Origin of the sequence: Streptomyces sp. NPDC001373 (genome assembly GCF_042895815.1) — a bacterium.
Classification (GTDB): domain Bacteria; phylum Actinomycetota; class Actinomycetes; order Streptomycetales; family Streptomycetaceae; genus Streptomyces.
On the sequence record NZ_JBIAWQ010000027.1, the window covers coordinates 1 to 57,294 of the forward strand.

A 57,294-nucleotide genomic window follows, 5' to 3' on the forward strand; every position below is an offset into this window, starting at 1 on the left:
GCAAGCTCCGCTGCTCGACCACCCGCATCACGAGCCTTGTTCAGGCTGTCCTCACCCTGCATCTGGCCAGCTCAGGCTGAAGATGGAAAAGGCTCGGTGTGTCGGCGTGCTGGTCAACGGGGAAACGGTCGCCAAGCCGATGAGGAATCGCCACCAGGTCCCCTGTGTCGGCGAGGTTCACCCAGTAGCGGACCCCGGCAGGTCGAGCACCCCGATCGGCGATTGGCGCGGGCACCAGGTGATCGAAAATCCCGCTCGGCAGGCCAAGGGGAGAGCCCAAGGTCACGAAGCAGTCCACGGTCAGTTCCGGGTGAGCATGGAGAGCCTCGTACGCGACGACGGAGCCGAGGGAGTGCGCCAGCACCACGCGGGGGCGCACCCGTCGGATCGACTCGGCCACGGTAGATAGGGCGGCAGCCCGTACCTGCGGAACGTGGAGATAGCGGCGGACCTCGCCCGCCAGCTGGACGGCAAGCCGAATGACCGTCCCGATGGGGAGGTTGCGGCGTCGGGAAACCCAGGACAGGACCTGCCGCAGTGGTGCAGTAATTAGTCCCTGTCGTTCCTGGAGGTTGGGTGAACCTAGGGCCATCGCCCAGGCGATGACGACGGACTCTTCTCGTTCGTCGAGGGCAAGTACATCCGGCACGACAGCCTGCCGCTCCGCGGCGTGGGTGTGGTGAGCGTAGTACGCGGCGTGCAGGGCAGGGAGCCGGTGGTCGCCCAGTCCGGCGGCCTTGAACCCATGCTGAAGTTTGAGCTGCCACTGCCCTGCTAGTTCGGTGGCCGCCTGTTCCGGCGAGCGGCCGCTCAGGTGGTTGCCGATGCCGTGCACTGCGACGATCGTCACTGCTCTACTCCTTGCTCCGGGTAACAATGAACGGAGTACGCCGGGAATCGCCACGGGCCACCGGTGGTCACGCCGTCGACCTTGCTCATCTCGTACCAGTGTGGCTCCAGCCGCACGACGTCAAATCCGTCGGGCTTCAGTACGTCAACGAGAGCATCGTGGAGTTCGGCCGTCGTCGCAGTGACGGGGCGAGCGTAGACCAGGCCGAAGGAAGGCGGCAGCCCTCCCTCCCACTCGCTGACGGTGTACAACTCCCATCCGTCTGCGCGGGCATCGCCACATAGCAGTTCGCCCGGCAACCAAGCCAGGACGTGGGTGACGTGGACGGTCAGCCGCGTCGGTCGGAGTGTCGACGCCGCTGCGGAGCAGGCCCAGCCGAGGGCCGTGACATGGCCGGCCTTGCTGCCTACCAGCACGCCACTCTTGTAGGGGGCGATCGTATGCACTCGATCCGGCACTGGGGCCGGAGCTCCGAGTGGATCGCCGGATTCGGCATCCCATGCCTGTACCTCCGCCTCGCTGACAGCGGCCACGAGTATCGGCCTGCCGTTCACTTGGCTGACAGCCATCACCCGAGGGCCGGCCACAGGGACTGAGCCCACAAGCGAGGCCGTGACAAGGTCCCAGATGCGCACCTGATCGTTGTCCGACGATTGCTCGGCGGCCAACAGGCGCCCGCCTTGGATCGCGATCGCTCCGATCCGGTCCAGCGTGATCGATTGCCGCAGGGTGCTGTCAGCCAGGGACCAGAGACAGACCCTGTGTTTGTTGTGGACGCTGATCAGGAGAGACTCGCCGCCTACCATGCCCGCGACCAGCTCCGTGACCGGCCCCTCCACGCCGACGAGGATGTGGGAAGGCGACTCCTTGCTCGTGTCCCACACATGGATGCTGCCGTCGGCACCGCCAACCATGGCCCACACCGAATCGCCGTGCGGCATAGCGGCCAACGCGGTGGCCGGGGCCTGCAGGCGGACCGTCGATTCGAGGGCATCCTCACGGACATTCCAGGTGTCGAGCTCGTTCTCCGTCGTCACCGTGACGGCGTAGGACGCGTCGCCAGCTGTCACGGTGACGGCGTGGCTGAGCTCGCCCAAGTCGGTCAGTTCGTGCTCCTCGGCGCCGGTGCTCAGGTCCCAAGCCTTGATCTCACCAGACGCGAGTTCGGCGCTGAGGGCGAGCTCCGAGCTGCCGAGCCGGATGACGCCGAGGATTGCGGCGGGGTGCCACTGGTTTTGGCCGTGACCGAACCGCGGGCAAACGTCGAGGTCCCACACCCGCATGTTGCCATCGCGATGGGCGGTCAGCGCGAGCTGAAAGCGGTCGACTTGACGGATGTCTGCGAATGTCAGCCCGCGGTCTTCGGCCCCGGTGACGACGTGGACGGTCTCACCGTTCCCCCTTACCGCGTACATGCTGGGGTGGTAGGCGATGAGGGAGTACAGCGGGGTGCGCGCGTTGGTGGGCTGGATCCGCACTTCCTGGAGCGGTCCCTCCGATGAGATGGTGACGGGCCGCTCGTCCAGGTTCCGCAGCACCTTCGGCCCATGTCCCTGAGGCTCGGCGGACACACAGTGGAAACTGAGGGAGCCGTCTGCGGACTCCACGCTGAGCAGCGAAGCGATGGCGTCGTTTCCGGCTTCGACGGTGTCGAGGAGCCTGCCGAACGACTCGCCTAGCAGGCCGACCAGGCTGATCTCTCCACTGACTCGACCGACTGCAAGGGCCGTTTCGTCGCCGGTGCGGACGACCGTCAAGGCTGAGACCCGCGCGCCGTCGAGGCGTGCGTCGTCGACGAGTGCACCCGTCGCGAGGTCGTACAGTTGGAGTACGTTTTGGTCAGTGACCGAGGCAATGACCGTCCGCTCGTCCAGATCTGCGATCGCCACCTGGGTGATGGCACCCTCGTCTGTCCCGGGAGCCGAGAAGTACCGGAAAGAATCGTCGGGGCTCGGCGTGATGTCCCATGCCTGGAGGGAGCCGTCGGTGCCGGCGAACACGGCGAGAAGCCGTCGTTCGACAGCTCCCAGGGCCAGGGCTGACACCGTGGCACCCAACTCGTCCTCGCCGATGACGTGGAGCAGGGACTCCTCGGGCAGGCCCGTGCTCCACTGCGTGTGGAGCGCGGCCCGTTCGTCGTGGAGACGGCGTGCCAGCCCGGCTGCCTGGTAGGTCGCCAGGCTCTGCTGAAGCCTCGCACGGCGCGTCTCCAGCGGCATGCGCTGGCCAAAGAGGCTGCCGATATCGAAGCGACCGGAGGCTGTCCTGTACGCGACCCCGGCCCGCCGCGCAGCCGGGGTCCTCGTCCGGTGGACGGCCTCCCAGATGCTGCTGCGGTCGGCACGGACTAGGTACTCCGGGTCCAGGAACAACTGGTCGACCGCGGATCCGCCCGGTACAGCGACGGCATGCTCCATAAGATGTTGCAGCAGATACGGTGCGGCGAGGTCCCACCGAGGCCCCGCAGCGGCCCACCGCCCGGGGACGGCCGACAACAGCTCTTGGAAGAGCGTGTCGGCGAGCCTGTCGAGTTCGGCCCCGGCGTCACGGAAGTGCTCGGTGATCGTCTCGTGGAAGAACCGGTAGAGCTGACGTCCGTCCGCATCGACGTTCGTCCGCAGATAGAAGCGGGCGGTAGCCAGCTTCTCGCGAGCCTCGCCCGGGGTCAGCGGGCGGAGCTCCTGACCCGCGGCCGTGGCGGCAGCGATAGCCGCTGCGGCCACAAGCTCCAGCGGCATACCCTGCCCCCGCGCTTGTGCCAGCCCCACCATCAAGTGCCGCATCCACGGGTCGCCGTCCAGCGTGGTCCGCAGGTGCAGTTCGAGCAGGTGTGGCAGGCTCTGCGGTAGTCGGGCGACTGCCTCGGCGGGGTTCAGGGGTACACCGGTTCGCAGGAAGTCGGCGAAGAGCGCTGCGACGAGGAAGGTGCTCCGATCGGGGCTATGTGCGATCGCGGTAGCGACCGAACGGGCTACGGACTCACGAAGGGCCTGGTCGCCGTAACCGGGGGCGCTATACAGGATGTCGGCGATGTAGGTCGTGAGGTCGTCCGCGAGGTCCTGGACACCGGAGGAGGTGTCCAGGTCAAGGACCATCCCGTGGGCACCGGGCACCTCCCAGAACTGGTGGCCGTCCGTCTGCGGCGGGCGCATCCCCACGAGCGCTCGGAACGCGGGGCGGCCGTCAGAGCGGAGCGTGCGCAGGAGCTCGGGTAGCAGATCGCGTACGATGCGGCCGCTCTCCAGGGCTTCGTCAATGGCATCGAGGATGAGTACCACCGGTTCCGGCAGGTCCTGGGCCATGCGTTTGAGCTCGTCCAGAGCTTGCTCACTGCTAGCAACGGCCGGCTCCGCGTCCTCGGGAGTCAGTTGAACCATGATCGAAGCGATCACCTCGTCCATGCTCCGGTGCCGGGCATGGACCGCGACAAGATTCGGGTACCGACGCTCCGGGCGGTACTGAGCAGGAATGCGACCAACCAGCACGGTACTCAGCTCGGCGAGCTGGGCGTGCGACAGGAAGACCGTCACCCCCAGCAGCGCCGACTTTCCGGCCCCAGGGCTTCCGGTGACCAGCAATAGGGGTTCGTCGCTCGCCAACCAGGAGCGAATCTGGGTCAGCTCTTGGGTCCGCCCAGTGAATAGGCAGCCCGTCATCGCAGCGGCGTCGTCCAGGCGTCCGGACGCCCGGGTGAGAAAGTGCACTGGGTCCAGACCGGGGTCGAACTCCGCCGCCAGCTCCCGAACTGCCAGCCGGAGTCGGCTCCAAAGCCGCTGCCAGCCGTCAGTGCTAAACGCCGGGTTGGCGAAGAACTCCGGTACCGGCAACGAGGCGGCTCGGCGAGGCGAGTGCATCACGGTCTGCGGATACCCCTCGCCGAGGCGGACCAGCTCCCGCGCGATCTCGTCAGCGACAGCCTCCACCGGAACGTGGGACAGAGCCGGAGAGAGATCCCAGTGACCCAAGCGAAGCCGCTCCAGCGCCCGGGCCGTGGCCTTGGTGAACCGTGCGTCGAAGGCGCTCTCGTCCGCCGTGCAGGCCGCAATTACCCAGGTCCTTCGGTCGCCCTCAGGAACGTCCTGGAACAGCTGGTAGTCCGTCGCGGCCCCTGCACCGCAAACATCGAGCAGGAACAGGACGGGCGACTGGTCGGAGCCGTGCTCGACCTCGTTCAGCCATCGGCCGACATCGATCGCTGACTCCGGGAGGTCGGCCGGACTGCTGTCGTGCACTTGCAGGTACAAGACCCGGCCACGAGAGACCCCATGACCGGCAAAGTGAACGATACGCGGCCGGCCCACCGAATCGTGCCGCAGGTGCCGCCAGCTCTCCTCGACGCTGACCCGGTCCGCGTCGATCACCGGTTCACTGACGTTCAGTCCGTCGAAGCGCGAGAGCACCACGGCGAGTTCACGCACCTGCGGTTCAACCGACGGCAGCGGAGACAACCCCTCCGACGTGGGGCTCCACTCGCCGTCGGCCACGTTCTCAAAGGCCCCAACCCCGATCAGAAGTGCTCGAACCATCATCCCCCCGTGTCCGAACGATTCGGCCTCCAGACTATCGGGATCGAGGCTGGTTACCCCTCACGGCTAGATTCACTGTCAGAAAAGCCGAAACGGCTGGGTTAGCTGTCAAACGCCTCAATTGGATGACTGTAGGGTCTCGCGACTCATGCCATGGGACTGCTCGCTGATCTGGCGCTCTGCTAGTTGTCTCACCTGTGGCATGGAAATTGCGTCTCACGAGGGCGGCCATTTCCTGAGTGCAGACGGCGGCAGACTCCGGCGGAGACCTCGGACTCGAGCCAAGCGACCCTATGTCAGCCGACGCCTGCGGAGGCTGTGGGGTAGTCAACCCCCGGTGACAACGTCCTTACGCCGATACGGCAGGGTGCCGATCATCGCTCGGCGCCCTGCCCAACGGATCCGGGCGCCCGGGCTGGTGGGACGCTCCGATGGCCGGCCACCGGTACGACCCGTCCGGGAGAAGGCGTTACCTGAGGAACGGAGCGAGTGCCTTGGCTGTGGCGGAGCATTTGAGGTAGGAGGCGGCCTTGTGGAAGCTGAAGGCGCCGATGCCAGTCGAGACGTTCGAGTCGACGTCGTCGAAGTGGTTGGTGAGGGGTTGGGGGATGGCGACCAGGTCTCCGGGGTCGGCGATGTTGATCCAGTGGCCCACCGTCTGCGGCCGTACTCCCCTACCCGACCTGGGGGTGTGCTGGAGGTGCGGGAAGACGATGTCCGGCATGGCCAGCGGCGACCCGATGGTGAGCAGCACGTCGACCTTGTGGGCGTGCCGCCAGAGCGTGTCGTAGGCGACGACCGAGCCCAGTGAGTGGGCGATCAGAACCGTGGGGGACTCCTTGGCGATGGCGTCCGCCAGCCGCTGTTGCACCGCCTGGCGCGCAGAGGAGTGCAGGTAGCCGACGAGCTCGGGGAAGTAGGAGGCCACGAACCTGCGGACGAGTTTGGTGTCCAGCCCCTTGCGGTGGGCGACAGCGTCCGCGACCCAGCGGACGGGCGTCAGGACCCGGCCCTGCGCCTTGTTCAGGTCGAGGCCGTGCAGTTCGCCCCATCGGCGCGCGGCGTCTGCAGCCTCGGGTGACAGGTGGTCGAGGTCGTCAGTGGCGCCCTGCGCGGCGGGACCGGTGGGACGCAGCAGGTCCGCGTAGTACACCAGGCGCATGTCCGCGGCGTCCACGGGAACGGGCAGTTCCCGGTTGAGGGCCTGGTGCCAGACCGCGCCGAGGCGCGCGGCGGCCGCATCGGGTGTGCGCGCCGGGTCGTACTGGTTGACGCCGTGGATGGCGAGAATGCGGGTCATCGGCTTCCTTCTCCTCAGTGTTCCGGCTGGGTCGGTCGGCTTGACGGGGCGAACACGGAGACCTCGCGCCCGTAGCCGATGGCCAGGACGCCGTCGGCGTGGGCGACGGTCTGGACGTAGTCCGGGAGGTCGATGCGGTCGAGCTGGGTTCCGGTCGAGGTCTGCCAGATGCGGACGGTTCCGTCGGAGCTGCCGGAGACCAGGGCGTCCACGTGACCGACCCGGGAGAAGGCGAGTGAGCGCACGGGGCCTGTGTGGCCCAGCAGGGTGCGCAGTACCGTGCCGTCCGCCAAGCGGTTCAGGGTGATACGGCCGCTTTCGTCGCCTGCAGCGGTGACCGGCTCACCGGCGACCGATCCGATCGCCACCGCCTTGACCGGTGTCCCGAAGCGGTGGCTGCGCAACAGGCGCCCGGTGCGCAGGAGCATGGTCCGGCACGTGCCGTCATACGTTCCGCTGAAGACCACCGGTCCGCGTGGGGTCTCGGCGACGGCCAGTGCGGACACTCCGGCATCCCTGCCACGCCCGGGCGGGGCGAGCAGCCGTGGTTCCTCACCCGTGCCCGGGGACCAGACGGCCAGCGCGCCGTCGTTCCTGCCTGCGACCACCTGAAACCGGAACAGGTCCGGGGCGAGGAGGGCCAGCGTGGTGACTGCGCTGGGTCCGGGGTCCGTGCTTGCCCGCGGCTCCGGCATGCCGTACTCCCACAGATGCAGCCGACCCTGCTCGCCACCCGCGGCGATCCAGGTGAACCCGCTGTGCGTGAGGACGTCGGCGGCCTGGAGAGGCTGCCCCTCCGGATCCGCGAACTCCCGTACGTTCTCGCCGGTGCCCGCGTCGAGCACCCGGATGGCTGCGTCGCGGCAGGAGGTGACGGCGTACAGCCGTCCGTCGATGCGGTGGAGGCCGAGGGTGCGGACCCAGTTCGGATGTTCGCCGGGAAACCGGCCCGTCCGGCGGTTGCGCAGGTCCCAGGTGCGCACGGTTCTGTCCTTCGACACGGTCACCGCCATCGGGCGGGTACCGGACAGTCCGGACAGGGCCGGCTCAACGCGGGTGACCCCACTGGTGTGGCCGGCGAGGACGTCCCGCAGTGCGCCCGTCTCCCCGTCCCAAGACCGGACCGTGTCGTCCTCCGAGGCGGTCAGCAGCACGAGGCGGCCGTCCACGGTCGTGGTCACGAGATCGGTGACGGAGCCGGCGTGCGCGCGTTCCTCGTGCAGCAGCCCGCCGGAGCCGAGGTCCCAGGTGCGCAGCATGCCGTCCCGGTGGCCCGCGACGGCCCGCCAGCCATGCGCTGACGGGTGGATTTCGATGGAGTCGACCTCGTTACGCACCCCCCGGGGCGGCCGGCCCTCGGTGACCGCAGGGTGGAGCAGGGAATGGACCAGCAGGCCGCTGTGTGCGTGGAAGGCCGTACAGGCTCCGCTCGCGTGGCCGACGACCGCGACGCACTGGCCGTCGACGTCACGGGTGGCGAGGGCGGTGATCCGGTCCGCCGCGTCGCCGTTGCGGCGCAGCACGTCCCGGTACCGGAGCTCGCTGCCGGGCAGGGCGAATGCGCTGACGTAGCTGCCCTCGGTGACGGCGAGCGCGAAGCGGCTGTTCCCTTCGCGGCAGACGGCCACGAACCGCACCCGCTGTCCTGCGGCCCTCACCGGCCGGGGAAGCTCCGATTCCGCACGCAGGTCGGCCACGTAGGGGAACGTCTCCGTAGCCATGGCGATCAGACCGGAGTCGTCGATGGCGAGCTGCCTGACGGGAGATCCCACGGACACCGAGCCCATCGGACGGCCGGTCGACAGATCCCACCGGGTGACCCGATCGCCGCCGGTCAGCAGAACCGGCAGGCCGTCGAGAAGAGTGGAGGCGAGGCTGGTGACCGGCGAACCGTGGAGCAGCACGTGCCGCGTCCGGCCGGTGGTGAGGTCCCAGATCCGAACCGTACGGTCCTTGCTGCCCGTTGCCGCCACCAGACGGCCGGCGACCTCGGTCACGGTCAGGGCGGTGATGGCCTCGGCGTGGCCGGTCATGGTGGCGCCGGCCGATGGGGAGACGTTGGTGGCGCTCGACCACACGCAGTGCCACGGCAGCACGCGGCCGCCCGGCAGACGTTCCATGCTCGCCGCCAGGTCCCGGTGGCCGAGGCGCAGAGCGTCAAGGGCGAGGATCTGACGTCGCGCTCCTGGATCCACCCGCTGGTGCCAGCTGACGGAGGCGCAGTACACGTCCAGCAGCTGCTGGATGAAGCCCCCGTACACGTCCCGGAAAGGGGAGAGCGCTGAGGTGACGGACCTCGGGTCCGCGTTCACCAGGTACTCGCCGTCGGAGAGGAGTTCGCCGAGCAGGTCGCCGCCCACCCGGGCCGCGTGCTCGGCAGCATGCCGCCGCAGATAGGGATCGGCGAGATCCCAGCGCCGACCGGTGCCGTAGCGCGGCACGCTGGACAGCAACCGTCGGAAGACGGCCTCTTCGTCCTCGGTCATGACGCCGTCACCGGGCCAGCACCCGGTCCTTCCTCCGGTCGGTCTGCGAGCGACCCGGCCAACGGGCGGCCGGATCCGCCGCGCGGGTGGCGCAGCAAATGGTCCACCAGCTCCTGGTGGAAGAGCCGGTAGAGCGTCGTCCCGTACGTCGGGTCCACGTCCTGCCGGAGGTAGAACGCCACGTGGTCCAGCGCCGAACGGACGTCGGCACGGGTCGGTTGTGCCTTCCGAGGGTGGAACACGGGCGCGACATCGGCGATCGCGTCGGCGGGCATTCCGCTGCCCGCGCTGAAGGCCAGGGCTGCGAGGACCGGGCGTGCCCACGGATGGGTACGCTCCTCACTCAGCTGTGTCTCCAGCAGGGCGGCGAAGGTCAGTGGCAGTCCGCTGAGCGCGCGCTCGAGCTCCGCCTCGGTGATCGGGGCCGCGGCCTCGAGGTACCGGACGGACAGCTGGGCCATGAGGAACTCTCCCCCTTCGGCATGGCTCTCGATGCGTTCGGCCGCGCCCTCGGCGACCATGCCCCGCTCCTTCCCGCGGGTGAGGTATGTGTCCGTATAACTGAGCATCTCGTCGATGTAATCGGTCAGGGCCTGCCTGAGCCCAGCCCGGTCGGCGGCGTCCAGGTTGACCAGCGACTGGCGTGCGTCGCCAGCGGCCTCCGCCAACTGGGGAAGCTTGTCCCAATAGGGGCGCACACCCACGAGGAGTTGACATGCCCGCCGCCGGCCGCCGCCCCGGTCCTCCCGGTTCGCCAGCGGCAGCAACAGCTCCACACTGATCTGGACGCTCTCGATGGCTTCGTCCAGGGCATCCACCACGATCAGAGGTTCCTCCGGCAGCCCGGCGACCGCGTCGACCAGTTTCTGAGCGGTCCAGCCTTCCGGCGGCAGCGGAAGATCGAGCTGGGCGGCGACCGTGTCGACAACCTGGCTCAGGACCATGCCCCGCGCGTGCACCGCGGCCACTCGGGAGCGGGGATGGGGACGGAGCTTCGTCGGGATGCTCTGCATGACCGGCCTGAGTCTCTTGACCAGTTGCGGGTGGGCGCAGCAGACCACGACGCCCAGCAGCGCAGACTTGCCGGCCCCGGGACTCCCGGTGACGACGCAGAGCGTCGCACCTTCCTCCGCGCCGCTCTCAAGCCAGGCGCGGATCCGTTCCAGCTCCGCTTCACGACCCTTGAAGTGGCAGGTCGACTGAGTCTGCTGCGCCGTGTCGCGCCCGGATGCCCGTGACAGGTAGTGATGCACATCGAGCGACTCGTGCACGTTACCGACGATGAACTCCTGCAGGTCCCAGTAGTTCTTCAGATTCAGGACCTCTGCGGGGTCCTCGCTGAACCACGGGTTGGGCAGGAACTCGGTCACGAGCCCGTACAGGTCGCTGGAGACAACCTCCTGCACTGGATGGCCCGCGGCCGTGGACAGCTGTCGCACCCGTTTGTGCACCGCGTCCTTGAACCACGTGAGACGGACGAAGCGCTCACTCGGGTGGATCTCACTGTGGCCCTGAGTCAGACCTTTGAGGACGTCGCTGACCGCCTGGGAGAAACGTCCGTCCCATGCCTGGTCCTTGGACGGGCAGGCCGCGATGACGAACGCACGGCGGTCGGCGAACGTGATCGCCTTGGTCGGATCGATGCCGGCCCCGCTGTGGCAGACGTCGAGCAGCAGCAATATGTGCCCGGAGCACCTGCGCGCCTGGGTGAGGAACCGTGTGATCCCGAAAACTGTCTCGAAGACGTCCCGGTGGTCCGAGGGCAGGGAGTCCGTGGCGACGACGCACAGCTCGTTCGAGCCAGGTTCGATCAAGCCGTGACTGAGGACATGGACGATCGCATCCCCGCCGTCCCTGATGTCGCTCAGCAACTGGTTCAGGCGACCGGCGACGGTCGAATAGTTCGGGTTGTGCAGGTGATCCGGAGGACCGGCCAGCACTCCCGACAAGCGCTCGGCAACGAGCTCACCGAGGTGCTCGGCGAACTTGAGCTCATCCCAGGCCGATCGTTCCGGTGGGTCTTCCTCGTCGTCTTCCTCGCTGTCGGCGCCGGCGTGCGCAAGCTGGAACTCGGACACCGAAAGGACCACGGCAAGGTCGTCGGCCTTCCCCGGTAAGTCGTCCCCAGCCACGCTTCACACCTTTGCCGCCTCGCCCGTGATCGCTGCAGAACAGGCTAGGAGACGGAGCGACTGCCGGGATGGGATTTCGAAAACCTTCCCTTCGATCGGGCCGGCTTGTTCGCAGCTGAGGATCATTTCCTTGGGGCCGCCCGGATAGGACCCCGCGGGGCGCAGCGGGACGCGGTTCTTGAGGAATGCGAGTCTGACGGTCGAGAGGCTTGTTCCTTCGTGGTCGGCGATGTCCTGGAGCGAGGGGTGGTCCTGTTCGTACCAGGTGCGCCACTGCTCCAGGCGGGTGGCGGTGTGCCGGTCAGATGGGCCGGACTGCCCAGAGGCTGTCCAGACGGGGGCTGCACTACTTCACTTTCACCCAAAAGAGTGAGCAGAGTGGGCTGGGGAGTCTCAGATCCGTGGCCAGTCGGCCACGGGTTGGCCAACCGCCGCGAGATTTGGCCACGCCGTCTGAGATCCCACGAAAAAGGACATGAGTTCGCCGGTGGCAGACAGGAAAGATCCCGCAAGGACTGGTGCAACGTTGCAGTGCATGTCAACCTAGACGACCTTCCCCCGACTCGGGGTTTTCCCAGGTCAGAGAGGTGATGCTTGTGACTGTGGAGCTGTCGAACGCCGGATTTCGCACCACGATCGAGAAGTTGCGTTTGCATAGCTGGCTGCTGGGGCCCGGCCAGCCGACCGAGGTCATCGACTGCTTCCCCGAGGCGAACGGCGACTTCACCCTCATCGTCGACGACCGGGCCGACACCCATATCTCTTCGGCCGATGGCAGGCTCTATCTCGGCTGGTTTCCCGAAGGCCGGCCCGGAGCCGAGGACGAGGGCTGGGTCCTGGCCGTCACCGGCACAGCGAAGGTTCCCGGCTACCGCGTCGTCTTCGACCCGCAAACCCCGGCACGGCTCGTGGCCGCTACCGTTTCCGAGGTGCTTGCCACCGCTCGACGGCAGCACTGACCATGCCTCCGCCTTCCGGCTGGGATCCTCGCCTCCCGTCCTCCGGCGGCTCCGCTGTCCCCCGTGGTCTGTTCTCGCAGACCGCGCGGCGCACATCCGCACCCACCACAGCGCTTTCCACCCGTGAGGAGAACCGTGGCCCCTCAGCCCGAGCCCGGCGCCGAGATGACCGTCGCCGATCTGATGAAGCACCTGTCCGTGGCGGACCCCTCCGCCCGTGTCCGGCTCGCGATCAACCCCTTCTTCGCCATGGCCCACAAGATGGGTGCCGTGATCGTGGGCGCGGACCATGACGGACGACCGGTCGTGTATCTCGCCGAGGACGCGAAGGCGGTGCAATACGGGAACCTGCCCAGGCCGGTCGCCGAGGCCCTTACCTGGATGCCTCCGGTCGGGCCGCCTGCACGGGGACGGCGGCTGCGCGCCGTCTCCGACGGCGATACGAGCCGCGACACCCCTTGACGACAAGGAGCACTTCTGCCCCCGTCCCCTGACTTCTCTTCCCTTCCCGCGTACTGGGTCACCCCGCGCCATCTCGCTGGCGACGGTGGCCTCCTTGCCGACCAGGTCGGCTCCCACCTCACTGCTGCGGGCTGGACCAGCCTCACCCTCGTCCGAGGCCGGCGTGAACCTGGGGAGTCCGACGACGCCCGGCAGGTTCTTCGCAGCACCGTCCTGTACGTCGCTCCGGACGCACTGAGCTGGGCGCAGTGGGTGCTGGCCGATGAGCCCATCCTCCTGGGCGATCAGCCGGTGGCGTGGACGGTCTCTGCCCGGGCTACTCCCGACAGCCTTCCCCAGTGGAATGCGTACTTCTCCGCTGGCACCCCGCCCGAGGCCGTCACCGACTTCCTGCTCGCCCTGGAGGACCGTCCGGATTCCGCCCACGGCTACGCCGGACCGCAGGCGGTTCTCGACGCGCTGGCCGGCGGCGGCTGGGTCCGTGACATCGACACCCCCACCGCCATGTCCGACCCGCGGCTGGCCGCCAGCATGGTCTTGACGACCTTGCCGGACGAGGGCATTCAGGACGGCGACCCGCTCGTCCTCGATCCCGAGGCGGAAGCGGCGGGATGGCAGGCATGGTGTGAACCGAGGATGGGCGCCGGGCTCCTGTGGGCCGCCATGTTCTCCGCCAGCACGCCACATGATCTCGTCGCGGCCTTCGCCGCCTCTCTGGCCTCGCCAGCACCGGTGCTGCGCCACACCTTGCCGGAGAGCAGCGAGGGCCAGCTCACTGTGCAACCGACTGTCTGACACGCCGACGGCCGGACCCCCTTGGGTCCGGCCGTCGGCCTTTTGCGTGGCAGTACGGTCACGGATCGATGTGCGGCTCCAGGAGACGGTCGCGATGCCTGCCGACGAGACCGGCGCCCCGCCCGGCCTCGGCGTTTGTGCGCGAGTCGGGCGGGGTGCCAGGCGATGGCGGTCGCCTTTGGCGCCGGTCAGCGGCCGTGGCCCGTGGCACCTCCGCGCGGCTGGTCACCGGGCTTGTGCCAGTGCGCAGCAGGGAGACCCCCGTCTGCGGCCAGGCTTTCCGTGAGATGGGCAGCACGGGCACGGATGCCGGAGCGGCGCTCGCCTGGGCGTTGGTTGCGCCGAGCAGGGACTGCAGCTCGGCGAACGCCGCCGTGGCTCGTTCACTCTCCTGTAGCGCGACTTCCCCGCGGCGCCCGGTGGGCCTGGCGCCAAGGATCTGCGTCCGGTCTGCTCCGAGGGCAGCGAGGGCCGTCATCAGCCGCACCTGCGGATCGCCGGCGGCGGCGAGACGGGCGAGGGCCTCGGCGGACACGAACTCGGTCACGGAACCTCCATATAGGAGAAGGGAGGGGACAGGGGGCTCAGCGGGCTGTTGCCTTGGCCAGGGCGGCCTGCCCGTGGACTGTGACTTCAGCCGGGCTACCGGAGAGGACCAGGAGCACGGCCCCGGCGCGAATCACGGTCTGCTGGACGATGGTGCGCCGCCCGCCGGCGGTGACGGTGAGGACCTGCCCCCACTGCTCGTCACCGAGACGGGGCACGGGCACGGTCTGGGTGCGGATCTCCGCCACGGTGGTGGCGGTGACCAGCTGGTACGACGGGCAGGCGCCCATCGCGGTCATGATCCGCCCGACCCCCGCGGAGAGGTCCTTGGACGGTGCGGAGTACAGCTCCTCGGTCAGCTGGGTGCCGCCGGGGCCGGTGAAGACCCGCTTCCCCTGGTTCGGGAACATCGCGTACGGGTTGTCCGCGGCGCTGCCCAGCTGCTCCAGCTGCGGGCAGCCCTTGACGGACGCCTCGGGCGAAGCCGTGGTTGCGGCGGGGCGGGCGGCGTAGCCGGGGCCGAGATCGTCGGCGGTGAGCAACCTGTCCGCCAGCCGCTCCGACGGCAGCACTCCGTGGTCGCCGGAGGTAGGTACGGGCGTCTCCGCCTGCGCCGGGGCGGGCGCGCTGTCGGAGGGCGGGGCGGAACAGCCGGTCAGGGCCCAGAGGGCGAGGCAGGTGCTGGTGAGGATGGCGGAATGGCGAAGGCGCATACGGGTTCCCTGGGTCGGATGCGAGTGGGCTGACCGTGGCCGCCTCCTCCGAGCGGCAGGGCAGGAATACAGGGGGTCCAGGGGCGGGGTGCCGGATCAGTGGTCGAGGGAGCGCAGGCCCTCCTCGAGCGTGCCGAACTTGCCGTTGCTCGGGCCGCTGTTGCGGTTGTACCAGGCCACGTCCAGGCGGGGCTCCAGGGTCTCGTGTCCGTCGCGGCAGCGCAGCCAGATCCGGCCCTGGGTGCACAGGATGACCCAGTCCCGGTACGCCTCGCACTGCGGGCAGGCGCGGACCTCACCGTCGACGACCAGGGGGCGGCGCCACGGCATGAACCGGCCGGCCAGCTCGTCGTCGGTGTCCATCCGGAAGTCCGGCGGCAGGAAGTCGTCCACTACCGGAGCGGCCGGAGCGGGTTCGGGCGTCGGCTGGGCGGGCTCGGGCCACTGCGGCTCCGCGTACGCCAGCCACGGGACACCCGCCGGCCCCATCTTTCCAGGCTCCTGCTTCGCCTTCCTGCGACCGAACACTTGGGCTCCCCTCCCAGAGTTGGCTCCCCGCACACGGCGGCGGGTCATGAAGCGTGCCCCGCCGCCCCCATCTGCGGCAACTCACGAATTCCTGAAAGCCGGGTCACCTCCGGCGGCGCTGTGGGCCCTTCGCGGCCGGGTTCCCGGCCTTCCGTCCGGCGGGGTCCGACGGGACGGAGCCGCCGTCGGGCAGGGGCGTCGCCTGGGCGTCGGCCGGCAGGTCCGCGGCGTGGCGCAGCCGCCACACCAGCACGTCCGACACCGACTCGGCGCTCGCCAGCTCCCGGCGGGCAGCCGCATCGGCCAGCAGGGCGGTGGCGTCGTACCCGGCCGCCTCGGCATCGGCCAGGGTCGCCGCCAGCGCCGCCCACCCGGCTTCCGCCAGGACCTGCTCCGCCAACGCCGACGGCAGTGATTCACGGACCCGGAGGACCTGGCGGCGCAGCACCGGAAGAGCGAGCGACCGGCCCCGTACGGCCAGCACACCCATCGGCTGCGCGGCGGCGGCCCGGTAGGCCGTGCGCAGGTGCTCGGCGGCCAGCTGGGCGGCGGCGGCCTGCTGGGCGTGTGCCTTCTTCCCGTGCCAGTGCGCGGCCACGGTCACCAGGAAGAACACGGCGTCGATCACCATCGCGGTCGTCGCGCCGTCTTCCCCTCGCCCGAGCGTAGGACCGCTGTAGACGAGGTCGCGGGCAGCCTGGCGAAGGGCCCGGTCGTGCCCGCGTTCGGCCCGCACGTGGGAGCGGGAGGCCCGCTCGAACACGAAGGCGGCTTCTCGTAGTTCGCGCCGGGTGTGGGCGGCGGACGTCTTCGCGAGCGCGTCCAGGACCTCACCGGCAGCCGCGATGTACGCCGCGGCCACCCCGTCGTCCGCCCCGTCCATGACCAGCACTGCCTGCCACAGCGCCGTGCTCGCCCGGCGCCGCGCCGATGCGGGCCCAGACGGCACCGTCTGCTCAGCGACCAGGCTGTTCCGGCGGCCGGACCAGCGCTCCCGGATCCGCGGCAGGGACAGGTCCGGGCCCAACTTCGAGCCCGGGTAGAAGACCGGTTCCCCTTGGGCGTTGACGTCTCCGGGCAGCGCGACCGTGTACCCCAGGAGGTCGCCGGACGGTGCGACGCGTGTGCGCACCAGAACGCCGGCGGCGCCCAGGCGGTCGAAGAACTCCTTCTCGCTTTCTGCGCCGGCCACGGCCCGCCGGACGGTCTCACGGAGTTCCTCGCGGGCGGTGCGCTCACGGCCCTGGCGGGCGGCCTTGTGGCGTTCGGCACTGGTGGGCCGCTTGGCGGCGGTGCCGTCACCGGGGTTGAGGCGGCGAAGCCCTAGTTCCTGCTCCAGGCGGCGGGCTTCGGCCTGGACGCGGACGGCGTCGAAGTCGAGTTCCGGCCGGTTGCCGTCCTCACGCACCAGGGTGGCCAGGATGTGGATGTGGTCGTCCGCGTGCCGTACGGCGACCCAGCGGCAGCCGGAGCCTTGGTCGGGGTCGTCGATCCCGGCGGCGGCGACCATGCGGCGGGCGACGTCGCCCCATTCCTCGTCGGACAGGGTTCTGTCGGTGGGGCCGTTGCGCACCGACAGGTGCCACACGTGTTTCGCCGGCCGCTCGTCTTCGGCGAGCAGGACCAGGGGCTGGTCGAGGAGTTGCTGGAGCTGCTTGTACGTGACCTCGGGATCGCGGCCGGGGTCGGGGGCGCCATGGTCCCAGGAAGCCACCAGGTGCGGGTCGACGTGCTCCTCGGCCTTGCCGGGCCCGTACAGGTAGTACAGGAGGCCGATGGTGCGCTGCCCGCGCTTGTGGATCTTGGGGACCATGGTGGTGTGGAGTCCTAGGTGTGTTCGAGGAGCTGGTCGGTGGCGCCCTGGACGCGGGCGGAGGCCCGGTGGACCGCGTCGAGCACGGCGTCGAGCTGGGCGTCGGGTGGCTGGGCACCGGAGTTGATCGCGCGGGTCAGTTGGTTGAGGTTGTTGCCGATCTGTCCGAGGTGCCGACGGGCGGCGAACAGCTCGGCGACCATCTCGCGGCGCCCTGCGATGGCTGCGGCGCTGGCCTGCGGATCGCGGGCGGCGCTGAGGGCGGCGCGGGCGAAGAAGCCGGCGAGGGTGACGCCGGCTGTCTTGGCGGCGGTCGCGACGAGCGCGAGCTCGTCGTCGCTCATACGGACGCTGCACACGTTGGGGCGCTGACGGCGCTTGTACGTACGGCGTCGCGTACGGGCGGCTGCGGGTGCAGCGGAGGCTGACGCGGCTTCGTGCGTGGGCTGTTGGTCCCCTCCTGGCTGCGATCCGCCCTCGGTCGCAGCCTCCTCGTCAGGCGTCCCCCGGCGCCGGACGAGGCCCTGCCCCCCAGGGGCAGGGAACCCTTTGGACACTCCGCCGATGGTGGAGTGTCCAAAGGGATAACTTGCTCTTCCTGGGTACGAGTTGGTGCCGGGCGAACGGTGGTCACGTTCGGGGGATTCGGCCGGTCTGACGGGCTGGTCCTGCTCCGCTTCGCGCGGGTTCTCGGCTGAGGTCATGGGCGTTTCGGCTCCTTCCGGGAGGCCAGGTGCGGGAACGGGGCGGCGGCCCGGGTGCTGGTCCGGGCCGCCGTACGGGCATGGGTGCGGCTCATCTGCACAGGGGGCAGCGCGTGTAATGGCGGGTGAGGGCCTTCGCCATGTTCTGCTTCACCGCCAGGGCGTGCCGCGTGCTCGACTTCGAGGCGGTGCTGCCCGCGTGACGGGCGGCGTGGTTGCGCAGGAACGTGATGTCGCGTTCGTATCCGGCCTTCAGGTCGGTGAATCGGTCGCACGTCTTCATCGGCGGGTGGCTCCTTCGGAGGAAGTGGTGGAGGCGGTGGCGGCCCGAAGCGCGGTCAGGACGGGACCGATGTGCTCGTTGCCGAGGGGGATTCCGCGGGCGCGCATGATGCCCCGCAGCTGGGTCCTGGTGATCTGCTCGTTCCCCTCGGCCGCCAGGACTGCGGGGACGTCCGGGAGGACCAGCTCGACGACCTCGGCCTCGGACAGGCGACGCGGTCCGGTCCGGCGGTCCGACCGTCCGGCATGCACCTTCGCCCGGACGGTCCGGGGGCGAACAGGGCCGGTCCGAGCTTGACGCGGTCCGGGTTTCGGTCCGGGTCGGGTCGGTCGGGTGGGGGTGTCGGTCTGGTCCGGGTTGGGTCCGGTCCGGGTTTCCGTGCGGTCCTGTGGTCCGGCGGTCCGGCTTGGGTCCGGGTCCGGTCCGGGTTTCGGTCCGGGTCGGGTCGGTCGGGTGGGGGTGTCGGTCTGGTCCGGGTTGGGTCCGGTCCGGGTTTCCGTGCGGTCCTGTGGTCCGGCGGTCCGGCTTGGGTCCGGGTCCGGTCCGGGTTTCGGTCCGGGTCGGGGCGGTCCGGTGGGGGTGTCGGTCTGGTCCGGGTTGGGTCCGGTCCGGGTTTCCGTGCGGTCCTGTGGTCCGGCGGTCCCGCTCGGTCCCGGTCCGGTCCGGGTTCCGGTCCGGCTGTTTCGGACGGGCCTGGCGACGCGCTGCTGGATCTGCCTCATCAGGACTCCGAAGGCCAGCATCGCGCCGGTCGGTGGGACCGCCGCAACCAGGTAGTCCAGGAGCGGGACCGGACCGGCGGTGGTGCCGTTCACGCCGGCCACGTTCAGGGCGATCGATCCGAGTGACCCGACAGCCGTCAGTCCGACAGCCCACCAGTCCGTCACCCTGCGAAGTCCGGCCCGCAGCATCAGCAGTTCGCCGGCGACGATGAACATGTCCAGCGTGGCGGGCCAGGCCCACTGCCGGATGGGCGAGCGGTCCAGGCCGTGTCGCCCTGCTACTTCGGCGAGGTGGGCGTAGGAGAGCCAGAATCCGGCGCCGGTCAGGACGATGATCACTGTCCCGGCAGCGATCAGGGCGTATCGGTCGGCGGTCTCCTCGGTCAAGGGCTTCCTTTCTCCGGGCTCGCTGGGGGATGTGGTGTGCGTCCGCCGGTTCTGGACCGGGCGGGAAGTAGCGCCGGGCAGGTCAGGCCGCCTTCTTCAGGGCTTTGATCAGCTCGTGCGTCTGGGCCTGGCGGGGCACTTGACAGAACGTTTCCTCGGGGGCGGTCTCGTTGCTGCTGACCTCCTCGTCCTGGTCGAGGGCGTCGGCGTCTTCGCTGTCCGCGGCCGGGACGTTCCAGTACCGGTCGCGGTCGGCCACCGCGTGGCGGGCTTCGCGCAGGAGGTCGCGGGCGTGGTCGAGGTCGATGCGGAGGGCGTAGGCCAGGCGTGCGGCGCTCCAGCCGCGGATGTAGGCGGCGCGGGTGACGGTGTCGCGCTCGGATGCGGTGAGGTGGACGTCCCGGCCCATGAGCGCGGCACGGACCCGCTGGTAGTCGAGGCGCTTGGCGACCTTGGCGTGCCACGGCTTGCGCTCCGCCTCGGTCAGGCCGCCCCACATGCCCCAGCGGATGTCGTTGTCCAGAGCGTGCGTGAAGCAGTCCTGACGAACAGGGCAGGCGCCGCAGAGCGTCTTGGCCTCGGCGATGGCGGCGTGGGCGCGCGGAGCGGAGAAGAACATGCGGTCGGCCTCGTCAGGGGTGAGGGCGTGGCAGTTCCCGCGGGCGTGCCACGAGATGTCGGCGATGCCGCGCAGGTCCGAGACGGGCTGGGTGTCGGTGGTGATGTGGCGCATGGGATGGGTCTCCAGGGCATGCCGGGCAGCGGCGAGCGGGTGCGGCACGCAGCGGCGGGTGCCGGTGGACCGGCTCGCGGGCCGGGCGGTGGAAGGTGGTGGGCGCGGCGGGTCAGGCGGCGCGGAAGCGGCGGTCGGGGCCGTCGAGGTGGACCGGGGTGCACATGCCGGACAGGCGGCTCAGCACGCGGTCGCCGACCTTGTCCCGCAGCACCGGCTGGCTGGAAACCATCCCCGGCATGCGGACCGGCGGCAGGTTCGAGGTGACGATCGTCGGCAGCTGGTTCTGCGCCCGCCAGTTGAGCAGGCGGAAGGTGATCTCCTCGTTCCACTCGGACGCCTTCGCGGCGCCGAGGTCGTCCAGGAGCAGCAGCGGTATCCGCACGATCCGCCGCAGCAGGTACTCGGGATCGCCGCCGCCCCGGGCCCGCATCTCGCCGTACAGGTCGGCGGCGGTCGTGGCGTACCAGCGCACCCCGCACCCGGCGGCGGTCAGGGCGCGGATCGCGGCGTACGCCTGGTGCGTCTTACCGGCCCCGGTCGAGCCCCACAGCAGCAGGCTGCGGCCATGGGTGATCTCCCGCTGTCCGGCCGTCCCAAAGTGCGGGATCAGCGGGCTCGCCGCGTGGCCGACGGCGCTGCCGGCGATGGTGCGGACCCACTCGGCCACGGCGGGATGCTCAACCTGCGCCTCGCGGTAATCGCGTGGGATTCGCAACTGAGCGGCCTCAAGAGCGGGGATCGCTTCCGGGGTGTCCGCGATGGGGGCGGTGGGGTCGATGCCGCGCTCGGCGAGCTTGCGCCGCATCCAGGCCATCGCGGCGTTGTCCGCGGTGGTCTGAGGGTCGGCGAGGCTGGTGCGGTTCACAGGGCGACTCCGAAAGTCCCGGCGGGCTCGGTGGGGTTGAGGTACGGCGTGTAGGCGGGGGAGGCGCTGGCCCAGAGCCCCGCGCCGGAGGCGGAGGACGGGCTCGAGCTCGACGACGGCGCTGGCCCGGCGTTGAGGAGCTCGTTGACCAGGCTCGGCAGGACGCTGGGGTTCAGCCCCTTGGCGCGTAGCCGCTCCAGCGCCGGCCTCAGGACGTCGGGGCCGTAGCCCTCGTCCAGCAGCGAGCGGATTTCCTTGCCCAGGTGCCCGAGGACCTTCTTCGGCGGACGTCCTCCGGGGCAGCCGCGCAGGTACTCGGCCATCAAGACCTTCGCCGACCACTCGCTCGCGTCGGCCGCCTCCAGCGCTGTCTCCGGGGAGGAGCCGAGCGCGGGCGCCTCGCGCCCCCTACGGGAAGATCCAGGATCCAAGATCCTAGATCCAGACCGTGAACCCTCAGTGAATGTGGCGCCCGTCACGTCACCCGCTTGGGCTGCACTGCCCTGACCTGCAGATTCCCTTGCAGGGCTTGCGAGGGGCGGGCACAGGGGCGATGTGGCCTCGATCTCACCCTCCTGGGTGAGAGTGGTGCGCGTCACGGTGAGGGTGGATGCGGGCGAATCGGACGGAACGGTTCGCGTGAGCGCTCCGTGAGTGGTCGCGGAGTCGTCTCCGCCGACGGTGTTGGCGGGTGCCTCGTGGGCTCTGGGGGGCGGCTGTCGGGGGCCGGCCGCCGCATGGGTCTGGGTGTGGCACTGGGGGCGGTCGCACTCGCCGCACGCCTTCGCCGCCTCGTGGGTCGGGCAGCGGGGCAGTCGCGACTCCGATGCGCGGTTGATCTTCTGGTGCCGGTCCCAGGTCACGATGTGCAGCCAGGACTTGCCGTCGCAGCCGGTGTACCGGCAGACCAGGCCGGCCTCGGCCAGCTGTTCCAGGTCGCGGGCGACGTGGGCGGGGGTGTGCTCTGGTCGCAGCGCCCACAGTCGCCCCGCGATGATGGCCGAGTGGTCGCGGAACCGGCCGGAGTCGTCCGCCTGTGTCAGCAGCCCGAAGAACGTGAGCACCGCGGTGACATCGACGGCGGCAAGGTCCTCGGATTCGAAAGCCTCGGGCTTGATGGTGCGAATGCGTGCCATCAGACCTCACCCCGGCGCCAGACGCTCAAAATGGGTGGGTGAGCGGTGTCCGCTGCACCGTCCGCAGCGGCGGCCCGAGGGTCCGGCCTTTCGCGCAGGGGCGCGCCCATGCAAAACTCTCCCTAAGTGATGCCGCAGCCGGTGTGCCCCGTTGGAAGGGCCGGCGCGGTGATGACGGGTCTCTCCGGCTGTTGCCTCGGCTGGAGATAGGACTCTTCGCGTCCGGCGCCCGGGAGTTGCCTCTCCCGGGCGCCGATTGCTTTTACGGACTAGCCGCTTGGTGCGTTCTGCGTGCGTTCCTTTGGTCGGTCACCGGGTTGCCTCCCGGTGGGGACGACGAACATACGCAGACGTCCGCACAAGATCCAGACCTAGCTCTACAGAGCGTGAAAAGTTGTACACGCCAAGCATTTCGCTGCTGTGTCGGCGCGTGCGGATGTGAGCCGCTGTTCGGTGGCGCCGCTCGTGTGCGCTCCGGGCACGCCAAGAAAGATCTTCAAAAGAGCCCCCAGGTTCATGAACCGGCAGGCTGTCGCTCTGTACCGGCTGGTCAGGTTTGGATTTAAGCTCGCAGGCAAAGGCTTCGTCAACGGCATCTCAAGGGCGATTCCACGCGCGTAGATGGATGTGTGGGATGTGTGGAGGTTGCATGGGGAGTCCTGGTAACGCCCTGTATTTTCAAGGGGGTTGGATAGCTGGAGTCGCCCTGCTGGGGTGATCGTCTGCGGCATGAATGATCATTCACCTTCTTGCAAGAAAAACCGGCAAGGATTTGCCGCTTTCCTGATCATGGAAAACCGCAGGTGAGGGAATGTCCAGATTCGTCATGGAAGGCGGCCGGGTGCCGGGGGCATGGTTGCACGTTTAACCAACTGCCCTGTGGTCGAGGCCACAAATTACTGGTCGGTACTACTTAGGCGTATCGTCTTTGTGGGAGACACCAGGCCGGGGGGCCAGCATTCATGCTGCCCCCGTTTTTTCATGCCCTCAGGCAGGTGCCTCCCGTGTAGAACACGGAGACAAGGAAGAGCCTCATGGTTGCTCAGGGGATAGTCCCCTTCGGCGATGACCGCGCCGAGAACAAGGGCGCACGCGGCGGAGAAATCGCCGGTCAGTTCATGGGGTTCGGTGGGTGGCTGAAGAGATGGCGCCAGGCGGCGGGGATCACTCAGGCCCCGGTGGCCAAGGCCCTCGGTATGGGGGTGCGGACTTACCGCAACGTGGAGAAGGGGGCCGTTCCGCCCCGGTTCACCAAGCCCCAGTGCGAGGCGCTCGCGGATCTGCTCGGGCTCGACAAGAGTGAGCGCCACGCCCTGCTGCTCTACAACATTGGCACCACGCTCGATGGTGACCCGCAGATCGACGCCAGTCCGGAGCTGCGCCGGGCGCTTCGCCTTCTGATCGACAGGCAGATGCCCTCGCCTACGTACCTGACCGACCGCAATTGGAACATCCTCGCGTACAACGCGGCGATGGCCGAGTGGTGGCCCTGGGTCATGGAGCCGCGCGCCAACCTCATGCGCTGGGCCCTGACGAACCCCGAGGCCCGCACCCAATACCACGACTGGGAAATGCACGCCGCGGCCTACATCCGTTTGCTGAAGTTCGCCCAGGCCACCCACAAGGACAACGTCGAGCTCATCGACCTGATCGCCGAGGTTCGCCAGAACCCGGACGTCGAGCGGATATGGCGCACCGAGGCCGACCTGGAGGCCGACAGGGACGGCCACGTCTTCCGGATGATCATCCCTGCCCTGGGCTGGGAAACCGTCGAAGTCGTCTCCCACGTCCTGTACCCGGCGTCGATGCCGCACTGCCGGTTCGTGGTGATCACCTGGGTCGAGGCCGAGTCCTCCGATGACGAGACCGACGCCCTGGGTGGCAAGCGGAACGCCTGGGCCCATGCCGATCCCAGCACGTCCACTCCGCAGCCCTCTGCCCAGGCCGAAGCCGATGCCGCCCGCCGCCGCGCGGCCCGCGCGCTCACCGCCCGCCTCGTCGTCGACAGCGCAGACGAAGCCGCAGCGCTCGCCGGCCCCGACGGCGTCCCGCTCCCAGCACTCAGCGTGCTGGCCGGGCCGGAGTGCCGACTCACCCTGTCGCCCGAGAACCACTCCGTGGTGTGGGCCATCCAGGAAGTCCCTGGGGAGTGGGGCATCACGCAGCTGGGCGCCGGAGCCGTCGTCGACCGCATCCACCAGCCGATCGTCGACCCCCAGGCCCGAGCGGAGTTGAAGCTACTTCTGCGCGCCTCGCTGCCGGACTCCGACCAGGCGGCCATCAGCCGGCTCCATGGGCAACTGCCCCAGGTCGACCTCCGGGCTGCCCTCCTTCGCGAGATCTTCAACGACCTCCAAGAGGGCGAGCGCCCGCCCCACTAGCTGGTGTGGCTGGCCCATTGGCCACGAAGAGCAACTTAATGTCACGACTGGTGCCGTCTCCGTCTGGGGGCCAGGGGCTGGGGCGTGGCCGTTCGGGCGGCAGAGAACGTCCGGACGGCCGATCCCCGCAGTCCCTGGGCCGTTGTCGATGGAGGGCGTCAGTCCGTCCTCGGATCGGCCGGGCGCCTTGAAGGTACGGCAGATCCCAGAGCCCTCAGGAGTCACTGTGTCCCGACACATTTACGACTGCCCCGTTCGCTGGTCGGACCTCGACGCGAACGGACACCTCAACAGCTCCCGCTACGGCGTCCTCCTGGAAGAGACCCGCATGCGCATGTTCAGCATGCTGGTCCCCCAAGACCCCGCCGAGCGCCTGGCCCGCAACTTCCTCCTGCGCGAGCAGACCATCCGCTACCGGCACCCGCTGGAGACGTGGGAAAACCCGGTCCGCATCGAAGCCTGGGTGACCGACGTCAAGCGCGTCTCCCTCACCTTCCACTTCGAGGTCAAGGACGACGAGCACGTCTACGCCACCGCGACCTCCATCGTGGCCGGCTACGACTCCATCCGGGGCGGTATCCGCCGCTTCGAGCAGGACGAACTCGAGGTGTTCAACAGCTACGCCGACACCACCCAGGCCACCGACAGGTGAACCGCCACCGCCGGGCCCGCCTGCGGGGCTCAGGGGAGTGGACGCATCCGCGTGGATGCCCACTGCTTTGAGGTCAGCGCGCTCGGACGAAGGACCCGATCTCGGCCACCCCAGGCCGGTAGCCGTCGGACGTGTCCACGAGCAGGGTAGGCGCGTCAAGGGAGATGTCGACGAACCTCTCGGGGCTGTAGGCGCCTACGGCGATGTCGGTAAGGAGCTGGCGGTCGCCGTGGGCGGCGCGATGCCTGTCCGAGTCAGCGCGTTCGGTCATGCGCTCGATGATGGTCGGTGTTGGAGTGGTGCACCGGATGATCCGGAGGTCGGCGATCTTCGTTAGGGGTTCGAGGCCGGGGCGCCAGAGCCGGTCTTGGTAGGCGGCTTCGGCGACGACGGTGACGCCGGCCTTGAGGAGCACGCTGAGGGTGTCGAAGAAGGCGTGCATGGCAGGGATGTTGAGCGGGTCGTCCGTGCCGGGCTGGTAGGCCGCGGTGCTCATGACCATGCCCTGCTTGATCTCGTCACGGATGATCGCGGGGCAGCCGAGTTCGTGGGCGAGGCTGTGCGCGAGGGTGGTCTTTCCGCTGGCGGGTGGACCGCTGACCACCACGAGGGTCGGCCGTCTTGGCATTTGCTGAGCTCCCGAGGGGTGAGCCGGTACGTCGGCGCCTGGTCAGGAGATGGACCGGGCCGGGGTTTTGATGAGCTGGAAGGCGATGAATCCGGGCTGTCGGCTCAGTTTCTCGTACACGGCCGGGCGCTGGTGGGGCATTGAGGCGGCGGGTCGGTGTTAGACGAGGCGGTCGACCGGCGGTCGCCGGGGATCAGCCAACTGGCCCCGGGGGTGCAGTCGGAGCCACGCGGTGAGCGCGGCCTGGAGGTCAAGGACTTCCGCGTGTGAGAGGTTGTCGCCTGCCGACCCGACGTGCAGGCGCACGGCGTCATGGGTGATCCTCCACCCGACCGCGCGGGCCCGCGGCGAGGTCAAGGTCTGATTGCGCGCGAGGGTGTGCAAGGCGGCCTCTGCGCGAGGGGAGATCGGTGTTGCTGCCCTCGCGCGTGGGATGGAATGCGCAGGTCGGACGGGCAGGCCGATTGTCGTGTAGAAGATGCGGATCGCATCTTCCAGTTGGCCAGATACGGCAGGAGCTCGACCGACGAACTCGTCGAGGAGTTCAGGGTGCCGTGGCGGTGCGTTCTCGCCGTATGGCTGGGGATGGAGGGGGTGCTCGTCTTCCTCAAGCTGGATACAGGCCGGCGCGATGAGTACACGGGTGTACCCGTCCTTGATGAGCTGGGCGTGGACTTCTCGTAGCCGGGCGGCCTGGCGCGGGACGGGATGCGGATCGACATCGGCAACGGGCACGGCGGGCTTGCTCAACTGAGGGGTCGTTCCATAGAGGCCGTAGCCGCGATGTAGAACGCCAGCGGCAGTCAGGAGCAGTGTCACCTGGCGGCTGCGCTTGTCGCTGCCGAGGCGGAATCCGACCACAGTTGTGGCCATGGGCTCTCCCTAGATGGTGCTCGCTGCCGGATCCGAGTTTGTCAGCCGGAAGACCTCCATACGGGCCGTTCCGCAGACCCGTCGCACGAGGCAGCACGTGCGGGGATTGGCTGGCGAGCTGAGCGTCCGGTCTTAGCGGCGGTGCAGCGTCGAAGCGATTGCGGCGAGAGCGCGCATCGGCACCCGGATTGACGGGGTGAGGGGACGGGGCGGGGTGAGTAGGCGACCGATTTGGAGATCTCCGGTTGGCGGCCAGTCCAGGCGTGCAGCGGGACCCCGCCGAGGGGGGGATTCGGCGGGGTCCCGATGAGACAGTAGCTCTTCGCGCTCGTGGATCAGGGATTTCCGCTCAGGAAGAGGAGCCGGGTCTGCGGATGGGGGTCGCTCACGCCGCGACCACCCATGCCAGGGCGCGGGCCTCCCGTCGTAGCTCGACGAGAGCGGCGTAGGAGTGGCCGGGCTCGGTCCAGTACGGGTGGGCGTACAGGTCGCGTAGCCCCTGGATGAGCTGGCACCGGAGCGCGGTGGTGCCGCAGGTCGAAGGCTGCTGGGCGAGAGCGGCGTAGGTCTGGATCACGCGGATCTGGGTCAGCAGAAGATCATCGGGGAAGGTGGTTCGCGCCATGGCAAGATTAGGCCACTTGTTCGATTTCGCGCGCAAGTCGATCCAGGGCTTCCGCCTGTTGGATCATTTGTTCGTACGTGTACCCAAATGCGCCTACTGGTGGCTCTCAGTCACACAGGCCCGTTCGTCGGGGGGCGGCTCAATGGTCCGGACGGAGGAACTCTCGGGCGCCGCGGAGTCGGATGCCGAGGTGCCGCTCGGTGACGCGGCTGTCGAGAACGACCCTGAGCCCGCCCGTCAGATTCGTGTCGGCGCGCCGGCCTGAGGGCAGCGTGGACGGCTCGAGGCCGTCCCGCTGGGCGATGAGCACGCCGAGTTCGTGGCGGGTGAGAGCGTCCGGTCCGGCCAGGTGAAAGACCCCTGTCGCATCGGACCGGGCGAGCTCCCATAGGCTCGCGGCCAGATCGTCCACGTGGACCGGGCAGCGGACGTCATCGGTGAAGAGGGCCCCCTCCTGCTTGCCAGCGGCCAGCGCGTGGACCATGCGCTCATGCGATGACCGGCCATGGCCGATGATCAATGAGGTGCGGGCGACGGCCCCGCTGTCGGCGAGGAGCCGCACGGCGGTCTCGGCCGCCGCCTTCGCCGCCCCGTATGGCGTGACGGGGTCTGGGAGGCTCGTCTCGTCATAGAGGTCCTGGCCGCCAGAGAAGACCGCGTCGCTGGACACGTGGATGAGCCGGATGCGCCGCTCCCGTGCGGCGAGGGCGAGGCGCATGCTCCCTTCAGCCGTGACGGCCCAGTCCGCGTTGCCGCTGCTCGCGTTGATCACCGTGCTCGGTGCCACCGTATCGAGGACCGCCTCCAGGCCAGCGGGGTCACGGAGGTCAAGGTGATGCCAGGGCACGCCAACCTGCTCGCCTGGACGGGAGCGGAATGTGGCGGCCGTGGCGCGGCCGGCTGAACTTCCTTGCCGGGCAAGCTCCGTTCCCAGAAACCCGCTGCCACCGATGATGAGCACCGTCATGAGCCCCACGCTACTCGGGCCACACAGCGGCCGGGGCCGAGATCGCTAGACGGCCCGTCAGAGTGCCAAGAGGCAACGATCCATGCCCCGCCGCACAAGCGGGCGCAGGGCCGTTCTGGGCGCCAATTGAGCGAGTGGGCCCGCAAACCACCGGTGGGACACCGCAACACTCGCTCCTGCCATGCGGCACCTCCTCGCCCTCGCAACCCGCCTCCACCCCATCCCGAAGGCCCAGGAGGGGTGAGGGCGGGAACGACGGATCAGTCCTTCAGCAGCTCGTCGCGTACCGGAATCCAGTCAAGGGCAGACCGGATGCCGTCCTCCAGGGACAGCTTCGGCGTCCACCCCAGCAGCTCGGCCGCCCTGTCGCTCTTGGTGTAGCCGCCGGCCACGTCACCCGGCCGCGGTTCGGCGTCGACGGTCTCCAGAGGCGTGCTGACGACGTTATTGAACGCGTCGCACAGCTCGCGCACGGTGGTGCCGGAGCCGGTGCCCAGGTTGATCGCGATCGAGCGCTTCTTCTCCACGAGGATGGAGTCGAAGCGTCCGATCGCGGCGAGGTGCGCCGCGGCGAGGTCCCAGACATGCACGTAGTCCCGAATACCCGTGCCGTCCCGGGTCGGGTAGTTCGTTCCCGTGACCGGGAACGGGCGGCCCTCCTGGTGTGCCTGGATGAGTACGCCCAGGGCGTGGCTGGCCCGCTTGAGCTGGAGACCGGTGCGCAGGTCGGGGTCGGCCCCGACGGGGTTGAAGTACCTGAGCGACAGCACGCGGGGCCCGGCGACGGCGATGTCGGCGAACATCTCCTCGCACACGGCCTTGGTCCGTGCGTAGGGGCTCTGTGGCGCCAGAGGCGAATCCTCGTTGACCGGCGAGCCGTCCTCGGCCTGGTAGATGGAAGCCGAGGAACTGAAGATGACGCGGTCGCAGCCGTTGCGGTGCAGATGGCCAACGAAGGCAAGGCTCTTGGCCACATTCGCGTCGTAGTAGCCGATCGGGTCCGCGACAGACTCCGGCACCACGATCATCGCCGCACAGTGCACCACAGCGGAGATGTCCGGCTGCTCCGCGAAGATCCGGTCGACCAGTGCGCCGTCCGCGATGTCGCCCTCGTAGAAGGTGCGGCCCTTGGTGAACTCGCGACGGCCTCGAACGAGGTTGTCGAGGATCACCGGGGTGATCCCGGCATCCAGGCAGGCGGAGGCGACGGTGCTGCCGATGTAGCCAGCTCCTCCGGCAATCAGGACGGTTGTCACAATGGCCTCTTCCCGGTCGATTCAGCCCGCAGGACCGGCATCCAGGCTAGCGGAGAACCAGGCGCCGCCTCGGCGGGTCGCGCCCGAAGATGGGGCGCAGCCTCGGCGCGAAGCGTCATGGGATGCTCGGTGATCACCGCCAGCGCCTTCACGAAACCAGGCTGCCGGATGCGTACACTGGGCCGCCTTGCTCCCCGCAGACCGGCCCGACCGCATGCGGCCGGCCGCCCGTCGAAGGGTCATGTGTGAAGGCCGTCATCGCCGTCGCCGGAATGGGCACCCGCTTCTTCCCCATCTCCAAGACGAAGACACCGGCCTACGCGACTTCTTCACCGCCCGCGGCCAAGCCGACAAGTACGCCCCGATCGCGCACCTACACGCCCAGTCCGACTTCGTCTTCATCGAACAGCCCCGCGACAGCCGCTACGGAACCGCTCTCCCCGTCATGCTCGCCGCCGACTTCATCAACGGCGACGACTTCCTCCTTCTCGCTGGCGACGACCTTCTCCTCCGCGCCGATGGCGGCCACGACCTCGCCGACCTCACCGCCGCCCGCACTGCGGCCGGCACCCCCGGCGCCATCGCCGCCGCCACTGTCCCCGGCGACGCCGCCCACCGCTACGGCATCCTCACCCCCCGCACCATGACGACAGGCCATCAAGTCCTCGACTCCATCGCCGAGAAGCCCACCAACTACGCCCAGTCGACGGCCTACATCAACATCTCTCGCACCCTGCTCTCCGGCGAAGCCGTCTCCTACTTCGAGAAGCTCCAGCCTTCCACCGGCAACGGCGAGTACCAGGCCACCGACGCCATCGCCGCATACGCCCGCGATCACGACGTTCTCATCCACCCCGTCGCCGGCGCGTACCACGACTGCGGCAACACGGCCGGGTGGCTTGCCGCCAACACCGCCGCCGCCCGCGCCCACGGCATCAGTGTCGCGTGACAGCGCCCGTCGCCCCCCCGCAGCCCCTTGCGTACCAGCGCTGTCATTCTCGACGGGGATCCAGATCTGCCTGATCCGCCGCCGACCCGATGGCGACCAATACTCCGTCCCAGGTGGCCTCGTTCAGGACATAGAGCCCATCCCCGCAGTTCTCGCCCGGGAACTGCGCGAGGAACTCGATCTCGACCTTGGCCAGGTGCCCGACTCGCCCCAGCTCCGTTGGGTCCAGGACCAGATCAGCAACCGCCCTGGCACCAGTCAGCCACTGCCCCGACTGCACCTCGTCCACCTCGTGGCCCTGCCCCTGGATTTCGGCAGACACTCGCCACCTTCGAGCAGGATGCCCACGACCCCACCGACGTCACGTCGATGGACTATCACGACGCGTCAGACCTCCACCTCTACCCTGACATCCGCTCTGCCTTGCGGGCCCTTCCTGGCACCAGTTCCGCCAGCGGGCCCGTCTGCCTCGAACCCATGACCGACCGCACGTACTGATGGTGGTAGACGGCTGTCCAGCCGCACGCTCTGCCACGCAGCTGAAAGACGAACAGGTCGATTCGTTGAGCCAGGAGGGTCAATCGCGATCGGGCGTGCGGAGCTGAGTCTCGAGTAGAGCGTTGATGGCCTCGACGTTTTCGGCTGTGAAGTCGCGGAGCTGTGGAGGCATCAGAACGATCTGCCGAATGGCATCTGCCGTGAAGGGAATTCGGACGATGTCGTACTGGCCGCGGTCAGGCTTGGTGAACTCGGTGCCGGTCCGTGCGGTGATGTCCATGTCTTCAAGGCGCGCAGCGAAGATGTGCTGGACGGCCACCCCGCCTTCAGTCGGTGTGCTGATCAGATAGACCAATTCAGTCCTGCCCAACCTCCCGCCGATCTCCTCGAAAACCTCGCGGTGTAGCGCACCCTCGAGGGAAGCGTCATCCTCCTCGACTCCGCCGCCGACTGTCACCCAGTACGGGTCCTGGCCGGGTCTTGTTCGTTTGATGAGCACGAGGTCTTCGCCATCGAGCAGGATGGCCCGGGCGCTGCGCTTGATGATGGCCATGCGCTGTTCCTTCCGGTCCGCGCCTACCGATGGGTGGGGAAGCAAGGCGCGGGGATGCCGTAATCGTGAGGTGTGCTGCCGCGGAACTGAACGGAATCGTTCAGCATGCCAGTTCGCTAAAGCCGTTGTACGTGGAGCGCACGTCGTGGCGGATGAACCATTCTGTTCCCAGGACCTGCTCCCTGTCCTGTGTCGGCAACCCGGTCAGCAGCCCCGGGAGCGAGCGGTCCCGAGCGGCTTCAGACCGGTGAGCCTGGATCGCGGCCCACTTCCGGTCCAGCCAGGGGCGGACGTCCACTGTGGCGGTGATCATCTCGTCTGGGACCGTGTATACCCGCTTGCCGACGCTGGCGAGGAGTCCTGCCAGACCGAGGCTCGGCGACTGCGGGTGCGCGGAGAAGTACAGGGCCCCGGATTGCCACGGGGGGCCGGCCTGGGGGAAGACACCGGGCAGCCCAGCTGCATGTGCGGCAAGGAGGGTTACGCGGTGGGTGTGGATGTGATCGGGGTGCCCGGAGGATCCGTGTGCATCGTGGGTGACGATGATGTCCGGCCGGAAGTCGCGTACATGTGCGACGACGCGTTCCACGGTTTCCTCGAGTGGGGCGTCGCAGAACCGTGGCTGCCCGGGGGCGGACTCGGGGGCCCAGTGGTCGGCGTATCCGAGCATGCGGGGTTCCTCGGCACCGAGGAGGTCGACGGCGTGGGCGAGTTCGGCGGCGCGATGGCTGCTGGGTGCCCACGTGGCCGTCACGACAGCCGTGCGGGCTCCGGCCGCGGCGTGCTGGGCGAGGACTCCTCCGGCCACGAGAGCTTCATCGTCGGGGTGGGCGTAGACCGCGAGCATGCACGGTTTGGGCATGAGCAGGTCCCCGTTCTCTCCAGGGCTGGCGGGTCAGCCGGGGCTGCCCATCGGTCGTTCCTCGTTCGTCTTGGTGAGTAGGTTGCCGCACGCTTCCCGCCACAGTTTGAACTCCTGCGTCTCCAAGACGTGGAATGCCTCGTCCATTGGGAACGCCTTGCCTCGGTAGGGGGTGGGCTGGTTGACGTGGGCGAGGAGACTCTGCAGCGCGATCCTCGGATCGTCGGTGTCGGTAAGGCGGTCGTCACCGATAACGAAGGGAGCCTCGGTGCCTTCGCTGATGTAGTGGCGGGTGCGCTCCCACAACGCGAAGTAGAGCTGGGTTCTGACGACTTGTTCCAGCATGAACGGGGTGTACATGTCGCCGTCCTTGGCGGCCCGCTGCACGTGCTCCTCGGCCTCGACATGCCGGTCCCGCGCGATGCTGGTCAGCCGCTCTACTTCGAACCTGATGTCCATAGGTCCCCCTCGTGATCAGTGGCTGAGCCGACTGTAGCCACCGCCAAGTGCGTACGTCCCCGGAACGTCGGGGCCGCCGGCTTGGAGAGCGGGCTGGGCGATGTATTCGGACAGCTCGGCTCGATACGCGGTGGTGCCGTGCGTCCACTCGGTCACGTCGTACAGGCGGGGCCGGGGAACGGACCGAGGTAGGGCTGCGTCTGCGGCCGCGGTGCGGTCCCAGAGGCGGCCGCCGCGCTTGTCGGCGGGGGCGCTGACCACACGCAGCCACCACCGGTCGGCGCGGCGGCCCTGCCATCCCCACGCCTCCGGCCCGGACGCCATCACAGAGAAGGCCCGGGCGGCCTGCTTGTGCGCCCGCCGCATCCGCTGCCAGTCGGACTTCTCGGTCGGCGGCGCGAGTACTGCCTGCTGGGCTTCCGGTTCGGTCATGCGGGCCGTCCGAGCAGACGTGCCGCCCCGGCGCGCAGCAGTTGTTGGCCTGCGTCCTGCCCGACAGCAGGGGCTGACGTCGCGGGGCCGGACGCGCAGGCGCGCAGGGGGGCGCCGCCGGCCGGGTCGAGTACGGCCGCGTGCACGGTGACGACTCCCGAGGCCGTGTCGAACGTGGCGTGGGCAGAGGCGGCGGTCAGGCACCCGCCGTGCAGAGTGGCGAGTGTGGCCCGCTCGGCGTCGAGCAGGATTCGGGTGGGGGCATGGGTGAGGGGAGCAAGCAGCTCCGCGGTGGCGGGGTCGTCGGCCCGGTGTTCGACGATCACGGTTCCTGCGCCGGCCGCGGGCAGCCACACGGCGGGGTCGAGGATCTCGGAGGCCCGGTGCTCCTGGCCGAGGCGGCGCAGGCCGGCCAGAGCGGCGATCATCACGTCCGCGCCGAGGGTTCCCTCGTCGAGGGCGCGAAGCCGGCTGTCGGCGTTGCCGCGGATCGGTACCTGTACGAGCGTCGGGTGGAGGGCTTTGAGGAGGGCCGACCGGCGGGGTGCACTGGTCCCGACCCGGGTGCCGGGCGGCAGGTCGGCGAGCGTGGTCACGGGATGGCCGGTGGGGAGGACGAGGGCGTCGCGGGTGTCTTCGCGGGGGAGGACGGCGGCGATTAGGATGCCGGGGGAGCGGTCGTGCGGACCAGGCACGTCCTTGGCGCATGCGATCGTGGCGTGGACACGTCCGTCGAGGAGGTACCGGTCCGCGTTGCGGGTGAAGGCCCCCTTGCCGCCGATCGCCGAGAGTGGACCGCGGTGCCGATCGCCGTCCGAGGTGATCTTGACGATGTCGAGGAACGCCTGCGGATAGCGGGCCCGGAAGGCGTCGGCGAAGCGCCCGGTCTGTTCCAGAGCCATGGGGCTGGGCCGGGTACCCAGCCGGACGGTGGTGAGGTCGGTGGCGCTGGTCATCAGGGTCGGACTCCATCGGCGGTTACGGGGCGGGCGGGCAGGAGAGGGGTGAGCGCGGCCTTCGGGACCGCGTCCGCTGTCAGAGCGCTGGTGTCGATGACGGCCGGCGGCGTGCATCCAGCCAGCGGCGGCTGCGAAGCGTCGGCGGGGCGCCTGGGGCGGTGGGCCGCACCGCTTCGCTGCGCTCGCGTTTCCCCGGGTACTCCGAGCCGACCGCGATCCGTGCCTGGAGGACTTCCGGGGCCGCGTGCAGGACAACGTGATGGAAGCCGGTTCCGGACTGGCGGAGTAGGGCGAAGAGCTCGTCGACGTAGGTGCGGTTGAGCAGCGTCATAGGCACGATGACAGGACCGCGGGTCTGCCGGGCGAGGCCGGTGACGCAGGCGCCCGTCATCTCCCGCCAGGCCAGCAGGTGCTGGTAATCCCGGGTACGCCCGGAGTGGTCGGTCAGCGCACGGCGCAGCACATCACCGATCGCCCCGGGGTCGGCAATCACAGCGCCGTCCAGTGCGCAGCGGAACTCGCGGCCAGGCTGCTCTTTCCCCCCACCGAACGGCCCATTCAGCCCGACGATCACGCGCCCTCGCTGGTCACGGCAGCCTTGCCCCGCTCAACGGGGCCCGGGAGGCGGGCGTCACGGCCCGGCCACTGGAACACCAGGCGCGAGCACGCCTTGTCGAGCACGTCTCCCGGGGGCAGCAGGCGATCGGGGGTGTCGGCCGGGTATACGGAGAGGTCGGGGTCGGCGCCGCCGCGCACGTCGCGGTCCCAGGCGCGGACCGTGGCCACCAGCTGCTCGGCCAGCTGCGGGCCCGAGTTGCCGAAGGCGTGCACGAACCATTCCCATTCCCGTTCGGCCGGGTCGTCACCGTGCCGGATCTGCACGTGGACGAGGTAGGCCAGGGAAGCGTCACCGAGAATCGCCGGCGCGTCGCTCCCCTTTGCGATCAGCGTCACGCCGGTGCCGTTCTCCGCGTGAGCGGCCAAGCGGCAGAAGCCCTGCAGGGTCGTGGCGGCGTACAGCTGCAGCGAGCCGAAGTAAAAGCCGGACCCCATCGTGACCCCGGTGGCCGCTTCGTGGCGGGGCCCCCGCAATGCCTCGCCCAGCCCTTCGACGTCGCGGGGTTCACCGTCCTCGAACCGGATCGTCAGCTCGCCGTCGAGGAGGTCGACGGCTGGCGTGATCCGGGTGTGCCGGCCCTGGGCGGGGACGAACCCGCAATGGGTGAACTTGCGTGCGTGCAGGACGTCACTGCGCCGCTCGAAAGCGATAGCCCGCGTGTAGCCGCCGATCTCCAGCGGCAGGACCAGGCGTCCGCCCTCGGCGAGCTGCTCGCGCCAGGCCGGGGCGATGTCCCACACGTTGTAGGTGACCGCGCTTGCGGCGAACCCGCCCCGGGGGACGAGGTGGGCGGGCGCGCCCAGGGCCGCGTCGCCGTGGTAGGCAATCACGCGGCCGCTGCCTCCCTCCGAGGTGAACCGGCGGGTGCGGTGGACGACGTACGGGTCGATGTCGCCGGTGACCACCCGGCCGTCCGGGCCTGTGACCGCCGCGATCAGCTCGGCGTTGTAGCCGCCTGACCCGGCCTCATGGACGATGGCGCCGGGCCGCAGCTGGAGGCTTTCGATCATGTCGGCCTGGAGCCAGGCCGCGGATACCGAGCTCGTTGCCCGCCCGGTCTCGTCGCGGCGGGTGACGACGGCCAAGTCGTCGTCGTACGCGGTCCCCAGGTTCGTCTCCGGTGCGTACCGGTGCCGGGGCACCGCGCGCAGCGCTTCTTGCACCGCCGTCGACGGTGCCCAGCCGCCGGCGATGACCGCGTCGGCCATCTTCTGGCGCAGGCGTACGGCTTCGGCCGGCTCGCCCGGTACCGGCTGCTGCTCGACGGCGAGCGGGTAGGCGTGGTGCGGCGGCAGGCCGGGAACGACGCCGGGCCAGATGGCGTCCAGGGCCTGGGCGGCCGGCGTGAAGATGGCACCGGCGCAGGCCAGCGCGTGCAGGTCGTGGAACTCCCACCGCTCGAAGAGCTTCGGCTCGCGGTTGGTGAGGGTCCCCGACCAGGTGGTGATCCGGACGACCGCGGTGAGCCGGGGCACGCCGTGGCTGTCGTCGACGAGCATCGTCACCACGTACGCGTCGTCAGCCGACGTGGTCAGGCCGGTCTCTTCGGTCAACTCTCGTACCGCCGCGCTCGCGAGATCCTCCGCCCCGATGGTCTTGCCGCCAGGCAGCTCCCACATGCCCCGGGTGGACCGGCCGAGGAGAACCCTGCCCGCCTCGTCGGTGACGACTGCGAGGGCGCCGATCAGGGCATGACCGGTGGGCCGGCCCTTCTCGACCGCGGTGGTGTCCCGGTGGCAGGGGCCGCGCAGGACGAGGACGGCGAACTCGTCCGCTTCCAGGCGGGTGACCTTCTGCCAGCCCGCGGTCAGCAGGCCGATCTCGTCCTCGTCGAGAGCGATGTCCCGCCGCTCGGTGGGGGTGTGCTCGGTGACGGGCGTGATGACCACGATCGCGCCGCCCTTGCGCAGTCGCTCGCCGAGGGAGTGCAGGACGCGGCTGCGGTCGCGGAAGAACGGGTACGCGAGACGCAGAGTGATCAGGTCGTAGCCGTCCCCGTGCAGCTCGGCGGGGTCGCCGCGCTCGATGTCCAGCTGCAACCAGCGCACACCCTCGGCGTCCTGGCGCTCCTCGCGGGCCCGGGAGATCGCGCTGTCGGCGTAGTCGACGGCGTCCACTGCGTAGCCGAGGGAGGCGAGGTAGGCGGCCAGTTCTCCGGTGCCGCAGCCCACGTCCAATGCCTGGGCCTCCTGGATGTTCTCCGGCAGGGTCAGGTGTTCGGTGAGGACGGCCTTCTCGGTGTCGGTCAGCGGGCGGAAGTTGCGGCCGGCCTCATAGTGGGCGTGCCAGTCCAGCGCGGTGTGCGTGGTGCTCATGCGGTGCGTGCTCCCTATTGGTCGGGTTGCTCAGGAACGATCGGCGGGGGCTGGGAGGCGGGGCCGTAGAGGGCTTCCGGCTTGCCGGTCATCAGGGCCCAGTAGCGGTCGCCGAAGGACCAGTGCCACCACTCGGTCGGGTAGTTGACGAGCCCTGCGTCCGTGAGCGCACGGCTCAGGGTGGCGCGGTGCAGCCGAGCCTGGTGGGAGAGGCCGTCGGCGAGCGTGTAGCAGCCGCCCGCGCTCTCTTCCGGGCTGGCGTTGACCCGGGTGCCCATGTCCAGCTCGGTGCCGTCCGCGTTGACGAGGGTCAGGTCGACGGCAGCGCCGGCGCTGTGCGGGGCGATCTCCGGCGGTGACACGTACCGGCTCGCCTGCGTCCTCAGCTCCTTTGCACTCCAGTCCGTGTTGGCGGCGCGCAGCTCGGCCGCGTATTCCTCGAAGTACCGCTGCTGGAGCGCTGGAGGCCGGAACCCCTCGATGACGAGCAGGCGCAGGCCGTCGGGCAGGAGCGACTGGGCGTGGAGCAGTCGGTCGAGGACACCGGAGCGGAGGTGCGCGAAAGCGTACGCCGGATCGGAGCGGCGGTCATCGAGGAGGAGCTCTCCGCCGACGGCGCGGACATTGGTGAGGGGCTCGCCGTTCTCCGCTACCGGGATCGCGGCGACCCGCGGGTCCGACATCAAGACGATGCTCATTCAGACCTCCCAGTCCCAGGCGTCGAAGTACGCCGGCATCCCGGTGCTGCGGGCGACCACAACAGCCTCGAGTCGTGCGTGGTCGCGTCCCGGCATCAGCTCCCGCCACTCGGGCACGCTCAGGGCACGCACCTGGTCGTGCTCCTCCGGGTCCAGCACAATCCCGGCAATCTGCCCGGGCGAGAGTCGGCCGCCATCGAACACGAACCCAACCGTGGCCAACGGCCAGTCCTTACCCGGAAGCCCGAACACCGAGGCCAGGAGCTTCGGCGGTCCCGACACGTGGATTCCGGTCTCCTCCCGGCACTCACGCACGGCGGTCTCCCACGGGCGCTCGCCGGCCTCGGCGACGCCGCCCGGCCACTGCCACGGGTGGACGCTGGAGTAGGTGGCGCGCAATTGGACGGGCCTGTCGTCTTCGTCGGTGAAGAACACGGCCCCGAAAATCGTGGCCTTCGGCAGGGTTGCGGCGAACTCCTCCGGCGGGAGCCACTTCTTGCTCACGATCCGCTCCCCTCGGCGGAGGCGGGGAAGCGGGTCATGCGCATTAGCGCCGAGTCGGCCGCGAAGCCGAGCCCCTCATAGAGCGGGGCGGACCCGGAGCTGGCGTACAGCTCGTAGAGGGTGACGCCGTCGCGCTCTAGGTGGTCGAGGAGCTTGGCGAGAGCGGCCTTGGCGTAGCCGTTGCGCCGGTGGGCGGGGTCGGTGGCGACCGCGTGGATCCGCACGGCCAGTCCCTTGGGGTACTTCGGGGCTGGCAGGACTGCGTGGACCAGGCCGAGGGCGCAGGTGGCGAGTCCGCCGGTGGGGGAGTCGACGACGTACGCGCGGGCGTCACCGCCGGCTTGGAGGCGTAAGGCGAGCTGTTCGGTGCACGTGGTGAGCCAGGCTTCGTCGAGGGGTTCGCTGAGGATGTTCTCGGAGCGCAGGCGGGCGATCTCCGCGGCGTCGGGAGGGGTGGCAAGGCGGGGTTCGGGCAAGGGGGTTCCTTCCTCGGAGGGGGCGGGGGGCCCACGGGTTAAGGGTGCTGGGTGGCGTGGAGTCGGCGCAGGGTGCGGTGGCCGCGTTCGGTCACCTCGGGGTCGTCGTGGCTGGTTCCGTAGGCGATGCCGGAGACGGCGTCGAAGGCGGCCTCGCAGTCCAGGCGGAGCTCTTCGGTGGGGGTGAGCGGTCTGCCGTAGCCGTCGAGGAAGGCGGCGCGGAGGTCCGGACGGCCGGTCCAGGTGTCGCTCAGGCGCACCAGGTCCCGGGTTGCGGTGTTGTACTCGGACCGTTCGAAGTCGAACAGCTGGGGTTCGCCTTCGTCGGTGACCAGGACGTTGCGGTACTGCAGGTCCCCGTGGGTGGGCACGAGCACGGGCTGCGGAAGGTCTGCGTAGGCGCGGGCCAGGGCGAGGACCAGGTCCTCGTCCTCGTCGACCAGGTACGGTCGCGCCCCCTCCAGATGGCGCTTGATCTTGTCGGCGGCCGTTGCGGATTCGGCAGACCGCTCGGGTGCGCTGCGGTGGAGGGCGCTGGTGAGCCGGCCCAGAGCGTGCTGGATGCGCGCCTCGCCGGCGGCGTCGAGGACCATGCCGTGCAGCGGGCGCCCGGCCAGTGCGGTGACAACGACGGCCTGCGCCTCGGTGTCGGCCGCGACGAGACGGGGAGCCCGCGGCCCGAGCGCCGACACCCATGACCGGTACGCGGCCACTTCCCGGTCATGGAACTTCGGCCCGCGGTGCCGTTTCAGGTACCAGGTGCCGCCCCCGGGTCCGGTGAGCCGCCACACCCGGCTGCCGGTGTGGACCCAGGACACCTCGGTCGCCTGCGCGATCCTGCCGATGGCCTGCTCGGCGAACACCCGCAGCTGGTACGGCAGCTCCACCCGGCCAGTCAGGGGTCCGGCCAGGAGGCGGGTGCGGTCGGGGCCGCCCTGGTCGTACTCGATGGCGTCGCCCGGCTGTTGGAAGTGCACGGCGGCGGGCAGGCCGGCGAGGTAGGCGTCCAGGCCGGCCCGGCAGTACGCCACCATCGGCCCGGGCAGGGCGTCCAGCGGGTACCAGTCCATGCCGTCGCAGCGGTCCGGCTCCATGATCTGGGGCCGACCCGACCAATGGCGTACTTCGAAGAAGACACCGAGACGGGAACGGGATCCCGTCGGTGGGCGGTGGTGGACGGTGACGGCCGCAGTCACGTCCTCCATCGCGATGACGACGCCTGCTTCCTCGCGGGCCTCCCGAATGACTGCCTCGACCATGTCCTCGTCGGGGTCGAGGTGCCCGGACGGGAGATGCCACAGACCCGACGCGTACACAGGTCCGGCGCGGCGGGACAGCAGCACCTCCGGGCCGCTTTCGCCGTCGCGGCGCAGGATGAGGTGGACGTCGACCGGCACCGTATGCCGGGCCCCGCCGCTCACCGCGATGCCCCGGGGCGGCGGGCGAGCAGCACGGTGAACACGCCGTCCTCGTGTAGGACTCCGTCCTGGACGTGCTGGGCGAGGAGGGCCGCGGCCTGTTCCTCGAATCCGCTGTGGTCGGCGAAGAGGTCGGGCCGGGCGAAGCTGGTGGATCGCAGATAGCCGAGGACACCGGGGGGAGTCCAGGCGCGGGTGAAGGGGATGCGGTGCTCGGTGATGTCGCTGAACGCGGACTCGGCAAGGTCGTCTTCGTAGCGGCGGCCGGGCTCGCGGTAGGCGCCGGTCGTGCCGGCGCGGCGGTCCTCTCCGAGGTGGGACTGGATCAGGCCCGTGAGCGCGGCCGTCCACTCGGCCGGGTGGGTCCACAGGCTGCCGTCCCCCATGACCGCGACGGCGGCCTGCGGCGCCGCCACCCGACCGGCCATGGCCAGCACCGCGGGGCGGTCCATCCAGTGGAAGGCCCGGCAGCAGGTGATCAGATCGGCCTGGTACGCGGGCTGGGCGGGGGCGAACTCTTCTGCCGGGATGACGTGCACCGTGGCGGTGCGCCCGCCCAGGTGCGGTTGGAGCTCGTCGAGCGCGGCGCGGAGCATGCCCTGGTTCTGGTCCACGAGGTTCAGGTGGGCCGTGGGAGGCAGGGCGGGGAGCATGGACAGGGCGACCTGCCCGGTGCCGGCGCCGAGGTCCAGCAGCGTGGGCGCATTCACCCCCACCAGTTCCTGGACCAGAAGCTGGACGACCTTGTCGGGCAGCCTGGGGCGGTAGCGGGCGTAGTGGTAGTCGAGCGTGTCGAACAGGGTCACGTGTCTCCGATCGTGTGGTGCGGGCGTGAACGGTGTCTCAGGGCTGTGGCGTTCAGCTGTGGGGGCGGTCGCGGGCGTCGGGGACCTGGGGCAGCCAGGGCACGGCGGTCTCGCGGAAGCTCTGGTTGACCGGAACCAGGTCGGGCGGGTTGCCCAGCGCGGAGAGTGTGACCGCGATGCTGGTGGCCCCGTCGTCGAGGGCGCAGACGTGGCTGCCGCAGCTCGGGCAGAAGCCGCGCCGGGAGTCTGGCCACGTGTAGTGCCACGACGGCTCGCCGCCGCACCATGCCAGGCCGTCCAGCGGGAAGGACACCCACGACATCATCGGTGCCCCCGACAGCCTCTGGCAGTGCGGACAACTGCAGGTGTGGGGGTAGTCCGGCTCTCCGGCGACCGTGAACTGGATCTTGCCGCACAGGCAGCCGCCGGACCGCGGCGTGGTTACAGCGGGAGTGGGCGAGGTCATTGGCTCGTCTCCTTCGGTGACAGGTTGGGTTTGGGGGCTTGCGACGGCACGGTCGTCTCCGGAGTCGGGGTGGGCAGCGGCCAGGGCAACTCCGCCGGCCCGGTTCCGGCACCGGCCCACTGGGTTCCGTCCGGTTCGAGGTGGAGCCGGTAGGAGGAAGGGGATCCGGCTGCCCGCCAGCGGGTAGCGGTGTCCTGGATCTCCGCCCAGATATCGCGGGGCCCGCAGACCGTGACTGTCCACCGCCCGGTGCCGTCGGGGCGGGCGGTGACCCAGGAGCCGCAGTCGGGCGCCCCGATGACCAGGTGGTCGGCGGTCCAGTACCGCACGAGGCCGGGATGCAGGTGGTCCAGGGCCAGCCACATTCCCCGCGCCTCGTCCGACGGCGGACCCTTGCGGGTGGTGCGGGTGCTGCCGCCGTCCGCGGCATCGATCCGTTCCCGGAAACGGGTGTTGAGGAAGATCTGACTCCAGCCGTGGCCGGCACGGTGCCCGAGCTTCACCGCCTCCAGGCGGGCCTGCGTTCGCCCGGTCGCGGTCTTGGTGATGACGGCCAGGCCCGGCCAGGACGGCGAGGACGTCGACAGGCTCGCCAGCGCGAGCCCGCCGGCGGCCAGCTGCTGCGGCCAGGCCTCCGGCACCCGGGTGACGGCGTAGGACACGAAGATCCGGTCGTAGTCGGCCCCCGGGAGCCAGCCGTCCTGACCGTCCCCCGTTACGACCGTCGGCCGATGACCGAGCACAGCCAGCCGCTCGCGGGCGGCGGCGGTGACGTGCGCGTCCCGGTCCACGGTGACCACCCCGGCATCCCCCGCGATCAGGCACGCGACGGCCGCGGTTACCCCGGCGCCGGTCCCGATGTCCAGGACCCGCTGGCCCGGCCGCAGGTCGAGGTGCTGGAGGCGGGCGACGGTCATGCCGACCGTGCTGGACATCGCCGTCATCGACCCGCCCGAACGCGGGCCCGGCACCCGACCCAGAATCGGCTCGCCGTCGTGCTGGACCAGCACACTCTCCCCGCCGTACAGCAGCCCGAGCAGCTCCCCTTGGTCCGCGGGCACGCCCCAGTCGAGCAGGTCCCAGCGAGGCGGGGTCTCGTCCGGTTTGCTGCGCCGCACGTACGCCTGCGGCATCAGCAACTCCCGCCGCACAGTCAGGAAGGCATCCCGGACCGGGCCCTGCTGGAGGTGGCCGGCGGCTTCCAGCCCGGCGACCATCTCCGCCCGGGCGGCCTCCGCTCTCTTGTCGGGGGACGCCTCGGTACGTGCGGACGGCACGGTGGGATCGGCCACGTACGACTCCTTACGTGTGGTGAGCAACGGCAGGCGCGGGGCGGGGTGGTCAGGCCCAGCCGAGTTCGGTGTAGGGGCGGCCGACTCGGATTCCTTCGATCGCGGCCCGGGTGTAGGGGACGATCGGTTCGGGGAGGGCGTCGGCGGGCCACCAGCCCCAGGAGACGCACCGGTCCGGCTCCAGGACCTCCGGCGTCCCCGTCCACCGCCGTGCGCGGAAGACGAACCCGATCCGGGGCTGCGCACCGGGCTCATCCACCATGTGCACCACGTGCGCCAGCTCGATGTCCTGCGGATCGATGAGCAGGCCGGCCTCCTCCTTCGCCTCCCTAACCAGGCAGGCCACGGCGGATTCCTGCTCGCAGTGCCCGGCGAGGAAGTGATGGGTGCCGCCGGCGTACGCGGAGTCGGGGTGCCGCAGGCCGAGCAGCACCTGGCCGTCGCGCTCCAGATAGAGGTGGACGCCGACGATGTGCGGAACGCTGGTACTGCCGGCCTTCGGCCCATCCGCCCCGATTGACCCCGGCCGAGGCACCACTGGCGAGGGGGGCTCGGCGTGTACGGCGGCGTGCTGGCGCACCAGGTCAAGGGTGGAGGGGCTCAGCCGTAGGCGGGGCATGGCGTCGGGGTGGAACCAGGCGAGCATCACGCCCTCGGTGAGGGAAATGCCTGCCGGGTCGCCGTTCCACCGGGCGGTAAAGATCTGGATCGGTACGGTCAGTCCGTCGGTGCCGGTGGCGAGCTCGACGGCGAAGGGCTCCAGGGTGGCCGGCTCGAGCCCAGCCTCCTCACGCAGTTCACGGCGGACGGTGTCTTCGAGCGAGGTGTCGCCCGGCTCGCGGCCTCCGCCGAGCAGGGACCAGGCTCCCGGTTCCCAGATGCCGGGCAGGTCATCGCGCAGGTGGAGCAGGTAGCGGCCGTGTCCGTCGTGGATCAAGGCCGAGGCGTTGACAGGCTCGATGCGGCCGTCGATCCCGGAGGCGCAGAGCTTCGTCCGCAGGGTTGGGGATGTGACGTGGTCGAAGGGGAGCCACTCGGCGGCCGAGACCTCCTCGGGCTGCACCGAGATCTCCACGTCGTCGTCGACGAGCATGAGTACGAAGCGGAAGTCGTAGTGCTGGTGGGCGCCTTCGCCCTTGGACGGATTGGCGTCGATGTCGTGGACGTCGATGTCGAAGGCAAGCGGGCCGTAGTCGGCGGTGGTACATAGGGCGCCGGGCGGGATGCCGGCCTCCTCGTGGACCTCGCGCAGTGCCGCTTCCAGAAGCGTCCGGTCTCCGGCCTCGACGTGTCCGCCCGGTGCCAGCAGCTTGCCGGTGGCGTTGTGACGGATGTGGAGGACGCGGCGGTGGCGGTCGACCACGACCGCGCTGCACGTCACGTGTCCAGGCAGGCTGGAGCGGCTCGTGGGCTCGCTGCCGTCGTTCAGCGCCTGCAACAGGGGTGCCAGCAGCAGAGCTTCGGTCGGGTGCCGCTCCAGGTAGGCGGCGATGAGGCGCTCGATATGTGAGCGGGTGGGCGGCAAGGTGACCTCGCAGTTCCGGGACGCGGACGAAGACGGTATGGCTGAAGGGGCAGTCACGGGCCTAGGTCTCGGTGACCTCCCAGTGGCGGGTCCCCGCCGCGCGTCGCCAACCAGACCTGCGGCCTCCCGTGAGCGGTTGACCATCGCTGCCCGCGGTGCTGCGGGTTCCGGATCGGCGGCAGGGAGCACGGAGCCTGTGCCCGGAGTGGCGGTGCTCAGTTCAGGAGTTGAGGAGGCAGCAGGGTTGGCCTCCGTGCTGTCATTGAGTTGCGTCACGGCGCACCTCCCTCCAACGAGCCCTCCTGGCGCGCGTCAGCAGGTGTCGGCCCGGGGCGGGCACAGTCGTGAAGGGCGTCGGCCGCGGTTGTCCCGCGGCGTCGCTCTGATCATCCGGCTCGGGTGGAGGGTCGGGCATGTGCCGAAGAGCGCGCAACGGCGAGAGCGCCAGGACCACGAGCGGTACGACGAGCAGGCAGGTGCCGACGACGAGTGCGGGTCGTACTCCGGCCAAGGTGCCCAGGCCGCCGGCCAATAGCGCTCCTAAGGGCCGGGCGCCGGAAGTCAGGCACGTGCTCACGGCCTGCATCCGGGCCTGCATGCGGTACTCCGTGATGATCTGCCGGATGGACCGCTGGGTGGTGCCCGCCGCTCCGGCGCAAGCCAACTGCAGGAAGAGGGCCGCCCCGATGGTGATCTCCCAGCCGAGACCCGGGGCGCCCAACAGCAGCGGGAGCTGGGTGAGCGGGGTGAGGGCGAGCGCGCCGAGCATCATCGGCCCGGGCCCGCATCGTCGTGCGAGGGCCGGAGCCGTCAAAGCGCCGACCGCCGCCCCCAGCGCGCCGACCCCCAGGACAATGCCGAAGGTGGTCGCGCTCATCTCCAGAACCCGCAGAAGGTACAGCGCCCACAACGTGTTGAGAACCGCCAAGGCCAGCGAGGTGGTGGCGTTGACCCAGGTCAGCACGCTCAGCCGGTCGTCGGCATGTACGTACCGCAGGCCCTCGGCGATCTCCGTCCGCAGCCGGCGCTTCTCAGACCTGGCCGGGCTGGTCTCGCGGGTCTGGATGCGGGCTGTGCACCAGGCGCTCAGAAGGTAGGAGGCGACGTCGCCGAGCAGGGCGCGGGCAGGGCCGAGCAGCGCGGTCAGTGCTGCGCCAGCGTTGCTGCCGCCGGTCGCGGCGATCGCGAACAGGCTCCCGATCCGGCTGTTGCTCCGCTGGATCAAGGACTTCTCGACCAGCTTCGGGAGCAGGCTGATCGCCGCCGCATCGTGCAACACGCCAGCGGCACCCTGGACCGCGGCGACGACCATGAGCTGCGTCAAGGTCAGCACGCCGAAGGCCGCTGCCAGTGGCACGGTCGCCAGGGCGGCAGCGCTCACCAGGTCACCGGTGATCATCTGGCGGCGCTTGGAGTGCCGGTCGGCGAGCGCCCCGGCGTGCAGCGCGAGCAGCGCGGGCGGGAGCTGTCCCAGGAACGCCAACCAGGCGACTTGGCCGGTGGTGGCGTCCAACTCGAGTACGGCCAGCACGGGGAGCGCCATCGAGGTGATGGAGCTGCCGGCCACGCTCGCGGTCTGCCCCGTCAGGTAGCGCCGGAAGTCGCGGTGCCGCCACAGAGACGCGGGCTCCGTGGCGGAGTCAGGTGAGGCGGTCACGGAGCACCTCCTCGGCCTCGTTCAGACGCTCGGTGAGCATCTCCACGGCTGCATGCCGGGCCCGCCCGTACCTTTCGAGCTCCTGGGTGACCGCGGCCGGATTGTCGACGGGTTCGGACAGCGGGTAAGCCGAGCAGGCCATGTACCCGGCGGCCACCCTGGGCACGGAGAGCAGGTCCTCCACCGGGAGCCCGGGGTTCGCCTCTCGGTAGGCCGCGACCGCCTCAACCAGGCCGGCAGGCCAGTTGGGGACCGCAAGTACTGTGCGGGGATCGAGGACGATCCGGCCCAGTTCCCATGCGGCACTGCGATGACGGGGCGGACGGAAGTCGATCACGGCCGCCACCTCCTGCTCACGCAGCAGAACGTTGGGGGAGGCCAGATCCCCGTGGACGATCTGTGCCGTCAACGTCGGCGGAAGGCCTCTGAGCATGGCTGCGACGCGGGGCAGGGCGGCGAAACGCTGTCCTGCGGCCTGCCGCGCCCACGCGGCGAACCCCCCGCTGACGGTGCCGCTCTCGTACCGCACGAGGAGCTGCTCCAGACGCCGACGGGCCCGCTCGACGTCGCAGACCTCGGTCGCCGGAACCGGTCGTGGGGGCCCGACTGGATGCTCGGCCAGGGCCTGGTGCAGTTGACCCACAGCTTTTCCGACCGCTGCCCAGCTGCGGCCGTGCAGCCCGCCTTCGGCGGTGTTCGTGCCGTGGACGTACTCGGCGACGGACAGCGCCATACCTTCGGCGGCCACGATGAGCTCGCCGGCCGCTGACCGTCGCACCGCCGGCACCGGAACCCCGCTGGTGCGTGCGAACTCGCCCAGCTGCAGCGCCTCCTGCTCTCCCTGGAGGTCTGTGTCCGGGGGATAGGTCTTGACGAACCAGCGCCCGCCGTTTTGGTCCTCGGCCAGGTAGTTGCGCGTCGCTGTACCCCGCGGGCCGTCGACCACCGAGGCGGGGACGATCCCGTAGCAGCGCGGCAGGACGCCTGCCACGGCCTTGACCTCGGACTTCGCGCTCACCGGGACACCCCCGATAGGAGCACGCGGCCGTTGAGCCGCTGCGTGTCCGTGCTCACGGGCGGTCCTTTGTGGCCAGGGCGTCGTGGTTGCTGGTGGGCTGGACCGGGACGGAGGCGTCGAAGGCGGCGGCCTGGACGAGGTAGGCGTCGCGGAAGTCCCCGGTGCCCGTGGTTGTGTCCATCAGTTCCTCGAAGGTGCCCGACTCGGCGACCCGGCCGTCCTTGAGGACGTGGATAAGGTCCGCGTGGCGCACAGAGTGCAGGCGGTGGGTGATGAGCACGATCGTCTGGCCGGTGGTCGCGGCCAGCGCCCTGATCTGGTCGAAGACCCGCTGCTCCGCGACGGCGTCCAAGGCGCTGGTGGGTTCGTCCACGATCAGGATCTCGGCCCGCCGGTACTTGGCGCGGGCGATTCCGATGCGCTGCCACTGGCCGCCGGAGATCTGGTGGCCGCCCCGGTAGCCGCGGGCCAGGAGCGTGCCGAGCCCGCGCGGCAGGTCATCGAGGACCTGGTCGGCTCCGGAGAAGCCAGCGGCCCCCTTGACCGCTTGGTCGTCGATGGCCTGGCCGGGCTGGCCGATGCCGACGTTCACCCTGAACGTGAAGGGCCAGTGGTAGAAGTCCTGGGACATCAGCGCGACGCGGCCGAAGACCTGGTCGCGGTCGGCGGTGCGGGCGTCGACGTCGTCCCACCAGATCGTGCCGCTGCCCTCGTCCGGCAGATACAGGCCGGCCAGCAGCCTGACCAGCGTGGACTTGCCGGAGCCGTTCTCACCCACCAACGCGATGATCTTCCCGGTGGGGAACGACAGGCTCACCTCGTGCAGGGTCGGCTCCGGCTCGTTGCTGCCGCTGCCGGGGTAGGTGAAGGAGACCTTCTCGAACCGGACCTCCCGTAGCCGCTCGGGCAGCGCCCGCCCGCCCACGGGGATCGCCCGCGTTTTCGCCTCCCGGCACAGCCGCTCGAAGTCGGCCACGAACAGCGACTCCTGGTGCAATTCGGTGATCTGCAACACCAGCGTGTCCAGGCTGGCGGCGCCGGTGCGGATGGCCAGGACGGCCGTGCCCGCGACCGCGAGGTCCAGGGCCCCGCCCCACAGCAGCGCCCCCAGCGCGCCGTAGGTGAGGAGGGTGGCGATGCCGCCGGCGCCGTCGGCGACGAGCCCGATCCGCGCGGCTCGGCGGGCCAGCCGCGTCTGTTCGCGTTCACTGGTCTCGGCCATGGTTCGGAAGTGCCCAAGCAGGAATGGCCCGACGCCGTGGACGCGGACTTCTGCCGCCGCCTCCTTCTGGGTCAGCAGCTGGCCGAGTAGGTGCCCGGCCCGCGCGTGCTGCACGAAGGCGTGGAAAGAGATGTACTTCTGGCGGGAGATCATCAGCGAACTCCACGCGCTCGGCAGGGTCATCAGGACCAGCAGCGGCAGGAGCACCGGGTGCAGGACGGTCAGCACTCCGGCCGCGGCGACCAGGGACACTCCCGCGTTGAGGGTGTTGGTGCAGTAGCGGATCATGCGCCGGGCGGAGTCGGCGCCATACCGGGCTGCGTCCAGGAGCCGGTGGAACTCGTCGTCCTCGATCGCTGCGAGCTCGGTACGGTGCACCAGCCCCAGGTACTGCTCGGTTGCCACCCGCTGCACTTTCGGTTCCAGCGCCCCGGTGGCCGCCGTCGAGGCTGAGCGCAGCAGGGAACCGAGGAACGCGGTGACCGCCACGACCGTGAGTGCGGGAACCGCCTGCGCGAGGCGCTCGTTCGTGCTGCCGCCCGCGAGGATGTGCCCGAGCACGCTGTTCACCGCGACGAGGCCGACCGCCTGGGCGATGCCGCGGCCGGCCTCGGAGGCCACGACCACGCGCAGGGCCCGGGCATCAGCCAGGTGCGCGAGCCGCAGCCCGGTCCCCACCAGGCGCGGCAGCTCCCGCGCCATCGTCCACAGCCCGAGCTTGAGCCAGGCGCCCTCGTGCCGGTCCCACCCGATGTCGTAGGCGAGCTCACCGCCGAAGAGGAGCCGCTCGGACTCCGACACCCCCGCGGCGCCGGATCCGGTCGTCGAGTCTTTGCTCACGCGGCCCTCCTGGTATCCGGTCGTGACTCGCGGCCACGGGAGGACGAGGCGTCAACGCGGCGCCCGCAGACCGGGCGTGGACATGGGGCAGGCTCGGGATGTTCGATTACGGCGGCTGTGTCGAGTCGGTTCGGCAGGGGATTCACAGGGTCCTCCGGATGGGCGCATGGCTGGTACTGGTGCTCTAAGAACGGCTTCCGATCGGGTGCGTCACGGTCGAATCGGGGGCGAATGGTGAACGGATGTTCTGGTCTGGCCTGTTGGGCTTGGCGTGCATGACGTCGTGGCGTTGAAACTCGCTCGAACAGGTTCCTGTCACTCCGCCGGGGGATTGCGGGCCTCGGCGTGGTCGCCGGGCTCGGGCGTCTGCGGGCATGACGGGGAGGGCAGTGGCGGGGTGTGCCGCTGCCCTGGTGGGGTGTGAGGAAGGGTCAGGCGGTGGTGGCCTCCATGGCCTGGTTCCAGGCGCTGATGCCCGCGGGGTCGAGGAGCGGGGCGACGGGCGTGGTGAGGTATTCGTGCTCGACGAGGTAGAGGGCCGCGGTGCCGGCGTGGCTGGGGAAGAGCTCGTTCATTCGGCGGGTGATCACTTCGGCGTCGGCGTCCGGGACACCGAGGATGCTCCGCGCGAAGATCTTCCGGTTCCAGACGTCGATGCCGAAGACCGCGGGGTCGCGGGAGGCGTGGGAGGCCATGACCGCGGCCGTGTAGGGGCCGACGCCCTTGATCTCCTGGAACCTCTCCACCAGGTTCTCGCCGCGGAGGTCCTCTTGCGTGTGGTCGCGGAAGAAGGCGGCGAAGTGGGGCAGGGACTTGGCCCGGTACCCGAGCCGGTCCTGCTCCTTGAACGTCTCGGCGGTCAGGTCGGCGATCTCCGCGGGCGTGAACCAGGCCCTGAGCGTGATGCCGTCGAAGCGGACGAGGAGCCCGTGGTGGGTGAGGAGGTTGCGGGTCATCGCCGTCGTGCGGCTGACCGTGGTGTTCTGCAGGAGCAGGGCGACCACGGAGATCTCGAAGTGGTCCTCCGGGCAGGACTGCCGCATGCCCGCGAGTCCGGCGAGGGGTTCACGCATGGCCGGGACTTGCTCCGCCAGGGTCGTGAAGACGGTGACGTCTTCGGTCAGCCCGTACGAGGTGGTCAGGCGGGCGCGGAGCTGCTCGCCTTGGGCGGGCTTGTAGTCGCCGTCGGTGTAGACGTCGGCGATGACCGTGCCGTCCTCGCACATGAGGCGGACGCCGGCAACGAGGTCACCGACGCGGAAGGTGCGCCAGCTTCGGTCGGCGGTGTGGGCCTCCAGGCCGGTGTCGTAGTGGGAGGGCTTCCACACGGTGTGGCGGAAGGAGAAGGGGCCGCCGGTGACGGGCAGGTGGAGGGTGTCGACGTAGTCGAGGTGGCGGATGGTCACTGCGAGGGCTCCCTGGGGGATCGTCCGTGGGTGGAGCGGAGACGGGCGTCGTCCTCCGCAGCCTGGGCCGGGATCGGGGCGGCCGGCGGCCGGGGTGTGTCGTAGGCGGCGAGCGCGGCTGTGAGGTGGGCAGCGGTGGCTTGCCGCAGTTCGTCGGGGCCGATGACAGTGACGTCGGGCCCATACGAGGTGACCAGGGGTATCAGCCACTCCCACTGGTCGACGTACAGGACGAGAGTGAGGCTGCCGTCGTCGTGATGGGTCACCTCGGAGTTCTTCTTCAGGCTCAGCCGCAGGAGTTCGTCCCGTGCCGCGGCTGAGACGGCGAGGTCGACGCGGGTGTCGCCCTTGCCGAATTCCTCCATCGCCTCGTTCCACCAGGTACGGACGGAGAAGTCCTCCGGGTACGGGAAGGACAGGTCGGTGGGGCGGATCCGGTCGATCAGGTTGAGGCGGTAGCGGGCGGGGGCGGCGTTGGGCGGGGCGGCGACCATGTGCCACTCGCCGCCCTTCCAGACCATGCCGAGCGGCTTGAGGACGGCCGTCTCCTGCCGGCCGTCTTTGGTGCGATGTACGACTTCGAGGGCCGTGTCGGTGAGCACGGCGGTGCGCAGGACGCCGAGGTGGCCGGATCCCTGCCCGTTCCAGTACCAGTCGGCGGTGTCGAAGTGGAAGCGCTGGTTGATCCTGCGCATCACCTCGCGCACGCTCTGGGAGATGCCCGCGGCCTGCAGCCGCTCGTTGGACTCGCTGTCGTCGTTCTCCAGCAGGCCCAGCACGTACAGGCGCAGGGCCTGGTCGGAGTCGAGGGTCAGGGGGTGGACGGGGTCTTCGCCGGCGAGGCGGTAGCCGCCCTTGGCTCCGGGGAGGGAGTCGATCTCGATGCCGTGGGCCGCGAGCTGGGCGATGTCACGCTGGATGGTGCGGACTTCGACGCCGAAGCGCTCGGCCAGCGTGCGGGCGGGCACGTGTTCGTGGCTGCGGAGCATCTGGATGATCCGCAGGTGGCGGGTGTGGGTGGCGTTGACCATCACACCGCCGACAGCAGCGGATAGACCTGGCCGGTGGCGTACGACCAGTGGGGAGCGGTGGCCAGGTCGATGCAGGCGGTGGCGACCTCCTCCAGGGTCAGGGGTCGGCCCCAGGGCAGGCTCCCGAAGTAGGACCACTTGTCGGTGACGCCCTTGAGGGCCATCACGTGGTCGGCGAGCGGGGAGTCGATCAGGGACGGGGCGAGCAGGTTTACCCGGACGCCGTGCTGGGCCTCTTCCTTGGCGAGCGTGATCACCAGGGCTTCGAGGGCGGCCTTGGCCGCGCTGTAGGGCCCGTTGCCGGGGCGGGCGGCTCGGCCGGCGTCCGATCCCACAGCCAGCAGTGAGGCTCGCGTTCGGCGCGCGAGCGGCGCCAAGGCCTGCCATGTGGCGGCCAGCGAGGTGACGTTGGCCCGGTAGACCTCCTCGAACTCTGCTACCGGCGTCTCGGCCACCGTCTTCTTGCTGGACGGCGCTCCGGCGCACGCGAAGACCGCGTCCAGCCGGTGTGGCAGGTCCTCGGCCACCAGCCGTAGCCGGTCCCGGGTCGCCTCCTCGGAGGCGTCGAACCGCTCCCACAGGCTGCCTTGCTGCACCCTCTCGGGTGGGCGGGTGCGGTAGGTGGCCAGGACGAACCAGTCCTTCGCGATCAGCTGGCGGGTGATCTCCGCTCCCAGAGCCCCGCTGGCGCCGGTGACCATGGCCATCGGACGCCGGGGCATCCTTTCGATCTCGCGCTCGGCCGCGAGCCGGTCGACAGAGACGGTGAGGGGGAGGTCGAGCTCGCCGAGGCCCTTCACGCCGCCCCCGTTTGGGTGCCGGGGGCGTCGGGGTGGTCGGTGTCCCACATTTCGGCGAACCGCATCTGGCCAGCCGGGATTCCGAACAGGGCGCCGACGTTGCAGGCGTGCTGGATGGTGGCCTCGTCGTCGCGGTCGACCGTGACGACGGTGTGGGGGAAGGCGATGAGCATGTGCTGCTCGTCGATGAGGTGCGCGTAGTACAGGCGCGGCTCGAGGGAGCGCGCCAGCTGCAGCGCCAGCTCCGCGGCCCGGGCGGAGGGAACCGTCGCTTCACAGATCTCGATGGGGGTCTGGCCGTCGAGGTCGTGCGGGTAGCGGTGGACGGACAGGTTCTGGAACCCGGGGGGCAGGGTCCGATCGGTCAGGCTCTCGGTGATGATGACGGCCCGCATCGTCGCGGCGGTAGACACGCTGGTTTGGTCCTCTCGGAAGGCGGTCAGTGGTGGGGGAAGGCCAGCACACCGGCCACGTCGCGGCCGATGCAGGCGGCCAGCAGCCGCTCGACACCGAGGCCGAAGGTGACCACGTCCGCGGGGTCGCGGTCGACGTCGGCGTAGAACTCGACCGGCCCGCTGTCGGCGGCGACGCCGTGAAGTTCCTCGCGCAGGAGCATGTTCGCCTCGACCATCGGCCGGTACTCCGCGGCCGTACGCAGCTTGAGCCCGCCGTCGCAGAGCTCGACGCCACCGGCGATGAGCGAGAACCGCTGGGCCAGCCCGGTCCGCTCGTCGACGCGGCTGTTGTGCCGCAGCTCGTACGGGAAGGAGTGCAGCAGGGTCGGGGTGGTGACGGCGGCCTCGACCGCGTGCTTGACGAAGTCCTCCATCACCTGCCACGGCCCGCCGTCCGCGGGCAGGCCTCGCCGGTCCATCCAGTCGCGGGCGGCGGCCACAAGCTCGGCCCCTTCCGGCGCCGTGGTCATGCCGAGGGCCTCCGCGATGGCGTCCGGCACCGCTCGGACCTTGATGGTGGTGAAGTCCGTGCTGGCCGTGGTCAGGTCGGCGAAGACCGTGCGGACCGTGTGCTGCACGAGTTCGGTCACCGCGTTCATGCCCTCGTCCAGGGTGAGGTCGCGGGCGGCGGTCTGCAGCATGGTGAACTCGATCGCGTGGGAGCCGTCCTCGCGTTCGGCCCGGATCGCCGGCCCCAGGTCGTAGACCCGCTCGACGCTGGTCACCACCCGCCGCAGGTGTTCCTCGGCGGAGTGCTTGAGGTGGAAGCCCTGACCGGTCAGGGGGTGCTTGGTGGAGAACTGTGGGATCGGGGCGCTCTCCCGGACCCGGCACAGCACCGGGGTGGGGAACTCCCGGTACCCGCTGTCGTGGAGCCAGCTGCGTAAGGCCCGCAGCAGGTCGGCCTTGAGGAGGACGACGTCGCGCTCTGCGGGGTTGTCCTTGAGGAAGGTTCCGTAGAAGCGGCGTTCGGCGCTGCGGTCGGTCACGGCCGTCATGCCGTCTCCCCTTCCTGGCGGGCTGTCCACGGCGCCACGACGGTCAGGGCTTGCTGGCTGCCGGAGTCCAGGCGGACCGTCGCGCCGATCGGGAGGGTGTACTTGAGCGGGGTGTGTCCGTACGGCAGGCCGTGGGCGATCGGCCAGTCGTACCCCTCACACAGGTCCTCGACCATCTCGGTCAGCGTCACGCCACCGCTGGGCTCGCAGGACACAGCCTCGCCGACGATCAGGCCGGCGATCCGGTCCAGGACGCCGCAGTCCCGGAAGTGCGTCAGCGCCTGGTCGAGGACCTCGACGCTCTTGAACGCGTCCTCGATGGCGAGGACCGCGCCGTCCCACAGGGGCTCCCACGGGGTGCCGAGGAGGCAGCGCAGCGAGGACAGGCACCCGGCGACTAGGTGGCCCTCGACGGCCCCGGTGCGGCTCCAGGTCAGGGGCGTGGGGATCCGGCCGGCCGAAGGGCGGCCCGCGAGCACCGCGGTGAAGTGCGCGGCCGTGGTGGCCGGGGCGTCCTCGGAGGCGAAGTCCCACATGACGGAGGGTCCGTGGAACGTGACCAGGCCGGTCTTGGCTGTGATCGCGTTGAGCAACAGGCTCGGGTCGCTGACCCCGACGATCGCCTTCGGCCGGCGCCGGATCAGGTTGAAGTCCAGGCCGGACAGGAGTCGGTTGGCGCTCTTGCCGCCGCCCGCGCACACCACTGCGGTGATCGTGTCGTCCGCGATCAGGGAGTGGAAGTCCTTCAGGAGGGTCCGGCTGTCGCCCGCGCGGTATCCGCTCTGCCCGGTCGCGTTCGGGGCCACGACGGGCTCGAAGCCGAGGGCGGCGAGGGCCTCCACACCGCGGTCGAAGATGTCGGGGTCCGCAGCGGGTTCGGGGGCAGAGACGGTGACGATGCCGATCCGGTCGCCCTTGACGGCCGGGGCGGGGAGAAGCGGTGTCGTGCTCAAGAGGAGTGCTCCTTTAGCGGTTTGTGTGCCGGGGAGGTAACGGGGGAGGTGCCTCCCCGGCACACAGGGTGACGGTAGGGGGGTTACTGTGCGGGGGCCAGTCGCATTCGCGTCTCGTCCCGGGCCCGGTCCGCGGTCGCCTCACTGGTCCACGGGGTGAGCGAGGTGTAGTAGTCGAAGCGAGACCAGCCTTCCAGCGAGTCCGGCGGGACGAAGCCGTGCTCGAGGGCCGTGTCGTACAGGCCGGTGCCGGGGTACGGGGCGAAGAGGTGCACCCTGGTCTCCGGGGTGGGGGACAGGCCGCGGAGTTCGTCGATGAGGGAGTAGGTGTCCTCCATTTCCGCCTCGCTCTCGCCGGGGAATCCGACGATGAACGTGTAGGAGCCGAGGATCCCGTTGTCCGCGATCTCCTGGGCGACGTCCAGCAGCCGTTCGCGGGTGATCTGCTTCTTCACGACCTCGTCCAGGACCCGGTCGTTGCCGGACTCCATGCCCATCAGCAGGCGGGTGCAGCCGCTGGCCGCGATCCGCTCGAGCAGCGGCATGCCCTTCTTGCGGGCCTTGAGGATGTCGTTGGGGTTGATGGAGGCCGCCCACTTCAGGTCCAGGCCCTGCTCGATCAGCCCTTCACAGAAGCCCATGGCTCGCTGGAGGTGCACGAAGAAGTCCGCGTCGTAGAACTTCACACCCGTGATGCCGTATCGGGCCTTGAGGTCGGCGATGTCCCGCAGCAGGTCGCCGGCCAGCATGGCGGAGTACTTGCGCTGGTAGACCAGCTCGTAGCAGAAGTCGCAGATGTAAACGCAGCCCTGGCTGCTGATGTAGTTCAGGGTCCGCTCGGCGACCGTCGGGTCATCACGGATGTACCGGGGGATGTCGAGCAAGTCCCAGGGGTAGGCGCCCATCTCGCCTGTTCGCGGCGGGTTGACCAGCCCCTTCAGCGTCTGGCCGCACCGGTGTGTAACCAAACCGGGCACGTCCTGGCGGCGGGTGCGCCCTAACAGCGAAGCGACGTACGCGGTGATGGAGTTCTGCCCCGGTCCCTGCAGGACGGCGTCCACCAGCGGGTGTGCGGCGGTCTGCTCGGGCAGCACGTTCACGTGGGGCCCGCCGAAGACGACCGGCGGGCAGTGTGCCCGTGTCTTCGCGGTGGCCACCATGTCCAGGGCGTGGCCGATCTGGCCGCCGCCGGTCATGATGCTCACGCCGATGCACACCGTCCGCTCCAGCTCCTTGTCGAGGAGCTTCTCCCAGGCGGACGCGTCCAGCTGGTTGCCGTCGAAGAGCACGACGTCGACCATGCCGGAGTCCCTCAGCGCCTTGGCCAGCGTCAGGAGGGCGAAGGGCATCCAGAAGTAGACGTAGTTCTTCTCGTGGTCGATCTTGGGGTAAGCCAGGATGACCAGCGGTCGGCTATCGGCTGCGGCCGGGGCGGAAGGCGTGACCGCGGCGGGGGTGGCCAGCGCGGGCATGCCGAGCATGACGGTCATCGGACGACCTCCGGCTGCGGGACGCTGCTGCGGAAATAGGCGTCGGCGTACATCTCGAACGCGGCCTCGACCGCGTGCTCCAGCGCCGTACCGGACTCTGCCGCCGCCGCGGCCAGGTCGACCGTGTTGTCCTCGCGCAGCAGGCAGAACTGCAACCTCATGTCGGCGGTCAGCCGCAACGCCATGAGCGCGTCGTGACACGGGAAGAACGGACAGCCCCGGCACACTGACCCATACCAGGCGCCGGCAGTGGAGTCCTTCACCACCACCCGCATCCCCGAGGCGAGGGTCAGTACGGTCATCGGGTGGCCCAGCCCCCCCTGCTGGATGGTCTCCTCGTGCACCGCACGCGAGCGCAGGACTCCGGTGATCTCACCGAGCGGGAGATAAGTGTCTGGCAGGGTCTTGCCGCGCTTGGTCAGCAGACGCCGACTGTAGGACTCCGCTCCCTGGTCGAGGTCCTTGATGACATCGAGGAGCTTGACGCTGTCCACGCGGATGTTCTCGCACATCTGCACCAGAGCGGGGACCTCGGCATCGTTGATCCCGGCCAGGACCACGACGTTCACCTTGACCGGGATCCCCGTGTCCACGCACCGCTTGATCGCGTCCACGACCTGGCCGTGGTCGTTGACGTTGCAGATCTCGTGGTGCAGCACGGGGTCGAGGGTGTCCAGGGAGACGTTGAAGAGCGTCACCCCTGCCTTCGCCAGGTCGTCGGCGAGCTCGCCGATTCGCGGGTGGCGGGAGATGACCTCGATCTCCGTGAACCCGGCGTCGTCGCGGAGACGGCGGACCGTCTTCACGAGCGGCTCGTACAGGGCGGGGTCGCCGCCGGTCAGTTTCACGCTCGTGATTCCGCGGGCCCGCACGGCGTGCGCGACCCGCAGGAGGTCATCGGGGTCCAGGGCGACGTCCTTCGGCGTGGCCACGGCTTCGCCGGACGGGCGGCAGTAGCCGCAGGCCCGCTTGCAGCGGGAGTTCACCGTGACACGCCACTGCGGTACCAGCATTGTGCTCTCCCCAGGGTCGGACGTCATTGTCGAGGTCACAGCCTCTCGGTCCCCTCTCTTGATCGGCAACGACATCGGTCAATCCCGATGTCGGGGTTGCGTGGCGCCGCGGCGTGAGACCCCGACACCGATGCGGTCTTCGTGAAGCAGGGCCCGGGAGAGGATCTGCCGGACCATGCGCCTGCGGTAGGCGCGGGCCAGTAGGGCCGAGATCGGACCCACTACCGGGATCGCGGCCAGTCGCTGGAGGCGCTG

Annotated in this window: 53 protein-coding genes and 1 pseudogene; 7 read left to right on the forward strand and 47 right to left on the reverse strand. The window is 69.8% G+C overall.

Annotation, left to right across the window (positions count from 1 at the left end; genetic code table 11):
- Positions 1–40: 40 nt before the first annotated feature.
- The 5 genes from ACFY15_RS33900 to ACFY15_RS33920 form a co-directional block, all read right to left on the reverse strand.
- Positions 41–850 carry a serine peptidase gene (locus ACFY15_RS33900; RefSeq protein WP_390826739.1) on the reverse strand — a complete coding sequence of 270 codons (810 nt, stop codon included), beginning with the start codon at positions 848–850 and terminating at the stop codon, positions 41–43.
- Entirely contained in the window at positions 847–5,334 is a 4,488-nt protein-coding gene (locus ACFY15_RS33905; protein WP_390826740.1) for an AAA family ATPase, read from the reverse strand. The genes ACFY15_RS33900 and ACFY15_RS33905 overlap by 4 nt, the downstream gene beginning before the upstream one ends.
- Positions 5,335–5,845: 511 nt before the next feature.
- Positions 5,846–6,676, reverse strand: a complete 831-nt coding sequence (locus ACFY15_RS33910) for a hypothetical protein (RefSeq protein ID WP_390826741.1) — start codon at positions 6,674–6,676, stop codon at positions 5,846–5,848.
- Between the two features lie 14 nt (positions 6,677–6,690).
- The gene (locus tag ACFY15_RS33915; protein WP_390826742.1) at positions 6,691–9,162 is read right to left on the reverse strand and encodes a WD40 repeat domain-containing protein; all 2,472 of its coding nucleotides are present in this window, start codon (positions 9,160–9,162) and stop codon (positions 6,691–6,693) included.
- Positions 9,159–11,294, reverse strand: a complete 2,136-nt coding sequence (locus ACFY15_RS33920; protein WP_390826743.1) for a hypothetical protein — start codon at positions 11,292–11,294, stop codon at positions 9,159–9,161. The genes ACFY15_RS33915 and ACFY15_RS33920 overlap by 4 nt, the downstream gene beginning before the upstream one ends.
- Before the next feature lie 590 nt (positions 11,295–11,884).
- On the opposite strand from ACFY15_RS33920, the gene ACFY15_RS33925 reads away from it, so the two are divergent.
- The 3 genes from ACFY15_RS33925 (at position 11,885) to ACFY15_RS33935 (ending at position 13,510) form a co-directional block, all read left to right on the forward strand.
- The gene (locus ACFY15_RS33925; RefSeq protein ID WP_390826806.1) at positions 11,885–12,253 is read left to right on the forward strand and encodes a DUF317 domain-containing protein; all 369 of its coding nucleotides are present in this window, start codon (positions 11,885–11,887) and stop codon (positions 12,251–12,253) included.
- 165 nt (positions 12,254–12,418) lie between these two features.
- Positions 12,419–12,715: a hypothetical protein gene (locus ACFY15_RS33930; RefSeq protein WP_390826808.1), complete on the forward strand. Its 297-nt coding sequence runs from the start codon at positions 12,419–12,421 to the stop codon at positions 12,713–12,715.
- Positions 12,716–12,949: 234 nt separating this feature from the next.
- Positions 12,950–13,510, forward strand: coding sequence for a DUF317 domain-containing protein (locus ACFY15_RS33935; RefSeq protein ID WP_390826809.1), 561 nt, complete (start codon positions 12,950–12,952; stop codon positions 13,508–13,510).
- 58 nt (positions 13,511–13,568) lie between these two features.
- Here ACFY15_RS33935 and ACFY15_RS33940 read toward each other — a convergent pair whose 3' ends face one another.
- The 11 genes and pseudogenes from ACFY15_RS33940 to ACFY15_RS33990 all read right to left on the reverse strand — a co-directional run bounded on the left by ACFY15_RS33940 (position 13,569) and on the right by ACFY15_RS33990 (position 21,943).
- Positions 13,569–14,057, reverse strand: a complete 489-nt coding sequence (locus tag ACFY15_RS33940) for a hypothetical protein (RefSeq protein ID WP_390826744.1) — start codon at positions 14,055–14,057, stop codon at positions 13,569–13,571.
- A 37-nt stretch (positions 14,058–14,094) separates the two neighbouring features.
- On the reverse strand, positions 14,095–14,769 hold the full coding sequence (locus tag ACFY15_RS33945; protein ID WP_390826745.1) for a hypothetical protein: 675 nt from the start codon (positions 14,767–14,769) through the stop codon (positions 14,095–14,097).
- Positions 14,770–14,865: 96 nt separating this feature from the next.
- On the reverse strand, positions 14,866–15,258 hold the full coding sequence (locus tag ACFY15_RS33950) for a hypothetical protein (protein ID WP_390826746.1): 393 nt from the start codon (positions 15,256–15,258) through the stop codon (positions 14,866–14,868).
- A 142-nt stretch (positions 15,259–15,400) separates the two neighbouring features.
- On the reverse strand, positions 15,401–17,110 hold the full coding sequence (locus ACFY15_RS33955) for a mobilization protein (RefSeq protein ID WP_390826747.1): 1,710 nt from the start codon (positions 17,108–17,110) through the stop codon (positions 15,401–15,403).
- A gap of 14 nt (positions 17,111–17,124) precedes the next feature.
- Positions 17,125–17,814, reverse strand: a complete 690-nt coding sequence (locus ACFY15_RS33960; protein ID WP_390826748.1) for a plasmid mobilization protein — start codon at positions 17,812–17,814, stop codon at positions 17,125–17,127.
- Between the two features lie 91 nt (positions 17,815–17,905).
- On the reverse strand, positions 17,906–18,097 hold the full coding sequence (locus tag ACFY15_RS33965) for a hypothetical protein (protein ID WP_390826749.1): 192 nt from the start codon (positions 18,095–18,097) through the stop codon (positions 17,906–17,908).
- Positions 18,094–18,348, reverse strand: coding sequence for a hypothetical protein (locus tag ACFY15_RS33970; protein WP_390826750.1), 255 nt, complete (start codon positions 18,346–18,348; stop codon positions 18,094–18,096). The genes ACFY15_RS33965 and ACFY15_RS33970 overlap by 4 nt, the downstream gene beginning before the upstream one ends.
- Before the next feature lie 443 nt (positions 18,349–18,791).
- A pseudogene (locus ACFY15_RS33975) lies at positions 18,792–19,206 on the reverse strand (DUF2637 domain-containing protein); the annotation flags it as partial.
- A gap of 82 nt (positions 19,207–19,288) precedes the next feature.
- Positions 19,289–19,939, reverse strand: coding sequence for a WhiB family transcriptional regulator (locus ACFY15_RS33980; protein ID WP_390826751.1), 651 nt, complete (start codon positions 19,937–19,939; stop codon positions 19,289–19,291).
- 112 nt (positions 19,940–20,051) lie between these two features.
- Positions 20,052–20,807: an ATP-binding protein gene (locus ACFY15_RS33985; RefSeq protein WP_390826752.1), complete on the reverse strand. Its 756-nt coding sequence runs from the start codon at positions 20,805–20,807 to the stop codon at positions 20,052–20,054.
- Entirely contained in the window at positions 20,804–21,943 is a 1,140-nt protein-coding gene (locus ACFY15_RS33990; RefSeq protein ID WP_390826753.1) for a hypothetical protein, read from the reverse strand. Before ACFY15_RS33990 ends, ACFY15_RS33985 begins: the two co-directional genes overlap by 4 nt.
- 1,034 nt (positions 21,944–22,977) lie before the next feature.
- Between ACFY15_RS33990 and ACFY15_RS33995 the strand changes: the two genes are divergently transcribed.
- Both ACFY15_RS33995 and ACFY15_RS34000 read left to right on the forward strand, forming a co-directional pair.
- A complete protein-coding gene (locus tag ACFY15_RS33995; protein ID WP_390826754.1) occupies positions 22,978–24,324 on the forward strand; it encodes a helix-turn-helix transcriptional regulator in 1,347 nt (448 codons plus the stop codon).
- 226 nt (positions 24,325–24,550) lie between these two features.
- Entirely contained in the window at positions 24,551–24,976 is a 426-nt protein-coding gene (locus ACFY15_RS34000) for an acyl-CoA thioesterase (protein WP_390826755.1), read from the forward strand.
- 73 nt (positions 24,977–25,049) lie between these two features.
- Here ACFY15_RS34000 and ACFY15_RS34005 read toward each other — a convergent pair whose 3' ends face one another.
- The 5 genes from ACFY15_RS34005 to galE all read right to left on the reverse strand — a co-directional run bounded on the left by ACFY15_RS34005 (position 25,050) and on the right by galE (position 29,325).
- On the reverse strand, positions 25,050–25,604 hold the full coding sequence (locus ACFY15_RS34005) for an AAA family ATPase (RefSeq protein WP_390826756.1): 555 nt from the start codon (positions 25,602–25,604) through the stop codon (positions 25,050–25,052).
- A 159-nt stretch (positions 25,605–25,763) separates the two neighbouring features.
- Positions 25,764–26,477, reverse strand: a complete 714-nt coding sequence (locus ACFY15_RS34010; RefSeq protein ID WP_390826757.1) for a hypothetical protein — start codon at positions 26,475–26,477, stop codon at positions 25,764–25,766.
- A gap of 385 nt (positions 26,478–26,862) precedes the next feature.
- Positions 26,863–27,102, reverse strand: coding sequence for a hypothetical protein (locus ACFY15_RS34015; protein ID WP_390826758.1), 240 nt, complete (start codon positions 27,100–27,102; stop codon positions 26,863–26,865).
- A gap of 139 nt (positions 27,103–27,241) precedes the next feature.
- Complete coding sequence (locus tag ACFY15_RS34020; RefSeq protein ID WP_390826759.1) at positions 27,242–28,069, reverse strand: SDR family oxidoreductase; 828 nt, start codon at positions 28,067–28,069, stop codon at positions 27,242–27,244.
- Positions 28,070–28,329: 260 nt separating this feature from the next.
- Positions 28,330–29,325, reverse strand: a complete 996-nt coding sequence (gene galE, locus ACFY15_RS34025) for a UDP-glucose 4-epimerase GalE (RefSeq protein WP_390826760.1) — start codon at positions 29,323–29,325, stop codon at positions 28,330–28,332.
- 241 nt (positions 29,326–29,566) lie between these two features.
- Here galE and ACFY15_RS34030 point away from each other — a divergent pair, with 241 nt between their 5' ends.
- Complete coding sequence (locus tag ACFY15_RS34030; protein WP_390826761.1) at positions 29,567–30,274, forward strand: sugar phosphate nucleotidyltransferase; 708 nt, start codon at positions 29,567–29,569, stop codon at positions 30,272–30,274.
- Positions 30,264–30,755 carry an NUDIX domain-containing protein gene (locus tag ACFY15_RS34035; RefSeq protein ID WP_390826762.1) on the forward strand — a complete coding sequence of 164 codons (492 nt, stop codon included), beginning with the start codon at positions 30,264–30,266 and terminating at the stop codon, positions 30,753–30,755. Before ACFY15_RS34030 ends, ACFY15_RS34035 begins: the two co-directional genes overlap by 11 nt.
- Before the next feature lie 96 nt (positions 30,756–30,851).
- Here ACFY15_RS34035 and ACFY15_RS34040 read toward each other — a convergent pair whose 3' ends face one another.
- From ACFY15_RS34040 to ACFY15_RS34165, 26 genes are all read right to left on the reverse strand, one after another.
- Positions 30,852–31,325 (reverse strand): NUDIX domain-containing protein, encoded by a 474-nt coding sequence (locus ACFY15_RS34040; protein WP_390826763.1) that lies wholly within the window; start codon positions 31,323–31,325, stop codon positions 30,852–30,854.
- Between the two features lie 100 nt (positions 31,326–31,425).
- The gene (locus ACFY15_RS34045; RefSeq protein WP_390826764.1) at positions 31,426–32,187 is read right to left on the reverse strand and encodes a PIG-L deacetylase family protein; all 762 of its coding nucleotides are present in this window, start codon (positions 32,185–32,187) and stop codon (positions 31,426–31,428) included.
- Between the two features lie 33 nt (positions 32,188–32,220).
- Positions 32,221–32,646, reverse strand: coding sequence for a hypothetical protein (locus ACFY15_RS34050; protein WP_390826765.1), 426 nt, complete (start codon positions 32,644–32,646; stop codon positions 32,221–32,223).
- A 15-nt stretch (positions 32,647–32,661) separates the two neighbouring features.
- A complete protein-coding gene (locus tag ACFY15_RS34055) occupies positions 32,662–33,078 on the reverse strand; it encodes a hypothetical protein (protein WP_390826766.1) in 417 nt (138 codons plus the stop codon).
- Positions 33,075–34,034, reverse strand: coding sequence for a hydroxymethylbilane synthase (gene hemC, locus ACFY15_RS34060; protein ID WP_390826767.1), 960 nt, complete (start codon positions 34,032–34,034; stop codon positions 33,075–33,077). Before hemC ends, ACFY15_RS34055 begins: the two co-directional genes overlap by 4 nt.
- Positions 34,035–34,113: 79 nt before the next feature.
- Positions 34,114–34,611, reverse strand: a complete 498-nt coding sequence (locus ACFY15_RS34065; protein ID WP_390826768.1) for an AAA family ATPase — start codon at positions 34,609–34,611, stop codon at positions 34,114–34,116.
- Complete coding sequence (gene fxlM, locus ACFY15_RS34070; protein ID WP_390826769.1) at positions 34,608–36,971, reverse strand: methyltransferase, FxLD system; 2,364 nt, start codon at positions 36,969–36,971, stop codon at positions 34,608–34,610. Before fxlM ends, ACFY15_RS34065 begins: the two co-directional genes overlap by 4 nt.
- A 14-nt stretch (positions 36,972–36,985) precedes the next feature.
- The gene (locus tag ACFY15_RS34075; RefSeq protein ID WP_390826770.1) at positions 36,986–37,669 is read right to left on the reverse strand and encodes a M15 family metallopeptidase; all 684 of its coding nucleotides are present in this window, start codon (positions 37,667–37,669) and stop codon (positions 36,986–36,988) included.
- Entirely contained in the window at positions 37,670–38,173 is a 504-nt protein-coding gene (locus ACFY15_RS34080) for an NUDIX domain-containing protein (protein WP_390826771.1), read from the reverse strand.
- The gene (locus ACFY15_RS34085; RefSeq protein WP_390826772.1) at positions 38,170–38,649 is read right to left on the reverse strand and encodes a GNAT family N-acetyltransferase; all 480 of its coding nucleotides are present in this window, start codon (positions 38,647–38,649) and stop codon (positions 38,170–38,172) included. The genes ACFY15_RS34080 and ACFY15_RS34085 overlap by 4 nt, the downstream gene beginning before the upstream one ends.
- A gap of 38 nt (positions 38,650–38,687) precedes the next feature.
- Positions 38,688–40,046: a phosphotransferase gene (locus ACFY15_RS34090; RefSeq protein ID WP_390826773.1), complete on the reverse strand. Its 1,359-nt coding sequence runs from the start codon at positions 40,044–40,046 to the stop codon at positions 38,688–38,690.
- A gap of 20 nt (positions 40,047–40,066) precedes the next feature.
- The gene (locus ACFY15_RS34095; protein ID WP_390826774.1) at positions 40,067–40,873 is read right to left on the reverse strand and encodes a class I SAM-dependent methyltransferase; all 807 of its coding nucleotides are present in this window, start codon (positions 40,871–40,873) and stop codon (positions 40,067–40,069) included.
- 52 nt (positions 40,874–40,925) lie between these two features.
- On the reverse strand, positions 40,926–41,339 hold the full coding sequence (locus tag ACFY15_RS34100; RefSeq protein WP_390826775.1) for a GFA family protein: 414 nt from the start codon (positions 41,337–41,339) through the stop codon (positions 40,926–40,928).
- The gene (locus tag ACFY15_RS34105) at positions 41,336–42,631 is read right to left on the reverse strand and encodes a protein-L-isoaspartate O-methyltransferase (protein ID WP_390826776.1); all 1,296 of its coding nucleotides are present in this window, start codon (positions 42,629–42,631) and stop codon (positions 41,336–41,338) included. The genes ACFY15_RS34100 and ACFY15_RS34105 overlap by 4 nt, the downstream gene beginning before the upstream one ends.
- Before the next feature lie 49 nt (positions 42,632–42,680).
- Positions 42,681–44,156, reverse strand: a complete 1,476-nt coding sequence (locus ACFY15_RS34110; RefSeq protein ID WP_390826777.1) for an NUDIX domain-containing protein — start codon at positions 44,154–44,156, stop codon at positions 42,681–42,683.
- Positions 44,157–44,415: 259 nt separating this feature from the next.
- Entirely contained in the window at positions 44,416–45,813 is a 1,398-nt protein-coding gene (locus ACFY15_RS34115; protein ID WP_390826778.1) for an MFS transporter, read from the reverse strand.
- A complete protein-coding gene (locus tag ACFY15_RS34120) occupies positions 45,797–46,831 on the reverse strand; it encodes a phosphotransferase enzyme family protein (protein WP_390826779.1) in 1,035 nt (344 codons plus the stop codon). The genes ACFY15_RS34115 and ACFY15_RS34120 overlap by 17 nt, the downstream gene beginning before the upstream one ends.
- A gap of 52 nt (positions 46,832–46,883) precedes the next feature.
- On the reverse strand, positions 46,884–48,755 hold the full coding sequence (locus ACFY15_RS34125) for an ABC transporter ATP-binding protein (RefSeq protein WP_390826810.1): 1,872 nt from the start codon (positions 48,753–48,755) through the stop codon (positions 46,884–46,886).
- Between the two features lie 569 nt (positions 48,756–49,324).
- Entirely contained in the window at positions 49,325–50,299 is a 975-nt protein-coding gene (locus ACFY15_RS34130) for a hypothetical protein (protein WP_390826780.1), read from the reverse strand.
- Entirely contained in the window at positions 50,296–51,330 is a 1,035-nt protein-coding gene (locus ACFY15_RS34135; RefSeq protein ID WP_390826781.1) for a helix-turn-helix transcriptional regulator, read from the reverse strand. Before ACFY15_RS34135 ends, ACFY15_RS34130 begins: the two co-directional genes overlap by 4 nt.
- Positions 51,330–52,130, reverse strand: coding sequence for an SDR family NAD(P)-dependent oxidoreductase (locus ACFY15_RS34140; protein ID WP_390826782.1), 801 nt, complete (start codon positions 52,128–52,130; stop codon positions 51,330–51,332). Before ACFY15_RS34140 ends, ACFY15_RS34135 begins: the two co-directional genes overlap by 1 nt.
- On the reverse strand, positions 52,127–52,543 hold the full coding sequence (locus ACFY15_RS34145) for a hypothetical protein (protein ID WP_390826783.1): 417 nt from the start codon (positions 52,541–52,543) through the stop codon (positions 52,127–52,129). Before ACFY15_RS34145 ends, ACFY15_RS34140 begins: the two co-directional genes overlap by 4 nt.
- Positions 52,544–52,569: 26 nt before the next feature.
- On the reverse strand, positions 52,570–53,583 hold the full coding sequence (locus ACFY15_RS34150; RefSeq protein WP_390826784.1) for an amino acid--tRNA ligase-related protein: 1,014 nt from the start codon (positions 53,581–53,583) through the stop codon (positions 52,570–52,572).
- Positions 53,580–54,536: an LD-carboxypeptidase gene (locus tag ACFY15_RS34155; protein WP_390826785.1), complete on the reverse strand. Its 957-nt coding sequence runs from the start codon at positions 54,534–54,536 to the stop codon at positions 53,580–53,582. Before ACFY15_RS34155 ends, ACFY15_RS34150 begins: the two co-directional genes overlap by 4 nt.
- 83 nt (positions 54,537–54,619) lie before the next feature.
- Positions 54,620–56,026, reverse strand: coding sequence for a B12-binding domain-containing radical SAM protein (locus ACFY15_RS34160; protein ID WP_390826786.1), 1,407 nt, complete (start codon positions 56,024–56,026; stop codon positions 54,620–54,622).
- Positions 56,023–57,039 (reverse strand): radical SAM protein, encoded by a 1,017-nt coding sequence (locus ACFY15_RS34165; RefSeq protein ID WP_390826787.1) that lies wholly within the window; start codon positions 57,037–57,039, stop codon positions 56,023–56,025. The genes ACFY15_RS34160 and ACFY15_RS34165 overlap by 4 nt, the downstream gene beginning before the upstream one ends.
- Positions 57,040–57,294: the final 255 nt, after the last annotated feature.

Excerpts from the sequence above, each read along its gene's own strand:
- ACFY15_RS33930 (WP_390826808.1), top strand. The coding sequence starts at position 12,419 with ATGACCGTCGCCGATCTGATGAAGCACCTGTCCGTGGCGGACCCCTCC.
- ACFY15_RS34100 (WP_390826775.1), bottom strand. The coding sequence starts at position 41,339 with ATGACCTCGCCCACTCCCGCTGTAACCACGCCGCGGTCCGGCGGCTGC.
- ACFY15_RS33990 (WP_390826753.1), bottom strand. The coding sequence starts at position 21,943 with ATGGCACGCATTCGCACCATCAAGCCCGAGGCTTTCGAATCCGAGGAC.
- ACFY15_RS34055 (WP_390826766.1), bottom strand. The coding sequence starts at position 33,078 with ATGACCGAACCGGAAGCCCAGCAGGCAGTACTCGCGCCGCCGACCGAG.
- ACFY15_RS34015 (WP_390826758.1), bottom strand. The coding sequence starts at position 27,102 with ATGGCGCGAACCACCTTCCCCGATGATCTTCTGCTGACCCAGATCCGC.
- ACFY15_RS33955 (WP_390826747.1), bottom strand. The coding sequence starts at position 17,110 with ATGGTCCCCAAGATCCACAAGCGCGGGCAGCGCACCATCGGCCTCCTG.
- ACFY15_RS34135 (WP_390826781.1), bottom strand. The coding sequence starts at position 51,330 with ATGGTCAACGCCACCCACACCCGCCACCTGCGGATCATCCAGATGCTC.
- ACFY15_RS33965 (WP_390826749.1), bottom strand. The coding sequence starts at position 18,097 with ATGAAGACGTGCGACCGATTCACCGACCTGAAGGCCGGATACGAACGC.
- ACFY15_RS34160 (WP_390826786.1), bottom strand. The coding sequence starts at position 56,026 with ATGACCGTCATGCTCGGCATGCCCGCGCTGGCCACCCCCGCCGCGGTC.
- ACFY15_RS34030 (WP_390826761.1), top strand. The coding sequence starts at position 29,567 with ATGTGTGAAGGCCGTCATCGCCGTCGCCGGAATGGGCACCCGCTTCTT.
- ACFY15_RS34020 (WP_390826759.1), bottom strand. The coding sequence starts at position 28,069 with ATGACGGTGCTCATCATCGGTGGCAGCGGGTTTCTGGGAACGGAGCTT.
- ACFY15_RS33980 (WP_390826751.1), bottom strand. The coding sequence starts at position 19,939 with ATGCGCCACATCACCACCGACACCCAGCCCGTCTCGGACCTGCGCGGC.
- ACFY15_RS34050 (WP_390826765.1), bottom strand. The coding sequence starts at position 32,646 with ATGGACATCAGGTTCGAAGTAGAGCGGCTGACCAGCATCGCGCGGGAC.
- ACFY15_RS34045 (WP_390826764.1), bottom strand. The coding sequence starts at position 32,187 with ATGCCCAAACCGTGCATGCTCGCGGTCTACGCCCACCCCGACGATGAA.
- ACFY15_RS33910 (WP_390826741.1), bottom strand. The coding sequence starts at position 6,676 with ATGACCCGCATTCTCGCCATCCACGGCGTCAACCAGTACGACCCGGCG.
- ACFY15_RS34125 (WP_390826810.1), bottom strand. The coding sequence starts at position 48,755 with ATGGCGCGGGAGCTGCCGCGCCTGGTGGGGACCGGGCTGCGGCTCGCG.
- ACFY15_RS33915 (WP_390826742.1), bottom strand. The coding sequence starts at position 9,162 with ATGACCGAGGACGAAGAGGCCGTCTTCCGACGGTTGCTGTCCAGCGTG.
- ACFY15_RS33950 (WP_390826746.1), bottom strand. The coding sequence starts at position 15,258 with ATGGGGCCGGCGGGTGTCCCGTGGCTGGCGTACGCGGAGCCGCAGTGG.
- ACFY15_RS34005 (WP_390826756.1), bottom strand. The coding sequence starts at position 25,604 with ATGCCAAGACGGCCGACCCTCGTGGTGGTCAGCGGTCCACCCGCCAGC.
- ACFY15_RS34010 (WP_390826757.1), bottom strand. The coding sequence starts at position 26,477 with ATGGCCACAACTGTGGTCGGATTCCGCCTCGGCAGCGACAAGCGCAGC.
- fxlM (WP_390826769.1), bottom strand. The coding sequence starts at position 36,971 with ATGAGCACCACGCACACCGCGCTGGACTGGCACGCCCACTATGAGGCC.
- ACFY15_RS34165 (WP_390826787.1), bottom strand. The coding sequence starts at position 57,039 with ATGCTGGTACCGCAGTGGCGTGTCACGGTGAACTCCCGCTGCAAGCGG.
- ACFY15_RS33945 (WP_390826745.1), bottom strand. The coding sequence starts at position 14,769 with ATGCGCCTTCGCCATTCCGCCATCCTCACCAGCACCTGCCTCGCCCTC.
- ACFY15_RS33995 (WP_390826754.1), top strand. The coding sequence starts at position 22,978 with ATGGTTGCTCAGGGGATAGTCCCCTTCGGCGATGACCGCGCCGAGAAC.
- hemC (WP_390826767.1), bottom strand. The coding sequence starts at position 34,034 with ATGACCAGCGCCACCGACCTCACCACCGTCCGGCTGGGTACCCGGCCC.
- ACFY15_RS34075 (WP_390826770.1), bottom strand. The coding sequence starts at position 37,669 with ATGAGCATCGTCTTGATGTCGGACCCGCGGGTCGCCGCGATCCCGGTA.
- ACFY15_RS34150 (WP_390826784.1), bottom strand. The coding sequence starts at position 53,583 with ATGACGGCCGTGACCGACCGCAGCGCCGAACGCCGCTTCTACGGAACC.
- ACFY15_RS34040 (WP_390826763.1), bottom strand. The coding sequence starts at position 31,325 with ATGGCCATCATCAAGCGCAGCGCCCGGGCCATCCTGCTCGATGGCGAA.
- ACFY15_RS33925 (WP_390826806.1), top strand. The coding sequence starts at position 11,885 with ATGCTTGTGACTGTGGAGCTGTCGAACGCCGGATTTCGCACCACGATC.
- ACFY15_RS33960 (WP_390826748.1), bottom strand. The coding sequence starts at position 17,814 with ATGACCTCAGCCGAGAACCCGCGCGAAGCGGAGCAGGACCAGCCCGTC.